This window comes from Paenibacillus cymbidii (assembly GCF_004764705.1).
GTDB classification, from domain to species: domain Bacteria; phylum Bacillota; class Bacilli; order Paenibacillales; family NBRC-103111; genus Paenibacillus_AN; species Paenibacillus_AN cymbidii.
Window position 1 is genome coordinate 57,672 of the sequence record NZ_SHLX01000017.1, and the last position, 57,671, is coordinate 115,342.

Annotated in this window: 49 protein-coding genes (2 of these 49 cut by a window edge); 28 read left to right on the plus strand and 21 right to left on the minus strand. The window is 59.1% G+C overall.

What is annotated here, in order from left to right; translation table 11 throughout:
• From EXY20_RS22390 to EXY20_RS22470, 17 genes are all read left to right on the plus strand, one after another.
• Positions 1-181 carry the final stretch of an FAD-dependent oxidoreductase gene (locus tag EXY20_RS22390; RefSeq protein WP_135554344.1) on the plus strand. 1,124 nt of this gene lie to the left of the window's left edge, so 181 of the gene's 1,305 nt are visible here — the last part of the coding sequence; its start codon lies off the left edge, out of view; it ends in the stop codon at positions 179-181.
• A 186-nt stretch (positions 182-367) separates the two neighbouring features.
• Positions 368-1,063, plus strand: coding sequence for a response regulator transcription factor (locus tag EXY20_RS22395; RefSeq protein WP_135554345.1), 696 nt, complete (start codon positions 368-370; stop codon positions 1,061-1,063).
• An 18-nt stretch (positions 1,064-1,081) separates the two neighbouring features.
• Positions 1,082-2,440 carry a sensor histidine kinase gene (locus EXY20_RS22400; RefSeq protein WP_135554346.1) on the plus strand — a complete coding sequence of 453 codons (1,359 nt, stop codon included), beginning with the start codon at positions 1,082-1,084 and terminating at the stop codon, positions 2,438-2,440.
• 64 nt (positions 2,441-2,504) lie between these two features.
• Positions 2,505-2,948: a hypothetical protein gene (locus tag EXY20_RS22405; RefSeq protein ID WP_135554347.1), complete on the plus strand. Its 444-nt coding sequence runs from the start codon at positions 2,505-2,507 to the stop codon at positions 2,946-2,948.
• Between the two features lie 92 nt (positions 2,949-3,040).
• Positions 3,041-6,310 (plus strand): FG-GAP-like repeat-containing protein, encoded by a 3,270-nt coding sequence (locus tag EXY20_RS22410; protein ID WP_167859433.1) that lies wholly within the window; start codon positions 3,041-3,043, stop codon positions 6,308-6,310.
• 943 nt (positions 6,311-7,253) lie between these two features.
• Positions 7,254-9,026, plus strand: coding sequence for a sensor histidine kinase (locus EXY20_RS22415; RefSeq protein ID WP_135554349.1), 1,773 nt, complete (start codon positions 7,254-7,256; stop codon positions 9,024-9,026).
• Positions 9,001-10,692: a response regulator transcription factor gene (locus EXY20_RS22420; RefSeq protein WP_135554350.1), complete on the plus strand. Its 1,692-nt coding sequence runs from the start codon at positions 9,001-9,003 to the stop codon at positions 10,690-10,692. The genes EXY20_RS22415 and EXY20_RS22420 overlap by 26 nt, the downstream gene beginning before the upstream one ends.
• 104 nt (positions 10,693-10,796) lie before the next feature.
• The gene (locus EXY20_RS22425) at positions 10,797-12,509 is read left to right on the plus strand and encodes an extracellular solute-binding protein (RefSeq protein ID WP_167859434.1); all 1,713 of its coding nucleotides are present in this window, start codon (positions 10,797-10,799) and stop codon (positions 12,507-12,509) included.
• Between the two features lie 71 nt (positions 12,510-12,580).
• Positions 12,581-13,480 (plus strand): ABC transporter permease, encoded by a 900-nt coding sequence (locus EXY20_RS22430; RefSeq protein WP_135554352.1) that lies wholly within the window; start codon positions 12,581-12,583, stop codon positions 13,478-13,480.
• A gap of 51 nt (positions 13,481-13,531) precedes the next feature.
• Complete coding sequence (locus EXY20_RS22435) at positions 13,532-14,416, plus strand: carbohydrate ABC transporter permease (protein WP_135554353.1); 885 nt, start codon at positions 13,532-13,534, stop codon at positions 14,414-14,416.
• Positions 14,417-14,443: 27 nt separating this feature from the next.
• The gene (locus tag EXY20_RS22440) at positions 14,444-15,493 is read left to right on the plus strand and encodes a phosphotriesterase family protein (protein WP_135554354.1); all 1,050 of its coding nucleotides are present in this window, start codon (positions 14,444-14,446) and stop codon (positions 15,491-15,493) included.
• Between the two features lie 27 nt (positions 15,494-15,520).
• The gene (locus EXY20_RS22445; protein ID WP_135554355.1) at positions 15,521-16,306 is read left to right on the plus strand and encodes an amidohydrolase family protein; all 786 of its coding nucleotides are present in this window, start codon (positions 15,521-15,523) and stop codon (positions 16,304-16,306) included.
• Complete coding sequence (locus tag EXY20_RS22450; protein WP_135554356.1) at positions 16,303-17,145, plus strand: amidohydrolase family protein; 843 nt, start codon at positions 16,303-16,305, stop codon at positions 17,143-17,145. The genes EXY20_RS22445 and EXY20_RS22450 overlap by 4 nt, the downstream gene beginning before the upstream one ends.
• On the plus strand, positions 17,142-18,638 hold the full coding sequence (locus tag EXY20_RS22455) for a hypothetical protein (RefSeq protein WP_167859435.1): 1,497 nt from the start codon (positions 17,142-17,144) through the stop codon (positions 18,636-18,638). The genes EXY20_RS22450 and EXY20_RS22455 overlap by 4 nt, the downstream gene beginning before the upstream one ends.
• A gap of 3 nt (positions 18,639-18,641) precedes the next feature.
• On the plus strand, positions 18,642-19,880 hold the full coding sequence (locus EXY20_RS22460) for a M24 family metallopeptidase (protein WP_135554358.1): 1,239 nt from the start codon (positions 18,642-18,644) through the stop codon (positions 19,878-19,880).
• A complete protein-coding gene (locus tag EXY20_RS22465) occupies positions 19,877-20,260 on the plus strand; it encodes a sensory rhodopsin transducer (RefSeq protein ID WP_135554359.1) in 384 nt (127 codons plus the stop codon). Before EXY20_RS22460 ends, EXY20_RS22465 begins: the two co-directional genes overlap by 4 nt.
• 21 nt (positions 20,261-20,281) lie before the next feature.
• Complete coding sequence (locus EXY20_RS22470) at positions 20,282-22,381, plus strand: hypothetical protein (protein WP_135554360.1); 2,100 nt, start codon at positions 20,282-20,284, stop codon at positions 22,379-22,381.
• Between the two features lie 439 nt (positions 22,382-22,820).
• On the opposite strand, the gene EXY20_RS22475 is transcribed toward EXY20_RS22470, so the two are convergent.
• The 7 genes from EXY20_RS22475 to EXY20_RS22505 form a co-directional block, all read right to left on the minus strand.
• Positions 22,821-24,212 (minus strand): glycoside hydrolase family protein, encoded by a 1,392-nt coding sequence (locus tag EXY20_RS22475; RefSeq protein ID WP_135554361.1) that lies wholly within the window; start codon positions 24,210-24,212, stop codon positions 22,821-22,823.
• A gap of 112 nt (positions 24,213-24,324) precedes the next feature.
• On the minus strand, positions 24,325-26,547 hold the full coding sequence (locus tag EXY20_RS22480) for a DUF5703 domain-containing protein (RefSeq protein ID WP_135554362.1): 2,223 nt from the start codon (positions 26,545-26,547) through the stop codon (positions 24,325-24,327).
• Between the two features lie 9 nt (positions 26,548-26,556).
• Positions 26,557-28,146 carry an extracellular solute-binding protein gene (locus tag EXY20_RS22485; RefSeq protein WP_135554363.1) on the minus strand — a complete coding sequence of 530 codons (1,590 nt, stop codon included), beginning with the start codon at positions 28,144-28,146 and terminating at the stop codon, positions 26,557-26,559.
• Between the two features lie 90 nt (positions 28,147-28,236).
• Positions 28,237-29,121 carry a carbohydrate ABC transporter permease gene (locus EXY20_RS22490; RefSeq protein WP_135554364.1) on the minus strand — a complete coding sequence of 295 codons (885 nt, stop codon included), beginning with the start codon at positions 29,119-29,121 and terminating at the stop codon, positions 28,237-28,239.
• Positions 29,122-29,136: 15 nt separating this feature from the next.
• A complete protein-coding gene (locus tag EXY20_RS22495) occupies positions 29,137-30,030 on the minus strand; it encodes an ABC transporter permease (protein WP_207671322.1) in 894 nt (297 codons plus the stop codon).
• Positions 30,031-30,248: 218 nt separating this feature from the next.
• Positions 30,249-31,862 (minus strand): helix-turn-helix domain-containing protein, encoded by a 1,614-nt coding sequence (locus EXY20_RS22500; RefSeq protein ID WP_167859436.1) that lies wholly within the window; start codon positions 31,860-31,862, stop codon positions 30,249-30,251.
• Between the two features lie 54 nt (positions 31,863-31,916).
• Entirely contained in the window at positions 31,917-33,704 is a 1,788-nt protein-coding gene (locus EXY20_RS22505; RefSeq protein WP_135554367.1) for a sensor histidine kinase, read from the minus strand.
• A 192-nt stretch (positions 33,705-33,896) separates the two neighbouring features.
• Here EXY20_RS22505 and EXY20_RS22510 point away from each other — a divergent pair, with 192 nt between their 5' ends.
• The 3 genes from EXY20_RS22510 to EXY20_RS22520 are packed head-to-tail and all read left to right on the plus strand — an operon-like array spanning position 33,897 to position 35,260.
• On the plus strand, positions 33,897-34,250 hold the full coding sequence (locus EXY20_RS22510; RefSeq protein ID WP_135554368.1) for an ArsR/SmtB family transcription factor: 354 nt from the start codon (positions 33,897-33,899) through the stop codon (positions 34,248-34,250).
• Positions 34,250-34,741: an SRPBCC family protein gene (locus tag EXY20_RS22515; RefSeq protein ID WP_135554369.1), complete on the plus strand. Its 492-nt coding sequence runs from the start codon at positions 34,250-34,252 to the stop codon at positions 34,739-34,741. Before EXY20_RS22510 ends, EXY20_RS22515 begins: the two co-directional genes overlap by 1 nt.
• Positions 34,742-34,765: 24 nt before the next feature.
• Positions 34,766-35,260, plus strand: a complete 495-nt coding sequence (locus EXY20_RS22520; RefSeq protein ID WP_135554370.1) for a VOC family protein — start codon at positions 34,766-34,768, stop codon at positions 35,258-35,260.
• 67 nt (positions 35,261-35,327) lie between these two features.
• Here the strand turns inward: EXY20_RS22520 and EXY20_RS22525 are convergent, their stop codons facing one another.
• Positions 35,328-35,684 carry a group I truncated hemoglobin gene (locus EXY20_RS22525; protein ID WP_167859437.1) on the minus strand — a complete coding sequence of 119 codons (357 nt, stop codon included), beginning with the start codon at positions 35,682-35,684 and terminating at the stop codon, positions 35,328-35,330.
• A 180-nt stretch (positions 35,685-35,864) separates the two neighbouring features.
• On the opposite strand from EXY20_RS22525, the gene EXY20_RS22530 reads away from it, so the two are divergent.
• The 3 genes from EXY20_RS22530 to EXY20_RS22540 all read left to right on the plus strand — a co-directional run bounded on the left by EXY20_RS22530 (position 35,865) and on the right by EXY20_RS22540 (position 40,683).
• Positions 35,865-37,541 carry a putative bifunctional diguanylate cyclase/phosphodiesterase gene (locus tag EXY20_RS22530; RefSeq protein WP_135554372.1) on the plus strand — a complete coding sequence of 559 codons (1,677 nt, stop codon included), beginning with the start codon at positions 35,865-35,867 and terminating at the stop codon, positions 37,539-37,541.
• Between the two features lie 236 nt (positions 37,542-37,777).
• Positions 37,778-39,568: an RNA polymerase sigma factor gene (locus tag EXY20_RS22535; protein ID WP_167859438.1), complete on the plus strand. Its 1,791-nt coding sequence runs from the start codon at positions 37,778-37,780 to the stop codon at positions 39,566-39,568.
• On the plus strand, positions 39,565-40,683 hold the full coding sequence (locus tag EXY20_RS22540) for an ABC transporter substrate-binding protein (RefSeq protein WP_167859439.1): 1,119 nt from the start codon (positions 39,565-39,567) through the stop codon (positions 40,681-40,683). Before EXY20_RS22535 ends, EXY20_RS22540 begins: the two co-directional genes overlap by 4 nt.
• A gap of 18 nt (positions 40,684-40,701) precedes the next feature.
• Here the strand turns inward: EXY20_RS22540 and EXY20_RS22545 are convergent, their stop codons facing one another.
• From EXY20_RS22545 to EXY20_RS22555, 3 genes are read right to left on the minus strand one after another with little or no spacing between them, the layout of a single operon-like run.
• Complete coding sequence (locus EXY20_RS22545; protein ID WP_135554375.1) at positions 40,702-41,673, minus strand: NAD(P)-dependent alcohol dehydrogenase; 972 nt, start codon at positions 41,671-41,673, stop codon at positions 40,702-40,704.
• A gap of 20 nt (positions 41,674-41,693) precedes the next feature.
• On the minus strand, positions 41,694-41,915 hold the full coding sequence (locus EXY20_RS22550; RefSeq protein ID WP_135554376.1) for a helix-turn-helix transcriptional regulator: 222 nt from the start codon (positions 41,913-41,915) through the stop codon (positions 41,694-41,696).
• A 1-nt stretch (position 41,916) separates the two neighbouring features.
• Positions 41,917-42,363 (minus strand): hypothetical protein, encoded by a 447-nt coding sequence (locus EXY20_RS22555; RefSeq protein WP_135554377.1) that lies wholly within the window; start codon positions 42,361-42,363, stop codon positions 41,917-41,919.
• A gap of 308 nt (positions 42,364-42,671) precedes the next feature.
• Between EXY20_RS22555 and EXY20_RS22560 the strand changes: the two genes are divergently transcribed.
• Positions 42,672-43,040 carry an Rpn family recombination-promoting nuclease/putative transposase gene (locus EXY20_RS22560; RefSeq protein ID WP_135554378.1) on the plus strand — a complete coding sequence of 123 codons (369 nt, stop codon included), beginning with the start codon at positions 42,672-42,674 and terminating at the stop codon, positions 43,038-43,040.
• 166 nt (positions 43,041-43,206) lie between these two features.
• Here the strand turns inward: EXY20_RS22560 and EXY20_RS22565 are convergent, their stop codons facing one another.
• The 4 genes from EXY20_RS22565 to EXY20_RS22580 are packed head-to-tail and all read right to left on the minus strand — an operon-like array spanning position 43,207 to position 46,609.
• Positions 43,207-43,524, minus strand: coding sequence for a lipid-A-disaccharide synthase N-terminal domain-containing protein (locus EXY20_RS22565; RefSeq protein ID WP_135554379.1), 318 nt, complete (start codon positions 43,522-43,524; stop codon positions 43,207-43,209).
• A 3-nt stretch (positions 43,525-43,527) separates the two neighbouring features.
• Complete coding sequence (locus tag EXY20_RS22570; RefSeq protein WP_135554380.1) at positions 43,528-44,235, minus strand: glycosyltransferase family 2 protein; 708 nt, start codon at positions 44,233-44,235, stop codon at positions 43,528-43,530.
• A gap of 1 nt (position 44,236) precedes the next feature.
• Positions 44,237-45,250 (minus strand): GDP-mannose 4,6-dehydratase, encoded by a 1,014-nt coding sequence (locus EXY20_RS22575; RefSeq protein WP_135554381.1) that lies wholly within the window; start codon positions 45,248-45,250, stop codon positions 44,237-44,239.
• Positions 45,251-45,280: 30 nt separating this feature from the next.
• Positions 45,281-46,609: a UDP-glucose dehydrogenase family protein gene (locus tag EXY20_RS22580; RefSeq protein ID WP_135554382.1), complete on the minus strand. Its 1,329-nt coding sequence runs from the start codon at positions 46,607-46,609 to the stop codon at positions 45,281-45,283.
• A gap of 338 nt (positions 46,610-46,947) precedes the next feature.
• On the opposite strand from EXY20_RS22580, the gene EXY20_RS22585 reads away from it, so the two are divergent.
• The 3 genes from EXY20_RS22585 to EXY20_RS22595 all read left to right on the plus strand — a co-directional run bounded on the left by EXY20_RS22585 (position 46,948) and on the right by EXY20_RS22595 (position 48,961).
• Positions 46,948-47,406, plus strand: coding sequence for a MarR family winged helix-turn-helix transcriptional regulator (locus EXY20_RS22585; protein ID WP_167859440.1), 459 nt, complete (start codon positions 46,948-46,950; stop codon positions 47,404-47,406).
• A gap of 649 nt (positions 47,407-48,055) precedes the next feature.
• A complete protein-coding gene (locus EXY20_RS22590; RefSeq protein ID WP_407944933.1) occupies positions 48,056-48,403 on the plus strand; it encodes a PadR family transcriptional regulator in 348 nt (115 codons plus the stop codon).
• A 3-nt stretch (positions 48,404-48,406) separates the two neighbouring features.
• The gene (locus tag EXY20_RS22595) at positions 48,407-48,961 is read left to right on the plus strand and encodes a DUF2812 domain-containing protein (RefSeq protein WP_135554384.1); all 555 of its coding nucleotides are present in this window, start codon (positions 48,407-48,409) and stop codon (positions 48,959-48,961) included.
• Between the two features lie 82 nt (positions 48,962-49,043).
• Here the strand turns inward: EXY20_RS22595 and EXY20_RS22600 are convergent, their stop codons facing one another.
• The 6 genes from EXY20_RS22600 to EXY20_RS22625 all read right to left on the minus strand — a co-directional run bounded on the left by EXY20_RS22600 (position 49,044) and on the right by EXY20_RS22625 (position 56,855).
• The gene (locus EXY20_RS22600; protein WP_135554385.1) at positions 49,044-49,697 is read right to left on the minus strand and encodes an SGNH/GDSL hydrolase family protein; all 654 of its coding nucleotides are present in this window, start codon (positions 49,695-49,697) and stop codon (positions 49,044-49,046) included.
• Positions 49,694-51,064, minus strand: coding sequence for a hypothetical protein (locus EXY20_RS22605; RefSeq protein ID WP_135554386.1), 1,371 nt, complete (start codon positions 51,062-51,064; stop codon positions 49,694-49,696). Before EXY20_RS22605 ends, EXY20_RS22600 begins: the two co-directional genes overlap by 4 nt.
• A 48-nt stretch (positions 51,065-51,112) precedes the next feature.
• Positions 51,113-53,335 (minus strand): AraC family transcriptional regulator, encoded by a 2,223-nt coding sequence (locus EXY20_RS22610; RefSeq protein ID WP_135554387.1) that lies wholly within the window; start codon positions 53,333-53,335, stop codon positions 51,113-51,115.
• An 80-nt stretch (positions 53,336-53,415) separates the two neighbouring features.
• Positions 53,416-54,969: an ABC transporter substrate-binding protein gene (locus EXY20_RS22615; protein ID WP_135554388.1), complete on the minus strand. Its 1,554-nt coding sequence runs from the start codon at positions 54,967-54,969 to the stop codon at positions 53,416-53,418.
• 53 nt (positions 54,970-55,022) lie between these two features.
• Positions 55,023-55,925: a carbohydrate ABC transporter permease gene (locus EXY20_RS22620; protein ID WP_135554389.1), complete on the minus strand. Its 903-nt coding sequence runs from the start codon at positions 55,923-55,925 to the stop codon at positions 55,023-55,025.
• A gap of 45 nt (positions 55,926-55,970) precedes the next feature.
• Positions 55,971-56,855 carry an ABC transporter permease gene (locus EXY20_RS22625; protein WP_135554477.1) on the minus strand — a complete coding sequence of 295 codons (885 nt, stop codon included), beginning with the start codon at positions 56,853-56,855 and terminating at the stop codon, positions 55,971-55,973.
• Positions 56,856-57,231: 376 nt separating this feature from the next.
• Between EXY20_RS22625 and EXY20_RS22630 the strand changes: the two genes are divergently transcribed.
• Positions 57,232-57,671, plus strand: the 5' portion of a protein-coding gene (locus EXY20_RS22630; protein WP_135554390.1) for a DUF2087 domain-containing protein. Its footprint extends 160 nt past the window's final position; 440 of the gene's 600 nt are visible here — the first part of the coding sequence; its start codon is at positions 57,232-57,234; its stop codon lies beyond the right edge, outside the window.

The window sequence follows — 57,671 nt, forward strand, 5'->3', positions numbered from 1 at the left end:
TACCGCCGGGCGCACGCTTAGCGCCGAGCATGAGGCGCTTGCGTCAGCCCGGGTGACGGCCCAATGCTTCCTGACGGGGTATGCGGCCGGCGTTGCCAGCGGATTGTCGCTGCGCCATCAGGTCGGTTACGACCGGGTCGATGCGGCGGAGCTGAAGGAGCTGCTGCATGTATTCGGGTAGCACGCAAGCGATCATGATTGCAAGCAAGCTTGCGTTCGCGATGATGAACCTCGGTCCGAAACTACCCGGTTTTTCAGGTAGTTCCGAAAAGCGCCCGGTATTGATATGATGGGATTGTGCCGTTTCCGGGCGGGCGGACCGGAAATGCCCGCCCGAACCGGCACCCGGACGAGGAGGCGAACCGCGATGGAAGAGACGATTCGCGTATTTATTTGCGAGGACGACCCGGTGTTCCGGCGGCTGCTGGCGAAACGGTTGGCGCGCGAGCCCGATCTTGCCGTTGTCGGCGACGCCGACGGCAAGGAAACGCTGCTGGCCGCCATGCGTTCGGTTTCGTTCGACGTGCTGCTGCTCGATTTGAATTTGACCGACAAAAATATGGAAGGGCTCGAAATCGCCCTCGAGCTGCGAGGCGGCGGGACCGGCGAGCACGGTCCGCTGCCGAAGATCATTGTCCTCTCCTCCGTGGAGGAGGAGGAAATCGTTGCGCATACGCTCGGCTTCGGGCGGGTCGCCAATTACATCACGAAGGAATTTACCGACGATATCCCGTCTGCCGTTCGCGATGCGTTTCGCGGGCGATCGGGCATCCACCATTCCGCGGCCGGCATGGTGCTGAACGCGCTCGGTTCGCAGCAGGAGCGCGAACTGCGCAAAAAAATTACCCCGAAACAGGTGCAAATCCTGAAGCTGCAAGCAGCCGGCTACAGCCGCAAGGAAATTGCCGACCTGCTGTTCTACAGCGAATATACGATCAACAACGAACTGTGCAAAGTATCTTCCGTGCTGAAAGGGAAATTTCCTTACCTCGAATGGCTGCGGCTCAAAAAGCACAACTCCAGGGAAATTTTGCAGCTTGCCAAGCAGCTTCATATCATTTGATCGGTCGGAGAAGACGCCATGCTGCTGTTATGCTTCATCCTCGTACTCGTTTCCGTGCTCCTGCTTCGCTTCAACCCGAACCGGCAGGACGTGCGCTGGCTCGTGTTTTTTCTGCTGGCCTGGGCGCTCGGGGCGCTCGGCTATTTCCTCGAACAGGAGGTTACGCCGCCGGAAGCGTCTTACGCCTTCTGGTACAGTGTTCGCATGTGGCTGAAGCTGCTCAGCGATTCCGCCTCGCCTTACGCGTTCCTGCTCTTCGCGATCGTCTATGCCGATGCGGCGAAAGGACGCTGGAGGAGGTTATGGGCGTTCGTGCTGCCGCTGCCTCCCCTCTACGTTTATTACCTCATGCCCAAACATGCCGTCGGGGAAAGCTACAACATCCTTTCGGTCTACTTCGTGCCCTACTATGCGGCCGGATTCGTCCTGCTGCTCGCCGCCTGGATTCGCGAGCGGAACCGGACGAGGAAGCGGGAGCGGCTGGCGACCGCCGCGCTCATCGTTCCGCCGGTGCTGGCTTATACCTGGTCGGACAATTACGTCAAAGCGATCTGGTCGTTTCACTATTACCGCTATGTGCCGTTATTGATTTCGGCCGTGCTGTTTCTGTTCGTCTTCGCGCTTCTGGCGTCAAAGCACGGCGTGCTGGGCGTCCGGCTTATTCTGCGCAGGCAGATCGCGGACCAGACGCGGCGGGGGATCGCCTCGGGGACGATGATGATCAACCATGCGCTCAAAAATCATTTGACCAACATCGAGCTGCTCGCCCGCGATGCGCTTCATTCGGGCGACGGTCCCGATGCGGGGGAAAATATGGCGCTCGTGCTGGCCGAAGCGAACCAGATGAAACGGCTCATCGTGCAGATCCAGAAGCAGGTAGAGGACATTCGTCTGACCGTTGCGTTTTGTGACGTTGCCGCATTGGTGCGGGCGGCTGCGGCTGCGCACCAGCTTGCCCTTGCCAAAAAAGGCATCCGGCTGTCGCTCGATATCCCGGCCGGGGCCGATCTGACGCTGTGGGCAGATCCGGTTCATTTGCAAGAGGTGTTCGGCAACCTGATCCGCAACGCGGTGGAAGCGATTCAGGCGGAAGGCGGCGTCATTCACATCCGCCTGTTCGAGCCGGCCGGCGAGATCGAAATCCGGATAGCCGACAACGGCCCCGGGATCGCCGCAACGGATGCGGACAACATCTTCGATTCGTTCTTCTCGACCAAAGCAAGGACCGACAATTTCGGGCTCGGCCTTTCTTATTGCAGCGCCGTCGTCCAGAAGCACGCCGGCACGCTCGAGGCGCACAGCCGGCCCGGCGAAGGGGCGACCTTCGTCGTCCGGCTGCCCAAGCGGAAGCGCCTTCCGGCGGGGCGAACGACATGAAATTTCGAGTAGTTCGTTAGTCCCCCCTGTCTGGTATGATCGAAAACGATGGGGAGGGGCCGTGATGAAGATCGCCAACGCGGCTGTTGACGCGGCCGAAATCGTACATGCTTTGCAAATCCGTTATTTGCTCTCCGATCCGGAAGTGGCCAAAGTGGCCAAAATCGAAGACCTGGCCGCCGTGCGCCATTCGATTCCGCGTCGGACCTGCCTGATTGCCGAGCATCGCGGCGTTGCGCTCGGAGCGATAAGGGCGCAGGACCGGGGCGGCTTCGTGTATATCGATGCGCTGTGGGTGCCCGATTTTGTCAGGCGGCTGCCGCTGTGCGCCTTGCTGCTGCTTGAGCTCGAGACGCGCTTCGCGCCGAAGCGGACCTATCAGCTCCGGGCCATACATGGCGACGCCCGCTGCCATAACGCCTATGTCCGGGCGGCGTACGCCCCGGTTTACGAAGAACGGCGGGCGGATGGGCTGCTTCTTCGTTTGTATGAGAAAATTGCTTTGTGAAAATTGGAACTACAGCCATTTTCGAGTAGTTTTTTTCCCGGCTGCCTCTGCTATCATCGGGTTGAAATTCGAATCCGGAAGGGAGCAAGATGATGGCAGCGAATAAAAGCATTCGCCGGCACGCCCGATGGTGGTTGGGCCTGTTCGTTTTATGGCTGTCGCTGGCGCCGGCCGCAGCGCAGGCGGCGCCGCTTTTTCAGAGCATGAGCGTATTCCCGGCGGGCACACAGCCGCACAGCGTCGCTTACGGCGACTTTGACGGGGATGGGAACCAGGATGTGTGCATCGCGAATTTGGCCGCGAATACGGTTTCCGTCTTATTGGGCTACGGGGACGGCACGTTCCAGGCGAAAGTCGACTACAACGTCGGCACGAACCCGTCCGCCATTGCGGTGGGCTTATTCGACGGGGACGTTTACCCGGATCTGGTCGTCGCCAACACGGGAGGGGCAAACATTTCCGTCCTGCTCGGCAAAGGCGACGGGACGTTCAAATCGGCTGCCGGCTACTCAGCCGGAGCGGGTTCGGCCCCGCTCGCCGTCGCGGTCGGCTCGTTCAACGGCGATGCCAGCCTCGACCTGGCCGTCACAAGCAACACGAATACGGTCAACATTTTATTCGGCAACGGGCAAGGGGCTTTCACGTTCCAGCAAAGCTATGCGACAGGGACCACGCCGCAGTCGATGGCGATCGGCGATTTTAACGAGGACCATATACAGGATATCGTGACGGCCAATTATACGTCCTCGGACCTTTCCTTGCTGCTCGGCGTTGGGGACGGCACCTTCGGCGCCGCAACGACGGTGCCGCTTCAACACAACCCGGTATCGGTCGCGGCGGGCAATTTCGACGGCAACGCGGGAGCCGATATTGCGGTAGGCGCCTTGCAGTCCGTTTCGATATTGCCGGGCAACGGCCTGGGCCAATTCGGCGCCGAAATGGCCAATAGCCTATCCGGTGCCGTCTACTCCGTTGTGTCCGCCGATTTTGACAACGATGGCGTCGCGGATTTGGCCGGGGTCGATTATTACAGCCATACGGCGATGTTCTGGCAAGGAAGCGGAGGCGGCGCGCTGCAGAATCCGGCGTATTACGCGGTCAATTCGAAGCCGATCGCCGCCGTTTCGGCCGACTTCGACAACGACGGCAGCGCCGACCTGTTCGTCGTCAACGAAAATTCGAACGATGCCACCGTACTGATCGGCAACGGTGACGGCACGTTCCAGTCTCCGGTCGCATACCCGTCCGGGGGATCCCCGACCGCCCTGGTATCGGCGGATTTCAACGGCGACGGTTTTCCGGATCTGGCGGTGGCCGACGGAACCTACCAACAGGTCGAATTGTTGCTTGGCGATGGGGACGGTTCCTACACGCACACCTCCTATTCGACCGTCGGAAGCGGCGCGAGCGCGGTCGGCGTCGGACATTTCAATGGCGACTCCTTTCCCGACCTGGTTGTCGTGAACACGGCGAACGATAACGTTTCCGTTCTGCTCGGTTACGGAGACGGCAATTTCGCGCCTAAAAGCAATTACTCGCTGCTGCTGGGCGGCTCGAATGCCGAATCGATCGCCGTCGGCGACTTCAACGGCGACGGGTACGACGATTTTGCCGTCACAAGCCGGACTTATCACACGATAGAAGTTTATTTCGCGAACGCAAGCGGGACCGGCGCATTTGCCTATAGCGCCAATTACATGGTCGGCATGAACCCTGCCGCGGTTATCGCCAAAGACTTTAACGGCGACAGCCTGTTGGATTTGGCGGTGGCGAACCACGATTCGAATGACGTTTCGATTCTGCTCGGCGCCGCGAACGGCACTTTCGGAAGCGCCGCTTCCTTCGCTTCCGGCAGCGGACCGTCCGCGCTGGTCGGCGGGCTGTTCAACGGCGACGCGATTCCCGATCTGGCCGTGACGGACAGCGGTTCGGACAGGGTGTCTCTGCTGCCGGGCAACGGGGACGGCACGTTCGGCGCTGCCGTTGCCGCATCCGTCGGCACGAACCCCGTCTTCCTCGCCGCAGGAGATTGGGATGGCGCCGGGGGGCTCGATTTGGCTGTCGCGAACAAAGGGAACAACACCGTTTCGATCCTGACCGGCAACAACGATGGCACCTTTACCGCCGCGGACCCGATTTTTACCGGCAAATTTTCCGCTCCGGCGGCGGTGGCGGCCGTTGATTTCGACGGGCAGCAGCATGTCGGGCTCGTTGTTGCGGAGAACAACTGGAAACGTTTATCGGTGTACAAGCCGCTTCCTTACCGGGGAACGATTCAGCTGCAATCTTCTTCATACAGCGTGAACGAAAATGACGGCAGCGTCGCCATAACGGTCACCCGTACGGGAGGGAGCGGCGTCGCCAGCGCCTTGTACGGAACCTCCGGCGGCACGGCGACGGCGGGGGTCGACTATAAGGCGGTATCCGGAAGGGTGGTCTTCCAGAACGGGGAGACGAGTAAAACGATTGCGATCCCGATCATGGACGACGCCGCAAGCGAAAGCGATGAAACGGTTGTCGTTTACGTTGACAATCCGCTTCCCGGGGCTGTACTGGGAGCAACCGCTCTCGCTACGCTGACGATCGTGGACGACGATACGGATGCGACGCCGACACCGACGCCAACGCCGACACCGACGCCGACACCGACGCCAACGCCGACAGCGATACCAACGACGGGCCCGACGCCGGACCCGGTGTCGACGCCGACCCCAACCCCGGCGCCTACACCGGCGCCAACGCCGGCACCGACAGTGCCGCCGCGGCCCACACCGTCGCTTGCGCCAAGCCCGTCGCCGACACCGGTCCCGATCGCCCCCGCTTTCAGCGATATTGCCGGCCATTGGGCGGAGGACATCATCCTGGCGTCCGCTCGCGAGCAATGGCTGCACGGTTACCCGGACGGCACCTTCCGGCCGGACGATCCGATCGCGCGGGCGGAGTTTGCGGTGATGCTGATGCAGTTTTGGAAGCCTCAGGCAGCGGAGGGCGAGCTTCCTTTTGCCGATCGGGAGCAAATCGGCGAATGGGCGCGGGCAGCGATCGCGCAGGCCGTACAGCTCGGCATTCTGGAAGGCTACCCGGACGGCACGTTCCGGCCGGATCAAGCGATCACCCGCGCGGAAATCGCGAAGATGATCGTTGGGCTGTATGCGATGGAGCCCAATGGATCGGGGGCGGCCGGCTATGCCGACGACGATCAAGTGCCGGCTTGGGCCCAGCCGGCCATTCGCTTCGCCCGCGAGCGCCGTCTGATGGAGGGGCGGGACGGCAACCGGTTCGTGCCGAACGACTACACGACAAGGGCCGAGGCCGTTGCGGTAATCTCCAGGCTGGAGCCTCCGCGCGGCAGCGGCGAGTGAAGTCGGGAGGCCGCATCTGACGTAGGCCGGAGGGTTGCGGCAGGTTGCCGGTTGGCAACCTGTTCGGCCCTCATCGGGCGTCATTGTGCCTCAAACATGCCCGCTATCCCCTTCGTTCAGACAGGAACGGGTTTGTTCTCTCCGCAACTTCCTTCTGCCCGCTATCCCCTCGACTCAATCGCAAGCATCCACAACTTTTATCCCCTTTCATGAGAAAAACCGTCAGGGAAGATCACCCTGACGGTCCTTTGGGTTTGGAGTCTGAAAGGGGCTGCTTTTTTTGCCCCGCGGCCATCGGGGCAAGCGCAATGCCGCGGTGGCAATCTGGCTTGGCCGGCAACTGCCAAGCCTCCATTGGGCCGGGCCGATGCTAGGGAAGGCTGGCCTTGGGAGGGAGGATCTCCGATCATGGAGCAGACACTTTGCTTCATGCCCGCCATTCCCTATCCGCCAACTAGCACCTTGCCAAATAGGCCATGTTTTCTTGCCTATTTCGCCAAAAACGGGCCGTCCCTACGAAATAGCCAGTGATTTCACTGGCTATTTCGCTTGAAGTGCCTGTTTGAAGGCGATCACGGGCAAATAACCAGTGTTTTCACTGGCTATTTTCGTCGAGCCGGGCGCAAGGGGGCCAATAGGCCATTTTTCATGGGCTATTTGGGTTGCCGAGCAAGAAATCGGGCCACTCAGGGCGGTTCGCCAGGGTATGCTTCCAAACGCCAACTTGAGCCAATGGGATAACCCGCAGAAGCGAACTGCTGCCGACTATAGACACACTCACTCGCCCCCACGCCAATTGAGTCAATGGGAAACACTGTTCTTTTGGCGCTGCCGGTGTCACACAGGATAGGGAAGTGGAAAAAGAGGAGTGGATGCCCGGAAGCGCTTTTTCTATACTAGAGGGTAAGGGGGAACTTAGCTTGCCGAGGGGGGCGGACAACAATTGCGTCACTTGAAGAACCCGACGATCTTCTTGCGGGTAGTCGTCCTTTTCCTGCTGGTCATCATTCCGGTGTACATGCTCGTATTTGCGATCATTCACATGAGCGGCGTCATCCTGCACAAGGAAATCGCCAGTTCGATGGAGTCCCGCATCAGCTCGTATTCGGACTTGATCGATTCGGAAATCAACCACATCGCCAACCTGAAAACCGAATATTTGTACGACGAAGACTTGCAGAAGTTGAGCACCGTGTCCATCACTCTGAACGATTACGAGCGGCTCGCCGCCGTAAACCGCTTCTCCCAGAAGCTGCAGCTGTTCAAGGAATCGAGCCGCATCGTCGAAGACGTGCAGGTGTACATCCCCAACGTGCAAAAAACGATTCGCGTCATGAGCTACTCGGCGCCGATGGGCGACGATGAAATGCGGATGATCCGCGAAACGAACACCGATCGCAGTCCCAAAATCGTAGCCTGGAACAATCAATTGATTCTCGCCCTCTACGACCCGCCGTTCTCCGGCTCGGGGTCGAATTTTTATTTTAAAATCAGGTTATCCGCCTCTCTCCTCCAGGACTCGTTGAAGAAAATTACGGCGAAGGAAGACGGCAAGTTCTTCCTGACGAATGCGACCAATTCGTGGATGATTTCCAACATGCCGCTCGAAACGGAGCAGCGGGCGAAACGAAATATCGTTTCGTTCCTGTCCGACCAGACGAAGCGCGGCGACAGCGGCTTCGGCAACATCGAGCTGGACGGCGAAAACTATTTCGGCGCCTATCGCAGCTCGAGTTACACGAAAACGACGCTGTTCGTAGCCGTGCCCGACCGTCTTGCATTCGGCACGCTGCAGCGGTACAGCATGCTGTTCTGGGTGCTGTCGATCGCCTCTGTCATCATTCTCGTCGCCTTCGCCTACTGGATTTTCCTTCTCATCCACCGCCCGTTGCAAGTGATGGTCCGCGCCCTGCGCAAAGTCGAGCACGGCGATCTGAACATTTCGCTGCGCCACGGCAAACACGACGAATTCCAATATTTGTACCGGCAATTCAATAACATGGTGAGCCGGCTGCGCGAGCTGATTCACGAGGTGTACGAAGAACGGATTCATTCGCAGCAAGCCGAACTCAAGCAGCTGCAATCGCAAATCAATCCCCATTTTCTGTACAACTCGATTTTTGTGCTGCACCGGATGGCCGCTTCCTACGGGTTGCCGGACGTGACGCGGTTTACGGATTTTCTCGGCAAATATTTTTTGTTTCTGACGCGAACCGGCTCGAGCGAGGTCGGACTGTCGGACGAATGGAACCATGCCGCGATCTATACGGAAATTCAGAAAGTACGGTTCGCCGAACGCATTCGGGTCGAGTGGCCGGAGTTCCCGCAGCCATACAGCACGATCCGGGTCCCCCGGCTCATTATTCAGCCGCTTCTGGAGAACGCTTACAAGTACGGGCTGGAGAAAAAACAGCAGGGCGGCCTGCTGCGCATCGCCGTCGACACCGGGTACGACGGGAGGTTGTTGATCGTCATCGAAGACAACGGAGACGAGTTGACCGACGCCACGCTGCAGCGGCTGGAGATGTCGCTGCTCGGCGGCGCCGGAGTGACGGAAACGACCGGGCTAGTCAATGTGCATCGCCGGCTGCAGCTTCATTTTACGCCGGAGTATGGCCTTAGCTTCGGAAAAAGCGAGCTGGGCGGGCTGAAAGTAATCGTCGCCATTCCGGCGAAAGGAGAGATGACGCATGTACCGGCTGTTGATCGTGGATGACGAGCCGATTATCGTGAACGGACTGGTCGACTTTTTCGCCCAGCAGGAGGAGCTGCCGCTGGAGGTATACGGCGCCTATTCGGCGGAAGAGGCGCTGCAGCTGCTGCTGCACAACCGCCTCGACATCGTCGTGACGGATATCGGCATGCCGGGAATGGACGGGCTGCAGCTGCAGAAGAGGATCGTGCGGCAGTGGCCCCGCTGCAAAGTCATTTTTTTGACCGGATTCGACGAGTTTGCTTACGTGCAGGAGGCGATGCGGCACCAGGGAGTCGACTACGTGCTGAAGGCGGAAGGCGACGGAGCAATCGTTCGGGCGGTGGAAAAGGCGATCGAGCAAACGAACGCGGAGATGAAGAAGGAGGAGCTCGTAGCCCAGGCGGAACGCCAGCTTCGTTTGGCGATTCCTTCGCTGCAGAAGGAGCTGCTGAAGAGCGTGCTGCTGGAGGACCCGGTATCCCTTCGCCGTCTTCCCGAGCAATTCCGCGAGCTGCAGCTTCCGTTCGATGCCCGGCGGCAAGCGCTGCTCGTTATGGTCAGGGTCGACAGCTACAAGTCGTCGTCGTACAGCCACTACGACCGTGGCCTGCTCGCTTCCGCGATTCACAATATCGCTGCGGAATATTTGCAGGCGTCCGTTTCGTTCGTTCCCGCAGAGCTGGAGTACGGGCGGACCGTCTGGTTCCTGCAGCCATCCGCTTGGCCGGAGGAGGAGGGCGACTCGTCCGCGGCAGACGGCGACGGCGATGGCGTCGGCGACGACGTATGGACGGCCGTCATCTCGTTCGTCAAAGGCTGTCTGGAATCGATTCAGCTGACGTGCAAGGAACTGCTGGGCATGGAGCTTTCGTTCGTCATGCGGGAGCAGCCCTTGGCGTGGAATGAAGCCGGCAAGCGGGCGGAAGAATACAAGGGCGTGTTGTCCCACGGCCTCGGCATGGGGACGGAGCTGCTTTACACGTACCGCGGCCATGGGCAAACGCCCGATCCGGGGCCGGTTCATACCGGCCAGTGGAAGCTGAAGCTGGAGCTGCTGAAGCGGCAGTTGGAGAACGGGCAGCAGGAAGCTTTCCATGCCGTGTACGCGGAAATCATGAACGAAGCGGCCGGGCGCGGGGACGCCCAGGCGCTGCGGCAGGAAATTTACTACTCGCTTGTGCCGTTGTTTCTGCCCCACGTGAACCGGCACTTTGCCGACGCCGGCTGCAGCGAATCGGCCGTAAGCAAGCTGACGCGCCTGGATGCGTTTCACTCTTGGGAAGAGGCCACTGCTTATTTCCGGGATATCGCCGACGCGATTTTTGCCCGCAGCATGGTAGGCATGGAGCAGGAAGAACACGCCGTCGTGCAAAAAATTCACCGCTACGTCCACGATCACCTGGGCGACGATGTGTCGCTCGTTCGTATTGGCGATATTACGGGGCACAACACGAAGTATTTGTCCCGTCTGTACAAAAAAATTACCGGCGAAGATTTGTCCGCCTATATCGGCCGTATGAAGCTGGCGCGGGCGCAAACGATGCTGAAGGAAACCGAACTGAAAATGTACGAGATTTCGGCGGCCATCGGCTTTTTGTCGGAGCCGTACTTTTACCGCTTCTTCCGCAAGGCAACGGGCATAACGCCGCTTGAATACCGCGAACTGCACAAGGTAGCGAGAAGATAGCGGAAGTGGAAATCGGAAAGTAGCTGCGTCTTTCGCCGTCCCTCTATAATGGGCTTGAAGAGACGTCCTTCACAAAAACGCACCATTTTTTAGGGGGAATGCACATGACAAGAAGAGTAGTCCACGTTTCGCTCTGTCTCGCATTGATCGTTTCGGTGCTGCTGTCCGCCTGCTCGAAAAAGGATGACGGCGCCGCAGCCGGCTCGCCTTCCGCCTCCGCCAGCGCCGGCGCCAGTATCAAGCCGTCGTCAAGCGCGGCGGCTTCGCCCGCGCCGGTCGTCATCGATCCGTTTGCGAAGCACAACCCGCCGATCGCGATCTCCACTGTCCGGCGCATCGACGCCAGCATGAAGCTGCCGGCCGGGCAAACGTACGAGGACAACGTCTGGACGAAGGCGCTTGCCAGCGAGCTCGGCATCAACGTGAACGTCACGTGGACGGCCGACGGCTCGCAATACGACAACAAGCTGAACGTGACGATCGCTTCGGGCGCCTTGCCCGATCTGATGCGGGTGAACGCCGCGCAGCTGAAGCAGCTGATCGAGTCGAACAGCCTGGAAGACTTGACCGACGTCTTCAACAAGTACGCTTCGCCGGATACGAAAAAGCAGTATGCCGTCGGCGACAGCATCGCCTTGAAGTCGGCCCAGGTCGGCGGCAAGCTGTACGCGATTCCGAATACGGCTTCGGCGATTGCCGGCGCGGCTTCCCCGCTCGTCTGGGTGCGCTCCGACTGGATGAAGAAGCTGAATTTGCAGCCGCCGAAAACGATGCAGGATCTGCTGACTATCGCCAGGGCGTTCACCAATAACGACCCGGACGGCAACGGCAAAAAGGATACGGTCGGTTACGCGTTCACGAACAATTTCCTCGAGAGCGGACTCGGCAACCTTGGTTTCTTCAACGGCTACCACGCTTATCCGTCGATCTGGGTGAAGGATAAGACCGGCAAACTCGTCTACGGCAGCACGCAGCCGGAGATGAAGAAGGCGCTGCAGGATTTGCAGCAGCTGTACAAGGACGGGGCGATCGACCAGGAATTTACCGTCAAGGACGGCGCCAAGGTGATCGACATGATCACCGCCGGGCAAGTCGGCATCCTGACGTCGGCGCACTATTTTGGCCAATTCACGCACAAGTTGAAGGTCCGCGATCCGAACGCGGAGTGGACGCCGTACCCGCTGCTGTCGATCGACAGCGAACCGGCCAAGGTCGGGCTGAAGTCGCCCGCGCTCGAATATTACGTCGTTCGCAAAGGCTACAAGAATCCGGAAGCGATCGTGCAGATGTTCAATTTCTACTACAAAATGACGGTCGGCAAAGACGCGACGCAGGAAGCGTACGATCGTTTCATGTATGACAAATCGGACGGCTCCATCCAGCTGTGGAAGTTTTCGCCCGTCTCCACCAACGATGCGACCGACGAGCCGTTCATGCAGATGGTCGACGCTTTCGATACGAAGGATCCGAACAAGGCGGTCGCCATGGACGCGAAGACGATCTACGGCAACGCGATGAAGGCGCAAGCCGGCGAGAACAGCCTGTTCGGCTGGACGCTCTACTACCCGGCCTGGAAAATCATCAAGGACGTCATGGACAAAAAACTGACGCTCAACACCGCCTTCTACGGTGCGCCGACAGCGACGATGACCGACAAAAACGCAACGCTGCTGAAGCTGGAGTACGAAACGTTCACGAAAATCATCATGGGCGCGGCGCCGATCGAAGAGTTCGACAAATTCGTCGAAAACTGGAGCAAGCTGGGCGGCGATCAAATCACGGGTGAAGTGAACGCCTGGAGCAAGACGCAAAACTGACGCCAGGGAAGCCGCCGGGGGGCCGGACGATTCCGGTCTTCCGGTCCCCGGGGGCAACGAAAGGAACGCCTATGGGAGCACGCAAATGGATCCGAGAAACGCCGCTTCATCTGATGATGATTCCTTCGCTTGTTTTGCTGCTCGTCTTCAGTTATGTGCCGATGTTCGGACTGGTTATCGCTTTCCAGAAGTTTTATCCGGCGCTGGGCGTCTTCCGCTCCCGCTGGATCGGCTGGGACAATTTCCGCTACATGATCGAGCTGCCGTTTATTTTTCAAGTGGTCTGGAACACGATTGTAATCGCTTGTTTGAAGATGGTGACGGGAACGGTTCTGCCGCTCGTCGTCTCCATACTGCTGAATGAAGTGCGCCGCCGCTTCGTCCGGGGCGGTATTCAAACACTGATTTACATGCCGCACTTCCTGTCCTGGGTCATTCTGTCCGGCATTCTGATCGACGTGCTCGGCACCAAAGGGATCGTCAACGGCTTCCTCGGCACGTTGTTCGACGGCAAGCCGATCTTCTTCCTCGGCGACAACCGCTGGTTCCGGTTCGTGCTTGTCGCTTCCGACGCGTGGAAGGAGTTCGGCTTCAGCACGATCGTCTATTTGGCCGCGATTACCGGGATCAATCCGTCCTTGTACGAATCGGCCGTCGTGGACGGGGCGAACCGCTGGAAACAGACCTGGCACATCACCTTGCCGGGCATGCTGCCGATCATCGTGCTGCTCGCAACGCTTAGCCTCGGCAACGTGCTGAACGCCGGATTCGACCAGGTGTACAACCTGTATAACCCCGCCGTGTACAAAACGGGCGACATCATCGACACGCTCATCTATCGCATGGGGCTCGTCGATATGCAGTATGGCTTATCGACGGCGGTAGGACTGTTCAAGTCGGTTATCTCTTTCGCCATGATCTCCATCTCCTATTTGCTGGCCTACCGGTTTGCGGGCTACCGGATTTTTTAGACACGACGAACAAAAAACCTCCCTTGCGGGGCTAACGAGGAGGGGATTCGGGTGAAATACCGCTTGGGCTGGACGGAACGGAGCGCCACGCTGCTTATCTATACCGCCTTGATCGCGCTGGCCGTGCTGTGCATCCTGCCGTTCATTCATATATTCGCGGTGTCCTTGAGCGCAGCCGAATTGGCCGACGCCGGTCAGGTGACGTTCTGGCCGGTCAAGTTCACGCTGCAATCGTACGAGTACGTGATCCATAAACAGCAGTTCCTGCATTCGATTCTCATCTCGATCGAACGGGTGGCGCTGGGCGTGTCGCTCAGCATGGCGCTCACCGTCATGGCGGCGTACCCGCTGTCCAAGGAGAAAGGTTCCTTCCGGTTTCGCACGGTTTATGCCTGGGTGTTCGTGTTTACGATTTTGTTCCACGGCGGGCTCATCCCCTGGTATTTGACCATTCGCGCGGCCGGGCTGCTGGACTCGATCTGGGCGCTGGTGCTGCCCGGCGCGGTTCCCGTCTTCAACATCATCATCTTGCTGAACTTTTTCCGCGGCTTGCCGAAGGAGCTGGAGGAGGCGGCGTTCGTCGACGGGGCGCAGCACGGGACGATTCTGTACCGGATCTTTATTCCGCTCTCCAAGCCGGCGCTGGCCACGCTGACGCTGTTCACCATCGTCGGGCATTGGAACGCCTGGTTCGACGGGCAAATTCTGATGAACAGCCCGAGCCACTATCCGCTGTCCAGCTACTTGCAGACGGTGGTGATCGGGCGCGAGCTGAATCAGCTGTCCCCGCAGGAAGCGATGGCGTTGTCGCACATTTCCGACCGCACGTCCAAGGCGGCGCAAATTTTCGTCAGCGCCCTGCCGGTGCTCGTCGTGTATCCGTTTCTGCAAAAGTATTTTATCAAAGGCATCGTACTTGGAAGTGTTAAAGGGTAAGGGAATGCAGAGGAGGGGGAACGGACGATGGCGGTCATGACGGTAACCGGCAAAATAGAAGCGGCCGAGCTCGGATGGGTGCTGCCGCACGAGCACGCGTTTATCGACCTGCGCGATCTGGTGCCGGCACCGCAGACGATTTCGGCCAAAACACTGGCCGCGGAGCGGGTGAGCCTGGCCAATTACGGGCAGCTGTCGCGCAATCCGTACGCCGTGCTGGACAATGCGGTGATCGACGACGTCGAAGTCGTCAGGGAGGAACTGCTCGCCTTCAAGCGGGCGGGCGGCACGACGTTCGTCGACCTGACGCTGCGGGATATCGGCCGCGATCCGGTATTGCTCGCCGGTTTGGCCCGGGAGGTTGGCATCAACATCGTCGCCGGATGCGGCTACTACATCAACGCTTCCCATCCGCCCGGCATGGACGGGATGACGGTCGAGCGGATCGCGGCGGAAATCCGGCAGGAGGTGACGACCGGGATCGACGGCACGTCGATCCGCGCGGGAGTGATCGGCGAAATCGGGACGAGCGAAATCGTTTACCCGAACGAACGGAAGGCGCTGATCGCGGCGGCCCTGGTGCAGCAGGAAACGGGGCTCGGCTTGCACGTGCACACGTATTTGTGGGGCACGACCGGCCACGAGGTTGTGAGCATCCTGACCGGGCACGGCGCGGCGGCGGACAAAATCTGCATCAACCACATCGATGTCGATCTGCGGTTGGACTATTTGAAGGCGCTGCTGCACCAGGGCGTTTACATCGAATTCGACAATTTCGGCAAGGAGTTTTATGCCGACCGCAGGCATCGGAGCATTTTGCAGGGGCTGTTCGCCCGCGACATCGAACGGGTTCGCGCGATCAAGCAGCTGATCGACTGCGGGTTCCTGAAGCAAATTCTCGTTTCCACCGACGTCTGCCTGAAAACGTGCCTGCACCGCTACGGCGGGTGGGGATTTGACCATATGCTGACGAACATCGTGCCGATGATGCAGGACGAAGGCATCACGGACGAACAAATCCGCATGCTGATGTGCGGCAATCCCGCGGCTTTTCTGGATAGTCCCCGGGTCCGGTAGGAAGAAACCGCCAAAGAGGTGCGAAGGATGAAACTTATCGATTGCAGCTGCGCCATCGGCTACAAAACGATCAACTACGAGGTCGTCAACCACGAGAATTTTATTGTGCGGGAAAAAGTGAAGCAGGCGCGGGACGCGGAGGAGCTGCTGCAGGAGCTCGACTTCTGCGGCATCGACGCCGCTGTCGTCAGCCACAATACGATGGCGGACGTCGATCCCGATTACGGCAATCGCCAGGTGACGGCCGAGGCGGCCAAAGCGCCGGAGCGGCTCATTCCGACCTGGACCGTGCTGCCGCCGGTCACCGAAAGCCGGTATGCGCCGGAGCAGCTGTTTCCGCGGATGAAGGCCGGCGGGGTGCGGCTGCTGCGCGCTTATCCCGAGCGCAACCGTTACATGCTGAATGCGGTCGCGATGGGCGACCTGCTCGGCGAAATCGCCGCCGCCCGCATCCCGCTGTACGTGTCGCCGAGCGAAGGCTGGCAAACCGTATATGGCGTGCTGCAGGAGTTTCCGACGCTTACGGTCATTCTGTACAACTACGGCCTGTGGAGTCATGCGCGTTATACGTTTCCGCTGTTCCGGGCGTACCCCAACTTCCATATGGAAACCGGCGATATGCAAACAGCGGGCGAAATCAAGGAAATTTGCGCCAAGTTCGGTTCGGAGCGGCTGCTGTTCGGCTCCGACTTTCCCAGCAACAATATCGGCGGTCCGCTGGCCACGCTGCTTGGCTCCGGCATCGCCGAGGAGCATACCTTGAACATCGCGCACCGCAATATCGAGCGGCTGCTGAGCGAGGTGACGATATGAGCACGAAGACGATGGCTAACCGGTCGCGGCTGGCGCAGGAGTTTGTCGAAACCGGCAAGCTGGCGAGCCTGCCCATTCTCGACATGCACACGCATATGGGGCCGTTCTACGGCACGTATTTGCCGGAAGCGAACCTTGCGACGATGATCGCCACGATGGACCGCGAAAACATCGGCTGGATCATTTCCGCGCCGCACAGCGCGCTGTTCGATCCGATCGGCGGCAACGCGGAAATTCGCGCCGCGATGACACAGTATCCGGGCCGCGTCTACGGCTATTACGCCGTCAATCCGCATTACGATCACGATCTCGACCGCGACCTTGCCGAATACGACAGCATCGACGGCTTCGTCGGATTCAAATTTCTGCCCGATTATCACAAGTATCCGCTCGACGGCGACAAGTTCCGCCGCATCTACGAGTTCGCCAACGAGCGCGGCTTGCTGCTGCTGTCGCACACGTGGGGGCACAGCCCGTACAATCCGCCGCAAATGGTGGAGGCGCTGGCCCGGAAGTACCCGAACATCACGTTCCTGCTCGGCCATTCCGCTCCCGGCGAAAGCGATGTGGCCATCGAGCTGGCTAGCCGGCTGCCGAACGTGTACCTCGAGCTGTGCGATACCCATCGCCTGAACGGCATGGTCAGGAAGATGGTCGACCGGGCGACGTCGGAGAAAGTGCTGTTCGGCACCGATTACCCATGGTACGACCCGTATTATTGCCTGGGGAGCATCCTGTTCTCGGGCATCGAAGACGAAGACATGATCAACATCATTCACCGCAACGCCGCCAGGCTGTTGCCGGACAAAGCGAAAAGGCGGAAGGAAAGCCCATCATGAAGGACACGGAATGGATCGAATCGTTCGAGGTTGCAAAAGGCGGGGTGTACGGCGATTTGCTCAGCGTGCGGACGGAGGAGCGGGAACTGACGGTCGGGCTGCTGACGGTAGGCTTTTTCGAATATTGGCGGATGTTCCCGGACACGCTGCGGGCGAATGTCGAGCAGGATATGGCCCGCGTCTACGGGCATTTGCAGGCGCGCGTCGGCCGTGTGGTTTGGCCCGGGCTGACGCATACGCTCGATACGGCGGACGAGGCGGGGCGTATGCTGGCGCGGGAGCGAGTCGACCTGATCGTGTATGTGGCCGGCACGTATTGCCCCGATTATATGGCGATCCAGGCGTTGTCGCACATTCGCCACGTCCCCGTCGTCATGTTCAACACGCAGGAGCGCCCGGAGATCGAGCTGGACGGCAACTACGAGCACATCATCCGCAACAGCGGGCTGATCGCCAATCTGCAGCTGGCGGCGACGTTCCGCAAGATGGGCTGGTACCGCGACTTGAAAGTGGTCGTCGGCACGCTCGATGAGGATGCCGCTTATGAGGAAATCCGCAAATATGTGCAAGCGTACCAGGTCTATCTGGCCCTCAAACAGACGAATATCGGCGTGGTTGGCCATGTGTTCCGCGGGATGTACGATTTTGAATACGACAAGACGATGATTAAAGGAACGCTCGGCCCGAACGTGATCGCGATTCAGATCGATCATTTGCTGGAGCAGTTCGGGCAGGCGCAGGAAGCCGAGATCGCCGCTGTCGTTGCGGAAACGAAGCGGAAATTTGCAATCGTCGGTTTGGGCGAGGACGACATTTCCCGGTCGGCGAAGTTTTATTGCGCGCTGCGCGGCACGATCGAACGCTTCCGGCTCGATGCCGTGACGCTGCTCGGCCAGCATTACACCGAGGAGAAAACCGGCACGACGTCCTATTTGGCCAACACGCTTCTGCATGAAGAGGGCCGGTATGTCGTCAACACGGAAGGCGATATCCACGGGTTGATCATGATGGTCATCATGCGCCGTTTATCCGGGCAAATGCCGACTTATGCCGAATGGGGCGAATACGACGAAAGCCTGAACGCGATTCTGATGGTGCATCACGGGTACGCCAATCCGAATTACGCGGCGGACCGGCAGACGGTCAAGGTGAACCGTTCCCCCGAGCAATGGGGGCTGCAGGGCAAAGGGTTCGGCTTCGAATATACGCTGCGGGCGGGCGTCGTCACCGTCGCTCACCTGATCATCGATGCGGACGGCTACAAAATGCTGATCGTCAAAGGAGAGGCACTGCCTGTCAAGGCGAACATTCCGTGCGAGGAGATTACGGCCGTCGTCCGTTTCGGGCAGCCGATCAAATCGTTCCTCAAGGCGCTGATCAAGGAAGGGTTCGCCCACCACTGCATCATCGCTTACGGGGATTTGACCGAGGAGCTTGGGTTGATCGCCGGTTTTATGGGCATTCGCAAAGTCGAATACGGAAGGGGAGATTAGGGCATGAACGCGACATCGGCCACACCGGCAATCCCGGCGGATGAGTTTGCCGCCCGGGCGGAACGCCTGAAATCGTTGATGCGGGAGCACGATCTGCAAGCCTGCCTGATCTACGGCGACGAATATCGCAAAGAAAACCTGCGGTACATCGGCAACTATTGGCCGCTCTTCGAGCGCGGGGCCGCCATTGTGCCGCTTGCGGGGGAGCCGATCGTCATCGCCGCGCCGGAAGGCGAAGTCATGTGCCGGGAGATGAGCGCCTGGCCGGATATCCGGCTGCTGCCCGAATTTACGTGCGTCACCGTTCCGGACGCGATCGAATATCCGCTGGCGCACTACACGAGCCTGAGCCGGATCTTCGCCGGCATCGCCGAATCGCTGCCGCTGCGGCGGCTCGGCGTCGTTGGCCTCGACGCGATGCCGGCCGGCTTGCTCGGCGCGATCGAACGCTGCCGCGACGGCATGGAGATCGTCGATGCGGGCGATCTGCTGTTCCGGCTGCGGATGACCAAGTCCGGGCGCGAAATCGCCTGCCTCCGCGAAGCGGCGCGCATCGCCGATGCGGGCTACAAGCTGATGATCGAGCAGGCGAAGCCCGGCATGACCGAACTGGAGCTTGCGGCGATCGCTTACGGCGAATGCACGCGGCAAGGCGCGGAGTTCATGCCGTTCTGCGTGCTGACGAGCGGCGACCGGGCGAGCACGATTATCGGCCGGCCGACGCGAAAGGTCATCCGGGACGGCGACATGATCATGGCGGCGATTGCGGTGCAGGTGGAAGGGTATGTCGCTACCGTAGGCTTTCCCTTCGTCGCCGGCACGATGAGCGAGGAGCAGAAGGCATTCATCGGGCTGCTTGTCGAGGCGGAAAGCATCGCCTTGTCCAGGCTGAAGCCGGGAGTGCCGCAAGGCGAGTTGGTCCGTGCGGTGAAGGCGTATTTTGCCGATCGGGGCGTGACGGCGTACGACCTGTACCCGCCGCTGCACGGCTGCGGCTTGGCGGAAGCCGAATCGCCGTATCCCGACGAACGGACGGAAACGTTGTTCCGGGCGGGCATGACGGTGAACACGGACGTCAGCCTGTTCGGCCATCCGCACGGTTCCAACCGCATCGAGGAAAGCTTGCTCGTCACCGAAGACGGCTACGAATCGATGTCGCGGCTGGTCCGGACGCTCAGCGCGAATTGGCGGCAATTCGGCGTCATTTCGACCGAGGCCGGGCGGGAAGGAAAGCCGTCATGAGCAAACAAGGGGCCAAAAACTGGTACGTCATCGACGGTTATTTGCCTTATCGGGGAAAAGTCGCCGCCGATTCGGAGCCGTTCGAAGGCCATGAAGCGATCATGATTCTGAATTGCCATGACGAGGATGCCGCCATCTTCATGGACATTTATTACGAAGACCGGGAGCCGGACATGGCGGTTGCGCTTGCCGTGCCGGCCCGCCGGGTCCGATGCTTCCGGATGGACCGCCCGGACGACATCGGCGGCATCCGGCTTGAGCGGCAAATGCAGTATTCGCTGCGCTTCCGCAGCAGCGTGGAGGTCATCGTGCAATACGGCCGTATGGACGTCGCCCAGCCGAATTTGGCGTATATCGGCTTGCTGGGCTATTCGGAATGACCGAAAGGGAGCGAACGACAGATGGAAAAGCTGAAAAACGGCAAAGTGTTCATATGGATGCAAATGCTCGGCTTCGAACGCAACGACCCCGACCGCGGGGCGGCGCGATTTCTGGAACAGACCGGGTTTGTTCCCGACGGCGCGTGTGCGCTGCTGTTCCATCCCGATTTTGTCCACCAGCATCGAGGCATGGATGAAGAATACGAGCTGCACGCCGACAATTGCGCCTATTACGGCATTCCGCGCAACGCGGAGCGCGAGCGGCAGCCGTGGACGAACTACGATGTGCGCACGCTCGCCGGCAACCTGCGCGAAGCCGGCACCGGGCTGTACGCCGGCATCATGGGCAGCTCGATCGGCAACGCCTTTCATCGCGAGTGGATTGCCGACCATCCGGAAATTCACCGGCATACGCGGAACGGCGGGCGCAGGGGGCATTTTGCGCTGAAGCGGTTCAAGGACGGAACGTACTACGAGGACTTCTTCATCGAGCGGTTGTGCCGCACGCTGGTCGATTACGGCTTCCGCGGCGTTCATCTCGCCGACGGCTTCTGCCCGAACGGCAACCTGTATCACGGCGACTACTCGACCGACCTGGTGACGCAGTTCGTCGACCATACGGGCTGCGTCCTGCCGGAAGGCATCGCGGCCGCGCTCGGGAACGACGAGGGGGAAGCGGAGGACGCCCGCGGCGACTGGATCTGGTCGAGCGCCCGCGCCGAGTGGATCGAGTTCATGTGCTGGCGCTGGGAAAGCTTCTTCCGCAAGCTGTGCGCGCGCGTGCACGCCATCGGCTGCGAAGTGATGGTGCTCGGCATGTACTGCACCGATCCGTTCGAGACGAAGTACTGCCTCGGCATGGACATGGCCCGGATCATGCGCGCCGGCGTCGATTATTTGACGGCGAATATTTTGCCGACGAGCTGTTATGTGGCGTCCCCGTGGGATACCCAGGAATATTTCTTCCACCGCTACATGGCCATTGCCCCCACAACGGCGGCGCATATTCGCGACGGCCGGCTCGTTTCGATGGTCGGCCTGCAGGACGCCACCGAAGAATGGGACATGATGAAGCATATGCCCTGCCTGCACGAACGCGACCTGTACACGATGATGGCGTACCAGCTTGCGGAGAAAGGAGGATCGCGGCGCGCTCTCGAAGGGTACTTCCTTTGTCTCGGCGACGGCATCAAACGCGCGGACTGGGACTGGGAGCGCGAACGAATGGAAATCGCCTTCTCCGCCGACGTCGAACGCACGTTGTCGCCGGCCATGCTCTGGTCGGACACGGCGTACGAAAATATGCTGGCCGAATACATTCGCACCCGCCGCTGGACGCCGTTCAAGCTGTTCTACGAGCTGGCGAAAGCCGGCACCCATTGCGGCGCCTGCGTTCGTTCGGACGACCTGGACGCGTATACGGGCGCGCTGCTCGTTCCCGACTTCGATCTGCTGTCGCCGGAGGAACAGCGCACGGTCGCGCGTTACGATCGCGGCGCCGTGATCGCCACCGCGCGGCCCGGCTTCAACCCGGCTCAGTACGGCATCCGGCCGACCTTCGTATTCGCCGACCGCTTCAGCAACCGGCCGCTGACCGCCTTCGCTTTCGGCGCCACTCCCGCCGAAAGCACCGTTGCGGCGATCGAGGCGTTGCTGGCGCGTGACGACGGCGCACCGAACCTGGAAGGGGACCCGGCCGATGCGGCGGATTTCCCGTACACCCTGGTCGATACGCTGCCGTTCGCCAAGGTGACGACCGGCTTCCGCGACGCGCTTGCGCGGCTGCTGCTCGACTTGTCCGACTGTCCGCTCGCCTGCGACATGCCGTATCTCGCGTTCCGGCTCAAGAACGGCCATTGCCGGCTTTATTTGTTCAACAACACCGATTCCCAGTACCGACGGGCTTTCGTGTCGATGAAACAACCCGTGGCGGGTACGCGCATCGTCTCCAGTTTCCCGATTTTGCCCGTTCGTTACAAGGAGGTGGCGACGGGAGGGCTGATCCATCACTACACTGGCGAACAGACGCCGAAACCGAGCTTCGAGGTCAAGCTTCAGCCCGGCGGCGTGACGATTCTTGATGTGTTTCCCGAGCCGGCGACGGTGCCGGCGGCACAGTAGGCAGCCTGTCGGGTTTTCGGGCCGCAACGCGACGAACGGTCGCTTGCGGCTCTTTTTTTTGGGGGCCGGCCCTTGACCTTCCGGTTGCCGGAAACAAAATGGACTTCGGCGGGTTCTACTTGGCCTACTTGTTCGATCCGCAGGGCATTCGCATCGGGCTGATCGAGTACAAGTAGCGGAGCCGGAAGCAGAATCGGCGACGCAGCGGTGGCGCCCGTGGCGGGTGCAAGTGAAATAGCCAGTGAAACATGGCTTATTGGCGGCATTTCGCCTGTGGCAGCAGAAATAGCCAGTGATTTCACTGGCTATTTCTCGTGAAACGTTCGATTTTGCGACAAAATGGTCGCGATAACCAGCGATTTCACTGGCTATTTTCGACGAGACAGGCAAAAAGGCACGAATAAGCCATTTTTCACTGACTATTTTCAGACCCCGCGAATTACTCCGCCCCCATCACCGGCTGCAGTCCCGGCAGATCGGATGCCGCCCGGATGGTGCCGGGTCCCGGCTGCACGCGGGCAACGAACGACGCGTCCATGACGACGCTGGCCGCCGTCTGCAGCGTGATCGCCTTGTTCGGCACGCGGTTCTCGACGACATCCCACTCGCCCGGGTGGCGGAAGACGCAGCCAAGCAAGCTGACGGCGGTAGGCAAATAATCGTCCATCGCCCGGTTGCCCTCGAAGAGGATATTGCTGTCCTTCAGGCTGGCTCTCGTGACCAGCAGCGCGTCGACCGGGGTGTTGATCCGCAGCAGCGGCTTCTTGTGGTCGTGCAGCACGCGGATGTGATCGAACATCAGCTGCTCCTGGCTGGGCACCGGCGAACCGGGATAGTAGGAGCGGCTGTACTTGTCGTTGTCGAAATGGATGGAAAATCCGATGCGCGCCTTGCCGAGGCTGATGTTGCGGAACGTAACATTGCGCACGCCCGCCGTATACGTCACATCGTCCTGCACCATCGCCCAACTGATGCCGTCGAGCACTTCGATGCCATGCTCGTGCACCGGCTGCGTATGCGATACGTAGACCGTGGCATCCGGGTCCGCCTTGACCCGGTACAAGCGGCCCGCCGATACGACGGTGTCCGACTTCTGCACCTCCATGCCGGGCCGCCAATCGCTCCATCCTCCCGCGAGAATGCGGCAGAAGAAGCCGACCGCGCCTTCGTTCGCCTCATCGCGCGCGAGGTCGCGACAATTTTCGACGACCCCGTCCTCGATCCAGCCGAGCTCGGGATTGCCGACGTCGTAATCGTGGGCATTCAGCGCCACGGCATCGTCATACGTCTCGAAGACGCATTCGCTGATGTGGAACCGCCGCCCCCGGCCGAGATGGACGCCGTCCTTGTCGCCCTTGATGATCGCGTCGCGCACGATGACGTCCTCGAAGGTGCAGATGTGGATGGCATATTGCATCTTGCCGAGGTCCAGGCAACGAAAGCGCTCGATCCGCAAATCGCGGACGTAGAAGAAGGCGAGCTGTCCGTGCAAGCCGAACACTTCGAACTTGCGAATGTCCATCCCGTTTACGACGATGTGCAAATTTTCAATCGCAATGCGGGTATCGTACGTTTTGGTAAGCGCGCCCTTGTTCAGGATGACATGGCAGAACGGCCCTTCCTCGTCTTGCTTCTGCACCGTTATGCCATTGCCGAACACCAGGGTCGTATAGCTGCCGATGTAAACCGTCCTTGCCAGCTTGTACACCCCCGGCCGGCTGACGACGATCGTGCCGCCTTGGTCCAGGGCGTTCTGCAGCGCCCGGGCATTGTCGAGCCCCGTCGCTTCCGGCGCGAATCCGAATGAAGCCGCATTCACGAATGCTTCCATAATCGTTCCTCCGCTTTTTCTGATCTGCTGTCATGGTGTCAATCGCAACCGGCGGCATGTCCGGGACCGGGCGCCGCATTGGCGAAGGTTCGCCCGATCCGCCATCTGTGCGTTATCGCACCGTCGGGGGAGCGTCCGGTCCGGAGCCGATCACTATGTCGGCCGCGCGCGACGGCGGTTCGACGACGCAGCGCACCAGCGTCCCGTTGCGGTACTCGGCTTCCACGGTCGTGCCGCTGTCCGCGTGCAGCCTGAAGGCCACATCGATGTGCTGCGGCCAGGCGAGGAGCACATGGATTCGCCCGCCACGGCACTGAATCAGCATCGCTTGCAGGGCGATCATCGCAACCGAGCCGGTGTCCTGATCCGGCACCCAGTCGAACGACGGGCCCCAGAAGGCCGGGAAGCGGATGGCGGGGTCGGTCGCCTGAAAGTTGCTTGCGACATCGCGCAACGATTCCTCCGCCAGGCCCAGATAGGCCGATTGGATGGCGTCCTGTGACCAGCCGCCGGTCCGTTTCGTCAATCGGGCGGCATACGTGCGGCGGCCGATCGCCGCGCCGGGCGTGCCGATCGCATACAAGGGATAAGGGAACACCGCGTACAGCTCCGGGTTCTCCGAGTTCATGATCGGCCCCATCACTTGCTCCGCCGGCAGAAGCACCGTCTCATCGCCGTCGCCCCGCTGCGGAATATGCGGAAGCTTGGCCAACAGCCGTCGCCAACGGGCCAGCAGCCGGCGATCCCGGATCGGGCCGTCGACAAGCAGCCGGTCCAGGACGAAGTGAAGGCCGGCGATTTCCGGCAGCGGATTGACCGCTTCATGCCACGTCTCCAGCGAACTGGCCGGTTCGATCGTCAACGCGCCGCTGCCGTCGCGCGGGTAGTGCCGATCGTAGAAATCGAGAACAGCCGTCGCCATCGGCTGCAAGGTGTGCCGGACGAAGTCTTCGTCGTCGGCGTACGATGCGTAATCCAGCATGATCGCGAGCAGCTCCAGGCCGCCTTGCAAATAGTGGCGAATGTACGCATTCGCGACAATGCCCGGTTCCATGCCTTCGCGGTTCCAACCGTAATTGTCGTTGGCGTAGGTGCCCCAGAAATTCATCGTCTCCGGAAAATAGGCGCCTTCATGCCCATAATACAATGTTGTGCGCAGCTGTGCCAGAGGCAAAGCGTCGCGGTACAGCTTGAAAAACGGCTGCATCAGATCGAAGTCGCCCGCCGCCAGCATCGACCAGTAGATCAGCCGCGTGTTCTGGAACCAGTACGGTCCGCCCCAGCGGCGATAATCGGGGTTGTAGTTTTCGCGACCCAGATGCAGATGCTCGCTGTCCAGGTCAAGCTCCATCGTAAAGATCGAACCGTTGAACTTGATCGGATACGTGCCGCGTCCGGCGCACGCATTCATGTACCGCTGTAAAACATAGCCTTGCAGCACGCCGGTTACCCGTTCGTCGTCCGAAGCGATCCAGCTCCGCTGCCAGAAGGCGCGCCACCACGCCCGGTGCCGCTCGCGGCTCGTCTCGAGCGGAATCGCGACGCAGGCGGCGGCGCTTTGTTCGAGCTGCCGCAGCCAGTCGTCGACGGTTTCCGTCTGCGCGCAATGGGCGAACAAGGCAAGCCGCCAGCTCGCCGCCGGACGCGACGACGCAAGCTCCCGCAAGCTGCTGCGCGCCAGGCCGTCTCCCCGCGCGAGCACGCCGAAGGTGCGCCGCAGCAGCGGGTCCCGGAAGCGTTCATCGTCGACAGGTAGTCCCTGCAGCCGCATATTGTCCGCCCACACCGATCTTTCATTGCGATGGTACCAGACGAGTTCGTCGCCTTTCGCGTCGTGCACGGTGTCGGCTTCCACGATGATGGGAGCCGCACCGCCTTTCAGGCCGTAAGCCATATGCAGCTCGCTGCCGGCAAGCGGACGTCTCTCCGTGCGCCACGATTCGTTCGCGACCTGAAGCTCGATCTCCCGATCCGCCTCCGCTTCGATCCGGGCGACCGGCTGGTGGGCGTCCACCCAGATCCGGTAGCGGATCTGTTCGCCGGCTTCGCCGATCGCGACCGCGATTTCGCCGTCCGCCAGTCGCAGCGTTTGCCGGAACGCCGCCGGCGGACCGACAGGCAGACGGCTACCCGCCAGGGTAGCCGTTATGCGAATGCGGCCCAGCTTGAGCAAGCTGCCGTTCTCGTCCCATGCGTCCGTCTTGGCGATCAGCAGGAACAACGATCCGTCCTGTCCGGCCCATACGTTGAGCCCGATGTCGCCGTTGCCGAGCGGCATCGAACCGCTGGAGACGCCGCTCGGCGTCTCCCATACCACATCATGTCTGGTGTCCATGGTGCACTCCTATTTTTGCGCCTGAGCCGCTTGCGACGCTTTGAATTCGCTGACGATCTGGGCGTAATCGGCCGAACCGGTCACGCTTTTCACAAATTGGTCCCATTCGTCGAACGTCATCTTGCCGACGACTACTTTGACGCGATTGTCGTCCAGATCTTTGGTCAACTGCCCCCACTTGGAGACATACGTATCCGAGGTGAGGCCAAGCGTCAGGAACGGATTCTTGAAATCGGTCTTGAACGCTTTCTGGCTGGCTTCCACAACCTTCTGCATGTTGTCCAGATCGGCCTGCGAGGCGCCCAAATCTTTATGCTCCTGGGCAAAATTCCGCGTCTTGTTCCACGTCAGGCTGCCGAACGCTCCTACCATATCGGCCTTCACTTTATCGGGGATCGGCACTTTTTTGCCGTTCTCCACCTTGTAGTGGATGTTCTCCAGGCCCCAAGTCGTCACGTCGAACCATTCGTCCGATGCGGCGTAGTCCCAGAATTTGAGCAGGCGCGGCAAATCCTCCTTCGGAAATTTGCTGCTGACCAGCCCGGGATAACCGAAGCCGGGGGAGAAGTCGAGCGCATGCGCCTTCGGTCCGCTGAGCGGCATCAACAGCATCGCCGTTGCGCCGGGGCCCGCTTTGTCGAGAAAATTGCGTCCCGGCGACTGGATCCACGTCTGGTACGTATGGTTCGCGCCAACAGCCTTGCCGTCGTTAAATACCGATGCGCCCTGGCCCAGCGGGAATTCCGGATCGATCGCTTTGGCGTCGTACAGCTTTTTGACCCAGGCGAGGAAGTTTTTGTACTCCGGCATGAAGGCCGAGTAGACGAATTCTCCCTTGTCGTTGATCCCCCAGTCTCTGACGCCGGTAAACGCGTTGGCGAACGCTTTCATGCCCGAACCGTCCATCGCGTTTTTGCCCTGGAAGCTGAGGCCGTACAGCTTGGGCGGATTCGCCAGCTTCGTAATCACGTCGGCGTATTCGTCCACCGTTGTCGGTACCTTCAGCCCCGACTTTTCAAAAATGTCTTTCCGCAGCCACACGCCGCTCCACACCACATCGTTCAAGTTGCGAGGGAGGATGTAATTTTTCCCTTTGTATTTCGAAAACTCCCACAGGTCTTTCGGATAAGCGGCCAGGTTCGGATAGTTTTTGGCAAAGTTGGGGTCCTGGATGTAAGGGGACAGGTCGGCGAACATGCCGCCTTTGATCGCTTGTTCGATATTGGCCGACATCAGCTGCCCGGAAGGCTGGATATAAGTGAAAATGTCGGGAATGGAGCCCGATGCCAGCGTCACGTTGGCGCGGTTCGTATATTCCGCCGTCGGGATCCAGGTTACGGTGATGTCCGTATTCGTCCGTTTCTCCAGTTCCTTCAGAATGATGTTGTCATCCGTCGGCACATCGCCTGACGTGGTGACCATCATCGAAATTTTCAGCGGCGCCTGCGGTTTGGCCGAAGCGGCGGAAGCCGCCGGCGTTGACGGCTTGACGGAGCTCCCGCTTGGTGACGGCCCAGCATCCTTGCTTCCCGACGAGCACGCGGTAACGAACAGAAGAACCGAACCGAGCGCAGCCGCCAATCCTTGTTTACGATTCATGCCTGTAACCTCCCTGGTATGGTCTTGCTTATATCAGTAAGGAGAACAAGTTCTCCGGTACTGCCTGTGCCGTTGTGCGCCTTGCCCTTCCTACCCTTTCACCGAACCGATCAATACCCCTTTGGCAAAATGCTTCTGCAGGAACGGATACACCAGCAGAATTGGCACCGTCACGACAACGACCGCCGCCATCTTCAGCATTTCCGGATGCATCCGCTGGCGGCCGATAATGTCGCTGACCGCCGTCGCATCGACGAACTGTTCAATCGAAGCGGCCATCACCATCAGCTGCAGGAATACTTGCAGCGGCCATTTGGCCACATCGTTGATGAACATAATGGCCGGAAAATACAGATTCCAGTAGTATACCGCGAAGAACAGCGTAAAAGCGGCCAGCGGCGCTTTCGACAGCGGCACGACGATCCGGAAGAAGAGGCCGAGATCGTTGCTGCCGTCGATTTTCGCCGATTCCTCGACTTCCTTCGGCAAGGATTGAAAGAAGCTCTTGAGCACGAGCAGAGTCCAGGCGTTGGCCACGCCGGGCAAAATCAGCGCCCAACGCGAATCGATCAGCCCGAGCGAACGGATGACCAAGTACAGCGGGATCAGTCCCGGAGAGAACAACAAGGTAAACACCAGCAGGTTCAGGATCCACTTGCGCCCGGGAAGCGTAGGCTTGGCCAGCATGTAAGCCATCATGGCGCTGACGGCAATGGCCAGCGGCGTGCCGACAAGCGTAATGAACAGGCTGGAGCCGAGCGCGTCGGTAAAACCATGGCCGGACAAGATTACGCGATAAGCGTCCAGCGACCAGCGCTGCGGCCACAGAACCAACTGCCCCGGCACATAAGCCGTCTGATCGGTAAAAGAAACGATGACGACATACAGGAACGGGTAAAGCATCGTTGCCGACAGGAGAAACAGGATGATCGCTATCGTCGTTTGGTACGCATGTTCTTTGATCGAACCGGGCATCGGCCGCCCCTCCTTTTACCAGATTCCTTCCTGTCCCCGGCGTTTGACCACCGCATTCGACAGCAGCACGAGCACGAGGCCGACAACCGACTTGAACATGCCGATGGCCGCGCTGTAGCTGAAATTGGCGCCTAGAATGCCGATCTTGTACACATACGTATCGAACACTTCCGACAGCCGGGTGTTCAACGGATTTTGCAGCAGCCACAGCTGTTCGAAATTGACTTCGAGCATATGGCCGAGATTGAGCAGGAACAGGATAACGATCGTCGGCACAATCGCGGGCAGCGTCACATGGCGGATTTGCCGCCATTTTCCCGCTCCGTCCATGCGCGCCGCCTCGTACAGCGCCGGGTCGACCCCGGCGATCGCCGCCAAATAGATGATCGTTCCCCAGCCGATTTCCTTCCACATGCTCTGCAGCACGACGATCGGGTAAAAATAGCGGGTGTCGAACAGAAATTTGACGGATTCGCCGCCGAAATGAAGGATGATTTTGTTCACCAGCCCTTGTTCCGAAGAGAGGAACAGATAGGTCAGGCTGGCGACAAGCACCCAGGAAATGAAATGCGGCAAGTACACGACGCTCTGCACCACACGCTTGTATACCTTCCATCGCAACTCGCTCAGCAGCAGCGCGAGCGCGATCGGCGCCGGAAACAGCAGCACCAGCGTCAGCAAGCTGATCGTAAACGAATTGCGCAGCAGCAGCCAGAAGTCGGGATCGACGAACAAGCGGCGGAAGTGCTCGAGCCCGATCCATTCGCTCTTCCACACGCCGAGGAAAGGAGAATAGTCTTCGAAGGCGATGAGGATGCCGTACAGCGGCATATACTTGAAGACGATAAAAAACAGCATGCCGGGGAGACCCAGCAGGTACAAATATTTGTGGCTTGCGATTCGTTTCATGCCCATGCCCATCCTCCGATTGCCGTTGCCGCTTCGCTTCCGTCCGGGCGCTTCCGGCTTGCTTCTTATTGTCGCATGGCTCCGCCGGTCAGGTAAGGCATTCTCGTGACCTGGCGAAGCCGCTTTGGTGACTCGCAGCTCGCGGACATGCCCGCCGGTACGCAGAACGCCGCAACCGGTGGGCAAGCCGGCTGCGGCGCATTTGCGTCGGATTCGGTTTATTTGGACGACTGACGCCGATACTCCTGAGGCGATACGCCGAACGTCTTTTTGAACATTTTGCGGAAGTGGGAGAAGTGGTTGAAGCCGATCGATTCGGCGATGTCGCCGATGCGTTGGTCCGATTCCGCCAGCCGTTTGCCGGCCAGCTTCATTCGCCGCTCGAGCATGTAGTCGGAAATCGAAACGCCGGTTTCCCGCTTGAACAGGCGCGACAAGTAGGATGGGTTGAGAAACACGTGCTGCGCCAGCTCCTGGCGGGATACATTTTCGTGCAGATGTTCGTCGATGTACCGTTTCACCTTTTCAATCCACTCGTTCTGGTCGCTGGTCAATTGCACGTCGAGCAGCGTTTCGAGCTGCGCCAATGCCTTGTGCGTCCACTCGCGCAGATGCCGCAACGACCGCATGGCCGTATCGCGATCCAGCAGCACTGTGCGAATCGCTTCGAGCGAGCTGCCTTTCCGGTGCAGCGCGCGAGAGAACAAGTAGACCAGGCCGTGGTACATCTGCAGCAGCGAATCGGCCGAAGGGTGAAGCTCGTCCTCCAACTGCGCATACAAGTGCGCCATTCGTTGGCGGAACGTTTCCAACTGGCTGTTGTCCAGCAGCGCGCCCCATTCGATAAAATCGGGAACGGCGGCCGGCAGGGAGGCGGCCGGCCGGTCTTGCTCCGCTTCCGCGGGGAACCGGATCACTTCCCGGGAGCTGAGCACGCTGTTGCGTTCCAGCTCGACCAGTTGGCGATGCGAGTCGGCCAACTGGCCGAGCGCCGTCGCCCGGCCGATATAACACGACAACGAGCAGTGGAAATACGTGTGCGCCGCTTCGATAAACTGCCTGCAGCGCCGCTCGACCTGGGCTACGTCCGTCGCGACGTCCCGCTGCCAGATCAGCAGCCACAGCGCGCCTCCCCGGTCCTGCACCGTTTCGCCGCCCATATCGCCGAGAATGATTTCTTCCGCCGCTTTGCGGAGCGCAAATTCCATAATCGCTTCGTCCTGGGTCGACATCTCCATATGCCAATGCTCGACGCTGACCAGCACCGGCATCGCCGCATCGCGATGCGTCAGGGGGAGCCGATAGCGCGCCAACGTTTCATCGAGCACGCCCGGCGAAGCCGCGATGCGCCGCGCGAGCAAATCTTGCCAGAACCGTTCGGTCAAGACGGGCGCTTGCTGCTCCCATAGTGTCTTGTACGTGCGCAGCACTTCGTAATCGGCGTTCCATTCCTGCTGCTGCTTCACCCCGCGCAAGGCGCGGGCGACCGTGTCGAACAGGACGCCATAGTCGACCGGCTTGAGCATATAGGCGAAACAATCCAGCTGCAGCGCCCGCTGGGCATATTCGAAGTTGGCGTGCCCGGTCAGCACGATCGTTTCGGTGTCCGGCCGGTGCTCGTTGACCCACGCGACCAGATCGAGCCCGCTGCCGCCTCTCATCTCGATATCCGCCAACAGCAGGTCGATCCGGCGCTCGCCGAACACGCGGATCGCTTCCTCGACATTATGGGCGGCGTACACGCCGGTTATGTCGGCGCTCGCCCAGTCGATCGACTCGCATATGCTTTGCACCGTCCACTTCTCATCGTCGACAACGAGCATTCCATACATCTGCATTTCCTCCCGGGCTTCGGCCGGCTGCGTGCGGCCTTTACGGCGCCTTTATTATGCCATATCCGTTGCGGGCGAAACAGCGCCGCCGGTGACTTCCCGCCGCAGGTTTGGTGCTCTGTCGGCAGCCGCCGGCAGCACCAGGCGAACCAGCGCCCCGCCGCCGGACGAATGGCCAAATTCCACCTGCGCCTGCGGCCCCCAATGCAGCCGCAATCTTCTTCTGACATTCCAGATTCCGACGTGCTCGCGCGGTTCGTATGTTTGCTCGTCCGCCGCGTTCAAGAGGGTCAACTGCCCGGTGGTCAGCCCGGGCCCGTTATCGGCCACCGCAATGGCAAGGGTGTTGCCGTCTTCCGCCCATGCGGCTTCGATGCGCAGGTGGAACGGGTGCTGTACTTTGGAAAACCCGTGGACGATCGCATTTTCGACAAACGGCTGAATCGACAGCGGCGGCACGAGCACCTCGGCCAACGGTTCGGCAACAACGATTTCGTACTGCAGCTCGTTAGGGAAACGCAGGCGTTGAATTTCCAAATAGTTGCGGATATGCTTCAATTCGTCGCGCAGCGGCACCGGCTTGTCGTTCTGCTGGATGATGAAGCGGAAGTAGTCTGCCATGTGCAGCGCCATCTTCTGGATCGAGGCGTAATCCTTCAGCGCGCCGAAACTGTAAATGATCGTAAGGCAATTCATCAGAAAATGGGGGTTGATCTGCATTTGCAGCTGCTTCATTTCGGCTTCCTGCGCCTTCAGCTTCCCTTCATACACGCCGATCGTCAACGCTTCGATTTCTTGCGCCATGACATTAAACGTCTGGGCGATCGGTTTGAAATCGCCGAAGGAGCCGACGTTCATGCGCGTGTTCAGGTCCCCGCTGCCGATATTCCGCATGCCGCGGATGACTTCTCCCATGGGACGGATGAGCACTTTTTGCAGCACCAGAATGTAGATCAGGAAAATGACCGCCAGCACGATCGGGATGTAATAAATCGTGCGCTGGAAAACGAGCAGCGACGTCAGCAGCTGCTTCTCTTCGGAAACGATATGCAATTGCAGCCGCAGCAGCGAGGAGGAGGCGCCGACGGCGATATACGAGTTTCGCCCTTCGTCGAACGTATAATAGGGCGCTTGCAGCGAAAAGGGGTAGTCAAGCAGCGCTTCCTTCGTTCGCGGAGACAACTCCGGGCTGTCTTTCAGCAGCGACTGGCCGTTGTCCGCAAGCAGTACCGCCGTGCCGTCGCCAAGCGCAAGCGAAGCAAGCGGCGCCAGCAATTCGTCGATGTGGAACCAGACCCCGACGTAAATGCCGCTGTTGTACGTCGATTCGTACATGCGCAGCAGTCCGCGCCCGCCCGGCCCGGCAACGACGGTCCATTGCTCGGTCGGCACGTGCTCCGCGAGAATGGCCGTCACCGCCTGGCGCATATCGCCGGATTCGGTCGATGTCTGAAACCGCTGCGAACCCGTCAGATCGCCGGCAGGTTGGTTGTAGATGAAGTAGGATGCCTTGTTCTCCATATTGCTCATGCTCGAAGCGAGCCGGTTGAAGGCATAGTATTTGGCCAGCATGTAGTCGGCCGTGCCCGCGCCGTACCGTTCGATCGTCTTGAGGTCGGGATCGTTCGATATATACGTGTATACTTGTTTGTCGGCCGACAGCAGCGTCTGGTCGAGCTGCTTCATGAACATGTAGAGCAGGTTGTAGGTGGATTGCGACGATTTGACCCGCACCTCGTTCATGCCGTATTGGTTGACGTAATACAAATAGGCGACCAGGGGCATAATGACAAGCAACAGCGCACTGATCAGCTTCAATCGCAGGCGCGATTTGGTATGCATCGGCTCCACCCATTTCGAAAACGTTTTCAACACGTCCTATTATGATAGTGCATAAACAGTCTGGCGGGCAACTGGAGCAAGGAGTCGATATCGTTCTTAATTAAGTATTTATTTGATAAAGGATTTGATTTATTATAGTTTCATGGTCGACGATTCGATTGCACGCTGAAAGGAGTGAAGCGACGAAGCCCTATGCCGAACGACATTTTTTCCGCACTGGCCGATCCGACGCGCCGCCGCATAATGGAAATGCTCGCCGACCGCGAGGAGTTTCCGGCAACGGAAATTCACCACCGGTTCCCGGTCAGTCCGCAGGCCATCTCCCAGCATCTGAAGATTTTGCGCGAAGCGAATCTGGTCCATGTGGAGAAGCGGGCGCAGCAGCGGATCTACCGCATCAATACGGAGGCGATGGAGCAGTTGGAAGCGTGGTCCCGCAACATGAGACAGCGGTGGAGCAAACGACTGGATACATTGGAAGCCGTCTTGAAGGCGGAAATGGTGAAAACAGCCGAGGCACAGGCCCGACAGGAGGACACTGACTGATGCAAAACGCAAATAAAAAAGACTTGACGATCGTTCGCGTGTTGGACATTCCGATCGAGATGGTGTGGAGAGGCTGGACCGATCCGAAGCTCGTCCGGCTATGGTGGGGGCCGGCCGACTATACGTCGCCGTCCTGCGAAATCGATTTGCGCGAGGGCGGCCGTTATTTGTTCTGCATGCGCGCGCCGCAGGAGCAAGGAGGACAAGATTTTTACTCCACCGGCATCTACTCGACCATCATTCCCATGGAGCGGTTGGAATTTACGCAGCACCTGTCGGACCCGGACGGAAACCCGATCGACCCTGCCCAAGTCGGCATGCCGGCGGATTTTCCATTCGAAGTCAGGCTTGAGATCACGTTCAAAGCGCTGGATGGCGGCCGGACCGAATTGACGATCGTGGAGCACGGCTGGTCTGAAGGACACATGTCCACCTTGGCTGAACTGGGCATGCGCCAGTCGCTCGACAAGTTTGCGGCCAGCATCGGGTAACCAATGGGAAGGAGATGAATGTTCATGCAAAGCGTCCAAAAGATTTCCCCGTCCCTGTGGTTCGACCATCAGGCGGAAGAAGCCGTCGAGCTGTATGTTTCGATTTTCAACCACTCGAAGATCGTGAGCGTCAACCGATTCGGCGAAGGGGCGCCTTTCCCGGCGGGAACGCTGATGTCCGCCACGTTCGAGCTGGAAGGACAACGGTTCATGGCCTTGAACGGGGGCCCGGCTTTTCAGTTCACCGAGGCGATTTCGTTCTTCGTAAGTTGTGAAACGCAGGAGGAAATCGACAACCTGTGGGAGAAGCTGACGGCTGACGGCGGAAAAGAAGGCAGATGCGGCTGGCTGAAGGACAAGTTCGGCGTATCGTGGCAAATCGTTCCGGATGTGCTGGGCGAGCTGATGGGCAGCAAGGATGCGGAGAAGGCCGGGCGGGCGATGCAGGCGATGTTCCGCATGAACAAACTGGATATCAACGGGTTGAAGGAAGCGTACGAGGGGGCAAGCCAGGGTTAAGCTTGCGCGCGGCAGAGGGTTCGGCCGGCAAGCCTTTCCGCGGGAGAGGCCGCCGGTCTTTTTTTGCTTAAGAGGAGATGATCTGCTCCTTGTAGGATGCGATCTTCTCCATCACGGCCTCGATGTCCGCCGGGCTGACGTTGCAGCGCCGGAGGGCGGTTTGCAAATGCTCCGCCACCGCGTCGAAATGGGCTTCGGTCAAGTGCAAAGCGCTATGGGCGTTGCGCATGGAGCGTCCGGTATACTGCTCGGGCCCGCCCAGAATCGAAGAGAGGAAGCTGAGCTGATGCTGCCGCAGCCTGACCATATCGATGCCGGCAAAAAAACCGTTGACGCGCTCATCCTGCAGAAGCAGCGTATAAAATTCGTCCACGACGCGAAATAACAATTTTTCTCTTCCCAGCCGCTCGAAGAGCCCTTCCATCTTCTGTCCTCCTTCGTCCTTTCTTTCATTATATCGGCAAACGAGCGGAAAAAATGTGTTTTTTGGCAGAAGCGGCACGTTTTTTGCAGGGTAATGGAAACCGGCAGCGAATTTCATCGTATAGCGAAAGCAAAGACAAGCCGGGATGTGTTGGAGCGGCAGGGGGCGGAACCGTAGGTTATGGAGTTGGACGAACGTCTGATCGAGGATGCGAATTGTTATCGGCGGCTGGTGGAGATGTCTTTCGACACGATCGTCATTTATCAGGACTATAAAATCGTGTTTATCAACGATACAGGGGTCCGTATCATGGGCGCGCCGAGAGAGCAGTTGCTCGGCCAGCCGATTCTTCGGTTCATCCCTCCCGCGTATCACGCGCTTATCCAGGAGCGGGCCCGGTACATGTTCACCGTCGGCAAACAAACCGAACCGGTCGAGATTGAAGTCAATACGATGCAGGGCCAGACGCTGGAAGTGGAAGTGACCGGCATCGCCATCACGTACGAGCGTGCTCCCGCTGTGCTGACCATCATTCGCGACATCCAAGGCCGCAAGCGGCAGCAGCGGGAAATGGAGCACCTGGCCTACCATGACAGCTTGACCGGCTTGCCCAATCGCAGATGGTTCGAAAGGCACGCGTTTTCGTTGCTGCAGCATGCGGAGGAGAACGATCGGCAAGCTTGCCTGTTTTTTATCGATTTCGACATGTTCAAGCATGTCAACGATTCCTTCGGCCATCAGTTCGGCGATTTGCTGCTGCAGGAAATTTCCAATCGGCTGCTGGACGACATGACAGAGCACCGGCATTGCATTCGAATGGGCGGGGACGAGTTCGCCCTGCTGCTGCTCGACATCCGGAGCGAGGAGGAAGCGTTCCGCCACAGCGAGCGTATCCTCGAGAAGTTTCGTTTGCCGTTCGAGCTGATGGGGATTCCGTTCCATTCGACCTGCAGCATCGGCATCGCCATGCTGCCGGAGCACGGCGCGACGTCGTACAAGCTGCTGAAATCGGCGGACATCGCCTTGCACCAAGCCAAGCTGAGCCGCAACTGCGCCATCATGTACTCCCATCACATGGAGCAGCATTCAATGAATGTGTTGACGATCATCAGCGACATTCACCAGGCGCTGCGGCAGGGATGGCTTGTGCTGCATTATCAGCCGCAGTTCCATATGGAAACGGGGAAGCTGCTCGGTACGGAGGCATTGATTCGGCTGCAGCATCCGGATAAAGGCATGCTTTCTCCCGGCTCGTTCATTCCCGTCGCCGAAATGACCGGTCTGATCGTCCCGATCGGCCGGTGGATTCTGTTCGAGGCTTGCCGGCAGAACATGCGGTGGCTGGGGATGGGCATGCCGCCCATGACCATCTCCGTCAATATCGCGATGCGGCAGTTTCAGGAGAACGATTTCGTCCAGTCGGTGTTTGCCGCGCTGCAGGAAACCGGCATGCCGGCCGAATTGCTCGAGCTGGAAATTACGGAAAGCTGCGCGTCCGACACGCCCAAGCTCGAGCAGGTGCTGCACGAGCTGCGGCCGCTTGGCGTGCAGATCAGCATCGACGATTTTGGCACGGGATACAGCTCGTTAAGCCATCTCAGCCGGCTGCGCGTGGACAAGCTGAAGATCGACCGCTCCTTCATCGTTCAGATGTTGGAGCATGAACGGGACGAAAATCTGGTGCGGACGATCATCAGCATCGCGCACAACCTGAATATGAAAGTGGTGGCCGAAGGCATGGAGACGCACCTCCAGGCCCATAAGCTGAAAGGCTGGGGCTGCGATATCGCCCAGGGCTACTTCTACGCCAAGCCGCAGAAGCCGGAACAGATCTATGAGCTGTATGGCAGCGCGTAGCGGCGGCCCATATTTCTGCCGAGCATAAACAAGCCCGACTCCCTTCCGGTTCGGAAAGGAGGCGGGCTTTCTTCATCGCGGCAGAGAACACAATCCGTCCGACAAACGACAGGTAACTTTCCCGAAGGAAAGGAATTTGCCAAAAAAAAGAGAAATGAGATCCAATCGTGTTCAAATCGGGGAAACGAAAGGCATCTTTCTTGATGAGGCGGGAGAAGCCGGGGAGGAGGGGCGGTATGGAATCGAGGCACGGGGCAGCGTCGTACGGAAAGGAAACGGATCCCGCTGTTGCGGAACAAGCGTTGGTGGAGCGGGCGCGCCAGGGGGATACGGAGGCGTTCGGCGAATTGTTCGAGCAGCACCGGAACGGGCTCCGCGGTTATGCGGAGCGGATGACCGGCGACGGATATATGGCGGACGATATTGTGCAGGATGCATTCGTGAAGGCATTCCTGCATCTCGGTTCGCTCGCCGATCCGGGCCGGTTTCGCCCGTGGTTGTTCCGCATCGCAAAAAATCAGGCGAACATGCGCCTGCGGCGCGGCGGTCCTTATCGCCGGGAGCATCCGTTTGCGGCCATGCAGCAGGGCTATCCGGGCCATGGCAACGCCGGCGTCGATTGGGATGACCTCGACAGCGTGCTGCATCATCTGGCGCGGCGGTCCTCGCATGCGGCGGCGGAGGAACAGGATCCGGCCGAAAGCCTGCTGCGCAAGGAATTATACGAAACGATCCACGCGCTGCTGCTTGGTTTGACGGCGAGGGAGAGGGACATTTTTCAGGCGTTTTTCTTCCGGCAGCTCCGCCCCGAAGAAATCGCATCGCTGTATGAACTGTCGACCGGTTCGGTGTATACGTACATCTACCGCACCCGGCAGAAGCTCGGCAAGCAGCATGCCCGAGTCTTCCCCGGCCCGCCAACCGATTCGCAAGGAGAGGGCGCTATGAACAAACGCAGCCTGCTGCAGCTGCCGGACCGGACGGTGTCGCTGCTGCCCATGACGTCGTGGGTCGAAAGCATCGGCACGATGCTCGCCGCGCTGGATGATCGGCAGGATCCGGTGAAGTTGATGGGGATTTCTGCCGCCGCTTTTCGCATGAAAGTGTCGAACCGGACGACGTTTGCGGACAGTATGTACGTCTTTGATTGGAAGCGGCAGCTGCACGATTGTTTCGAAAAACTCGGTTATCGCATCACCGTGCTCAGCGGTCAGTTGGCGAATTCGCCGGTGCCGGTGCTGGGCGCCGTCGAGCGGTTTCCGGTCGTGCTGCCCATCGAGGAGTCGGTGCTCCCCTTCATCCGCAAGTATATCCAGCTCGGGCATCCGCTGCTCTATTTCGATACGTCGGCTTCCCGGCCGTATGTGCATGAATGGGCGGTGCTGTACGGCTACGACGACGACCGGCGAGCCGTCCGGGTAACGGACCCGATGCTCCCCGTAGGAAAATGGTTGTCTTACGACGACGTCGTCCACAATCCGGTACGGTTCCTGGCGGGCATCGACGGGAAAGTGCTGCCGGATGCCGCAGCCGGGCGTCGGGAGGAAGCCGCAACCCGGGAGTTCGCGGAAATGACGATCCGGTTTGCCGTTGCTTATGCGCGGAACGGATGCGAGTACCGGCCTACGACGGTTTATTTGCAGTATACGTCGGGATTGGCGGCGTACGACCGGTGGATCGGTTTTCTGCGGGATCCTTACCATCTGCCGAACCGCTACGGGATGGGCCATCTGGCGGCTTATTATGCGGAAACCAAACGTTTTGCCGCACGCTATTTGCAAAGTGTTCCCCTGCGTGCCGAAGCGATGAGATGGTGCTTGTTGGCTGCTGCAGCCTATGAGCAGGCTGCCGAGGAGTTCCGTTCGATATGCGGCATGGTTCCGTTTGTCCGGACGTCCGACATGCTTTCCGCCGAAACGCGGGAAGCCTGCGCCGTATCCCTCGGCAAGGCGAAGGAATTCGAAGCCGCCGCAATCGGCTATTTGGAGAAAGCTGTTTCCCATTCGACAGGAGGAAGATCGGAATGACCGACATTCGTATGATGACGGAAATCTCTTACCATATGCGGCAGGTGATGGCGGCCAAAGCCTCCTTCGAGCAAGCCAATCCGGGCGTTCGCATCCATATTGAACAGACGAAGGATTCGTTCGAGATCATGCAAGCCCTTCGGTCCGACGAGCCGCCGGATCTGATCGAAACGGGCGGGTTTCCGGTCGGCGATCCGGACGGCATTTTTCTCGATTTGCGTCCATACGTTGCCGATGTTGCCGGGCTGGAAGCGGATTTGTTCCCGGGGCTGATGCGGGTAGCGAAGCACGGCGGAACGCTGCCGGGACTGCCGATTGAAATCAGTTCGCCGTTGATCGTGTACGACAAAGACAAGTTCGACCGCGCCGGATTGGCTTATCCGACCGAGGAGTGGACGTGGGAAGAGATGGTGGAGCTGGGCCGCAAGCTTACCGTGCGAAATGAAGCCGGTGTCGCTTCCCAATTCGGCCTCGAGCTCGGGGTGGATATCGAATGGTTCGAGCCCTTCGTGATGCGGAACGGAGGGAGCTATATTGCGCCGGACGGGTCGACGTCGCGGGGATATGTGGACAGCGCGGCCGCCATTCAGGCGATGCGCCTGGTCGTTGACGCGTTTCGCGAACATCGTATCGTACGGCAGCCGGATGAACCTTGTTTGGCTTCTTCCTGGCATGAAGAGAGTGCGATGAAGTTTTGTTTCATGTGGGCTGCGGAATGTTGGCAACGGGAACGTCCGAACGCGCGCCTCGGCGTTGTCGGGTTGCCGAACATGCCCGGCGGGGAGCAAGCCAACATGGTTTATATGGGGGGAGCCGGCATAACGAGGCAGTCGCCTCATCCAAGAATCGCGTGGGCATTTTTGCGTCATTATTTGCTGGAGTGCCACTCCTGGATGCCGCCGGCCATTCGCTCGCAAGCGGAACAGCGGGGCATCGCCCGGCATCCGATATGGTCCCGGTACATCGCGGAGCTGGACCGCGTTCGCGTCAGCGGGTTCTTTATCAACCGGAAGTGGAACAACTCCCGGCAGCTGATCAACGAGGATATCCGCAGGATGATTCTGGACGGAGCGGACGTTGCGCAAACGGTAAAATCCTGGACGAGGTATACGTAAATTGGCTGCGGGTGCGGCTCATTCTCCGGACGGAACAAGGACGACATTTCCCTTCTTCCGTCCGGATTCCACATAGCGGTGCGCTTCGGCGATTTGCTCCAGCGGGTAGCGCCGGTCGATAACCGGCTTGATGATCCCGGCTTCGGCCAGTTTCCGGAGGAAATGAAGATTTTCCACGCGCTGCTTCAGCCCCGTAGCCGCAAAAATCGCCCGACGGCCGCGGCTTTTCGCCGTTCGCAGCATATGCAGCATGATGCCGGGCGTCGGGACGGTCGACAGGTAGATACCCGCAGGTGCAAGCGAATGTTTGCATTGCGGGAACGTCCTTTTGCCGACTGCGTCGAAAATCACGTCGTATGTCCGGCCGTTTCGCGTAAAATCGTCCCGGGTGTAGTCGATCACGCGGTCGGCTCCGAGCGAAGTCACGAACGCCGCATTGGCGGCGCTGCATACGCCGGTCACTTCCGCTCCGAAATGTTTGGCAAGCTGCACCGCATATGCGCCCACCGACCCGGAAGCGCCGTTGATCAGCACGTGTTGCCCGCGCTGCAGCTTCGCCTTGTCGCGAAGGAAAACGAGCGCCGTAAGCGCTCCGTCGCACAGTCCGGCCGCTTCCTCGAACGTCAGGTTGCCCGGCTTGGGGGCCACAAGCGACTCCTCCGGCAAGCACTTGTACTCGGCGTAAGTGCCGAAGGTGCGGGGGCTGATGCCGATCACCGGATCGCCCGGGGCAAAGGTGGCGACCTCCTTCCCGACGGCGTCGACTTCCCCGGCAAATTCCACGCCCAGCACGGCATATCGCGGCCGAACAAGCCCGTACATCAACCGGATAAAGAACGGATCGGCCTTGCGAAAAGCGCAGTCCGCCGGGGTAACGACGGCAGCCCGGATGCGGATGCGGATTTCGTTGTCGCCTGGAATCGGCCGGGGCATTTCGGCTACCCGAAGTGCGTCCGGGGAACCGTAACGGGAGCACACGATTGCTTTCATCGCTTCAAACCTCCACAAACTCAAGTTTGTTTTTCCTCCAGGAAGAATACGTCTTCCAGCGGCGTTCCGAAGGCGAGCGCAATGCGAAACGCCAGCTCCAGGGAAGGGGAATAGTTTCCTTTTTCGATGGCGACGATCGTTTGCCGGGTAACCCCCGCCTTATCCGCCAATTGCTGCTGGGTCATCTCGTCATGATGGAATCGCAATTTGCGCAAATTGTTGCCAATGGGCAGCTTCTCCATATCAGAACCCTCTTCGGTACAAAACGAGTTGTGTCATGACGCCGATCATTTCGGAAACGATGCCGGACAGCAGCAGAATGACGAACATCGTCGCAGTCGGCTTGTCCAGCACCAGCGATCCCATGGCCAGCAGAAAGCCGAGTACGAACGTATAATGGGAGTTGCGGGTTGCTTTCAGTTCGATCAGTTTGTCGCGCTCATCGGAAAAGGCGGGTTCCTTCTCCTTGGAGACGATTCGGTAAACGATGCTGAAGCCGATGAGGATCACGATTTTGGCGATGACGGACACCGGGATCAGGATCAAGATGACTGCTCCCCAGAAGCTGAACGCATCGGTCGAATCCATCGCGCTTTGCGGATAGTTTTGGAATACGTACAGGCAATACAGGCCGAAAATGACGATGCTGCCGATAAACGAAACGATCTGTTTGGTTTCCTGATACGACATGGAAGCTCATCTCCTAACTAATGAAGCCTTATTTTAGTAAAGTCTGATGAACATAATGTAATTAAAATCATACATAATGTCAAGTTTATTTTACATTAACAAAGATAAAGTTTGCGAGGGTCAGCGGCAAGATCAGGGTGGAAGTTTGTCCCAATTTATGCTGAACTAAAAATAATCTTCAATCGACACGGAAGCACCATGCCCGCAGCCGTTTTCTGCGCGCATCGGTGTTTTTTGCATTTTTGGCAGATGAACGGCGCGGAACAAATACGCACGAAAACGCCGCGATTTGACATTCGTGGTGTATAATGGAATCGATGGTTGAGTTTGATATCATTTTCTACTTGCTGATGGAGTTTCAATCCACGGTGGACATGGAGATGCCGTACCGGCTGCTGCTGTATCAAGTGGAGATTTGGCGGTACTACCTTCGCAATCGGGAGGAGAAGGGGCCGGGGCATTCGTTTGCTTTGCCTGCGATCGTTCCCATTGTGCTGTATAACGGGGAGCGCCCGTGGACAGCCAAGCGGCAATACGATCGGCGCCGTATTTCTGCTGGATCAATCGGCCGATCAGCCGTTATTGCAGGAGCGGTTGCGCAAATTGATGGAATCGATTCGGCACATGCCGGAAGATTTGCAAGGGCAATTTCTGAATTGGCTGGTTCATCTGATTAAAGGCCAACTGCCGCGCGATGACAACATGGTGGACCAACTGTTGCAAGAAGCAGCTCGGCTGAAAGCCGCCGCCGCAGGCAGGTCCCGGCATCGCCGCGCGATGAAACGTTGACGATGCCGGCCGGCGTATGGATGGCGTTGGCACACGCCGCGGCGAACAGACGCATCAGCCCTGTGCGTTGACGTTGTTCTGCTGCGACCCGGCCGCCGCGGCTTTGTCGCTGTTCTTCATGATGATCAAATTCCGCGCATAGATCAAAATGCCGGGAACCTGCCCCAGAATGAACACGGGGTCACGGCGGTAAATCGCGTAGATCGACAAGATGCTGCTGCCCAGTATGCTGAATGTCCAGAAGGAACGCGTGACGATGCTTTTTTTGGCTCTTTCGCTGGCGATCCATTGCAACACGAAACGGCCGGTAAACATGATTTGCCCGACCAGACCGAAACCGATCCACCACCACTCGCGCGCGCCGATGCTCATCGCCTATTCCTCACGGACCTGATAGTGAAACGACCGCCTGCGCATCCAGCCGATCACGATCGCATCCATCAGCCCAACGAAGGCACGGTTGAACACTCCGTATTTGGACGTCCCTGCCACCCGTTCCCGGTGCCGGACCGGCACCTCGATTACGCGGAAGCCGTTCATCCTCGCCAGCGTCGGCAGGAAACGGTGGAAGCCGGTGTACAGCGTGAAGCTCCCGGCAACCTCGCGTTTGAACAGCTTCATCGGGCAGCCGGTATCTTTGATCCGATCCCCGGTAATCCAGTTGCGGATGCCGTTTCCGACCTTGGACGACACTTTGCGCACCAGGTTGTCCTGCCGGCGCACCCGCGTTCCGTTGGCAAAGTCGTAATCCGCCATATACGGCATCAAATCGAAAATGTCTTCCGGGTACGTCTGCAAATCGCCGTCCATCAACGCGATCAGACGCCCTTCCGCCGCTTTCAGGCCGGAGGCGATCGCCGCGCTTTGCCCGCAATTGCGCAGAAAATGGACGATGCGCACGTTCGGATCCGCCAGAGCCAACTGATCGAGCTGCTCCGCGCTGCCGTCCGTACTGCCGTCATCCACCAGAATGATTTCATACGACTCCACGCGATGCGCCAGCGCATGGGTAATAGCCATGTGAAGCCGGGCAATATTGTCCTTCTCATTATACATGGGCACGACTACCGACAGCTCGATCATATTAACCCTCCTTTGTATACCATGCCACAAATTGGCGAATCCCTTCCTCGAAATCCGTCCGGGGCTCGTACCCGATCAACCGCTTCGCTTTGTCAATATTGGCGTAGGTTTTCGTCATGTCGCCGGGCTGCGGCGGAAGCTTGTCCAGCAGGGCCGGTTTGCCCAGCGCCCGCTCGAGCGTCTCGACCATGCGCCGCAAGGAAACGGTGCGGCTGTTGCCGAGATTGAGCACCTCGTATACCGATTCATGCTGTTCCACATAGTATAGCGCTTGGTGAATGCCATTTACAATATCTGCTATATACGTATAATCCCGTTGCGTCGAACCGTCGCCAAAGAAGGGAAGCGGCATCCCGCGCCCGATCATCCCGGCAAATTTTCGGATCGCCAGATCCGGCCGCTGCCGTTCGCCGTATACCGTAAAAAAGCGCAGCATCATCCCGTCGATCCCGTACAGATGATGGTACGTGTAGCCGAGCAGTTCGCAGCTTTTTTTGGTGGCGGCATAGAGCGAAATCGGCGTATCGACGGCATCCGTTTCGGCAAAAGGCACCTTCGCGTTGTTGCCGTAAACGGACGACGAGGAAGCGCAGAGCCACTTGCGAACGCCGGCTTGCCGCATCGCTTCCAGCAGCGTCACCGTTCCTCTGACGTTCACTTCCTCGAACAGCAGCGGCTGCTCCATCGACGCCCGTACGCCGGGCAGCGCCGCCAAGTGGATGACCGCATCGATCGGCTCCGAGCGGAAAATGCGCTCCAATGCGGCCGCGTCGCGAATATCGGCGATCTCCAGCCGGTACAGCGAGCCGGCGACGGTTTCCTGCAGCGCGGACAGAACCGCCGGCTTGTCTTCGTCCAGCGGAAAATCGGGCCGAACATGGCGCACTTTCAACCGGTAATCATACGTGCCTTCGAAGCTGTCGACATTGATCACGCGATGTCCGCTTGCCTGCAGGCTGTCGCACAGATGCGAGCCGATGAACCCCGCGCCGCCCGTAACCAGATACGTTGCCATAACGAATACGCCTCCTTGCTGCGTGTTTTCTTAAAGTCCGATCGGACGATAGTCGAACAGTTGCCGCACATCCGGGCGGCCGGCGAACAAATTGCGGAAATCGAACAGCAGATTGCCCGCCATGGCGGTCTGCAGCCGCCCCAGATCGAGGGCCAGAAACGCCGGCCATTCTGTGACAAGCACAACCGCATCGGCATTGGCTGCGCACTCGTACGCATCGGCCGCGTAGCGGAGGCGATCGTTCGTCGCGCCGAGCGCCCGCCGCGCTTGCGGCATGCCGTGCGGGCAATAAGCCTGGATGTCGGCGCCGAGCGCCAGCAAGCGGCGAATGATGTGCAGGCTGGGCGCTTCCCGCACATCGTCGGTGCCCGGCTTGAAGGACAAGCCGAGGATGCCGATCGTCCGGCCGGCCATATCGCCGTGCGGACCGAAGGCGGAAACAATACGCGCAACCAACCGGTTTTTATGCCGTTCGTTCGCTTCCACGGACGCCCGAACGGTCAGCAATTCCTGGCCGTGCTCCCGGGCGGCGGCAAGGATGGCGGCGTTGTCCTTGGGGAAGCAGCTTCCGCCATAGCCCGCCCCCGCTTTCAGAAAATGCGGCCCGATGCGCTCGTCCAATCCAAGCCCGTGCGCGAGCTCGGCCACATTCGCCCCCACCTGCTCCGCCAGCAGGGAAAATTCGTTGATAAACGATATTTTGAGCGCCAGAAAGGCATTGGATGCATACTTGATCATTTCGGCCGTTTCCGGGTTGGTCTGCAGGAACGGCACCGAACGATCGGCAAAATCCCGATACAGCCGCAGCAACGAAGCTCTTGCCGGTTCGCCGGAAGCGCCGATGACGATCCGGTTCGGATGCATCGCGTCGTGCAGCGCGGCGCCTTCCTTGAGAAATTCGGGGTTCATCGCGACATGGCACTCGTACGGAACCCCACGCTCGCGCAAAATCGCCCGAATCGCCGCTTCCACCTGCCGGGTCGTGCCGAGCGGCACCGTCGATTTCAGCACCAGCGTTTTGTCTCCGTTCATGCTTGTGCCGACCATCGCCGCCGCGTTCATCACCGCGTCGACATTTGGCCGCCCGTCATCCTGCGGCGGCGTCCCCACCGTGACCAACACTACTTCGCTTTGCCGAATCATATGCTCCAGATCGGTCGAAAATAACAGCATCTCCGTCTGCATGGCTTGTCGAACCGCCGTCTCCAGACCGGGCTCGTGAATCGGCACGAGTCCTTGCTTCAGCGTCTGGATTTTACCATGATCGACGTCCGTGCAAATGACGCGGTGGCCAAGCGCGGCCAGAACGGTTCCGTAAACCAGCCCGACATAACCCGTTCCCATGATCCCAACCTTCATCCGGCTTCACCTTCCCGTTATGGCATGGGCAGACGGCAATAGAAGGCATCGCAGCTTGCCGCATGCCTTTCCTCTCCCCGTGATCCTTGTTTCCTTGATTTCCGTTCCCGCTTGGCGATATGCTTCATATTAGTTCAATCTATCTAAGTTGTAAACCGGATTATGCTGAAAACAACACGTTTTCATCTTTTGTTTATTAGAAGATATGAATCAATTGAAAAACACGCTCTTAAGGTATGAATATGGGACTTGTTATCGGTTTATGTACGAAAGTGCTTTACAACGGGAGAAAAGATGCTTTACGATGGTTGCTATCAAGCAATGAGCGGGTGAAGAGGATGGGCAACGAATTTCGTGTCGACCGGGAGATGGTCGTCGGCGCTTATACGGAGTTGGTCCGGCAAATGTCGGCCAAGCGGATACGCCGGCTGGCGGAGCATTTGCGCAGCCGCGAGCTGTCGCTGAATCAATATTCGATTCTGAATATCGTGCATTACGAGGAAGGCTGTTCGTCCATCCAATTGGCGAACCGGCTGCAATTGAAAGCCGCTTCGATCACGTATCTGGTCGATTCCCTGGAGAAGAGAAAACTTGTCACTCGCGTGGAAAATCCGGAGGACCGCCGCAGCCATACGATTCATTTGACCGAAGAGGGGCTGGAGCTGGTCTGCGTGCCGGAAAATCATGCGGAAATGTTCGGGATGTTCGAGCAGCTCGGCCAGGACGAACTGGAAATGCTGTATTTGGCCATGCGGCTCATCCGCAGCAAATGCCTGGGCGAAGAACAGGAACATTAGCGGCGCGTCAATCTATCAAGGCGACCCCGACCGCCGTACGACCGAACTACCATGCCGACTGCCAGCGCAGTCGGTTTTTTTGATTTCATTGCCGCTGCGCTACTACCGTGAAGCAAATCTGCTCGTAGGCTGCCGGGTAACGAAAATAGCCCATAAAAAATGGCTTATTTGCCCGATTTGGGGCGCCTCGGCGGAAATAGCCAGTGAAAACATGGCTTATTTGCTCTGCCAGGCTCTGAATCAGGTGTTTTAGCCGAAATAGCCAGTGATTTCACTGGTTATTTTGATGGGGCGCCCCGTTTTTAGCGAAATAGGCAAGAAAACAGGGCCTATTTGCAAAGTTGTCGTCACGGAAAGGGGGGCGGCGGCGCGCTTGACGATAGTTAAAGCAGAGGCGAGGGGGCGGGAGCGGAGAGCGGGGGTTGGTATGGAGAAGCGGCAGCGTTCGCCTTTGTTTTCCGGATTCACCCTTGGCCTGATCGTTCGAAGAATCCGGAAAACAAGAAGCGATCGGAGTACCAACCCCCGCGCGCAGCGGGAGCCGGTTTCGCCGGTTATTTGCCGGTTGAAACGACTGAACTATATTGACACCCGATATATCTGATGATAATATATCGACATACGATATATCGACATTCGCAATAATGGGGTGGGGAAATTGACCAAATGGGAGGAAATGCTTCCCTTGACGGAAGCGTTCTACTACATTCTCATTGCACTCTGCGTCGAACCGCTTCACGGGTACGGCATTATGCAGTACAGCGAGAAGATGAGCGAGGGCCGGGTGAAAATCGGCGCCGGCACCCTGTACACCGCGCTTAATACGCTGCTGGGCAAAGGGCTGATCGATCATTATCCCGTTCCCGAAGGAACGGATGCGCGGCGGAAGATGTACGCAATCACGGAAGACGGCAGGGCGGTAGCGGCGGCGGAGATGGAGCGGCTGGAGCGGCTGCTGGCGGCGGGACGGCAAGCGATGAAGACGAGGGAGGAATAGCGGATGGCAGCGCCGATGGAAACGAAGTTTCGTCACTGGTGGACCTGGGATTACGAGAAGGAAGTGAAATGGATCAACGAGTGGTCGCGGCAAGGACTGCAATTTCGCCGGGCGGGGTTTCTTCGCAGCTCGTTCGAGCGCAATGCCGATGATCGCTATACGTACAGCCTGGATTTTCAGCAGGGGCTCGGGAAGGGCGACAAGCTGCGGGAATACAAGGAATTGTACCGGGAAGCCGGTTGGGAGTACGTTGCGACTTACGCGGGCATGTGGCATTATTTCCGCCGGCCGTGGGAGCCCGGAGAGACGCTCGCTCTTTACTCGGACCGGGAGTCGCTCGCCCAGCATTATCGGACCATTCGCCGCATGATGGGCACGATGCTGCTGCTCAATTTGGCCATCCTGCTGCTCAACATGGCCAACCTGCTCCCGCGATACGGCGACCGGTTATGGAGCATCGTTATACCGGTAGCGACGATTTACGCCGTACTGTTCGGCTTGCTCGGGTACGGTTATGCGAGGATGGGGAGAAAAATCAAACAAGTCAAGGGGAGATAACGGAAGGATGCGTCCCTCCGGTCGAAGAAGAGGCTGTCGCCGAGGTCGCACTTGCGCCTCGGCGGACAGCCTTTGCTTGGGTTCAGGACAAGAGGGGGCGGAGCTCGCCGATTGCCTTCAGCCATGCTTCCGCCAGCAGCGCATGACCGGCGGCCGTCAAATGGATGCCGTCCTTCGACCAGAAGGACGCGTCCGCCCGCGCGCAGGCGGCAGCCAGCAGGCCGTCCATCGGCACATAAGCCGCGCGGAACTCGCGGGCAAGCCGGCGGACGACGCCGATGCGCAGGTTCACGTCCTGCCGCCACAGCTCGTATTGCTCGCGGTTCGGCAGCAGGAACGGTTCGATCAGCACGAGCCGGGCGCCGAGCCGCTCGGTGGTCTGCTTCAGCAACTCGCGGTACACGGCCTCGAATTCCGCTTCGGTCGGCGACTGGTTCTCGAGCTTCGCCATCGCATTGTCGTTGATGCCGATCAATATCGAAACTACCGATGGCGCAAGGTCGAGGCAATCTGCCTGCCAGCGGTCGCGCAGCGACTTGACGGTGTTGCCGCCGAGACCGCGGTTCAGAAACGTTGCGCCGCTCTCCGGATAACGCGCGGAATACAGCGCGCTGGCCATCAGCACGTAGCCGCGCCCGGGATCGGCGTCGTGCTCGCGGCTGCGCCCGGCATCGGTGATGCTGTCGCCCTGGAACAGGACGACGGAGCCTGCGGAAAAGGGAAATAAGATCGTCATGCCCGCACCCCTCCGTTGTTCGTCCGGCGCAGCGTGATCGGGATTCGCCGCGGGCCGCCCGTCAGGTTGAAGCGGAACAGCGCGACTTGATCTTCGACGATTTTCGCTTCGATCGTTTCGGGACCGGCATCTTCGACGGCGAAGCCGGTCAGATCGTCCCAGTAAGCGAGCCCGAACGGCATCGGCCGCCAATAGCCGATTTCATAGACGATCTCGATCCGGTCCGCCTCTTTCATGTAATGCGTGACAAACACCGGCGGCACCGGCTCGCTAAACTCCTCCTGCATGCTCCACTTCCCGACATAATTGCGCATCATGCGCGGCTTGTTCTCCCCGCGCACGAACGCCAGCTGGCACTCCTTGTCGTAGTAGAACAGCGTATCCGGCCAAGGACCGAGTCCGATGCCGCCAAGCGTCATCGTATAGTCGTTGAGTTCCGGGCGAATCGCCGAATCGCTCGTCAGCATATAGACGGGAGCCGTCTCCGCATTGCGCTCGCGGTAGGCGCGAATCGCCGCCGGCAGCGTCGTGACGGTGACCGGGAATTGGCGAATGTACCGAAAGAACAAGTCCTGCATCGCATCGCACGCCTCCACGTGGGAGAACGGGTAAACGGCAAACCGTTCGCTCACTTCCATCTCGTGCGCTTCCTGATGCTGCAGGAAAAATACCTGGTCGTTGGCGTCCGTATTGCGCAAGTAGTCGTCGAACAGCCGCTTCCAATACTCGATATTATCGCCCGTACATAACCCGGCGCGCAGCACGTCGTTCGGGTCGGTCGAATATACGACCGGGCTGGCGGTGTGGTAACTGGAATGCAAGTCGCGAGCCGTCCATTCGCAAGCGACGAGACTGCCGCGACCGGGATGCGGCGCTTTGAATCGCTTCCCGTCCACGTACCAGAACCCCCACGGGATGCCCTGGTTCGTCAAGCCGTCCCACCAGACCTGCTCCCAGCAATAGCCCCACATGCCTTCGAAGCCGGCTTCCTCGAGAATGGCAATCGCGTCGCCGTCGGCGATGCCCGACCCGGCGATCTTCGTTGTCGCCCAAGGAAACGCTTCCTGCAGCGTGCGCCATTCCGCTTCGAGCAGCGCCAGCATCTTCGTCTTGTCCTTGCCGGCGTCCCGCGCGAAGTTCGGGCAGCGCATGATGACATCGTCGCCGTATTCGTCATGCCACTTGCGGATGCGGTTTCCGAGCACGGCGATCGAGCCGCTGTTGACGATCCAGGTGACGGGAATGCCGTGCTTGTGCGCCGTACGGGCGGTCCGGTCGACGCCTTCGTCCGGCGTCCCGCGCCCCCACGACGTATCGTAATGAGAGGCCATGCTTACGTACGTATAAATCAGGTGTTGCGGCTTCATGTCGGCCATTCCTTTCGTCGGCGGCGGCCGCGCAGCCGGCAAGAGCGGCTACGGCGCCGCATGCTTGTTTCGCAGCCGATATTCGTTCGGCGTGATCCCTACGTACTTCTTGAACACCTTGCCGAAATAGCTGTTGCTGGCAAAGCCCGTTTCTTCGGCGATCGCCGCAATCAGCTTGTCGCTGCCGCGCAGCAGCTCCTGCGCCCGTTCGATCCGGTATTCGTTGATATAGTCGGATAGCGTCTTCGACGTATATTTTTTGATCAGCCGCCCGAGATAGACGGGGGACATGTTGAGCGCTTCGGCGATGCCGTCGAGGCTGAGGTCCTCCTTCATGTACTGGGCGGCGATCATTTGATTGATGATGCGCATCAGTTCGTCGTATTTCGCGTTTTTTTTCGCGCCGAGCTTCTCTTCGATCAGGTCGAACAGGTCCATGAAGCGGTCGCGAATATCGTCCAGCCGTTCCAGCTCGGCAAGCGGGGCGAACAGATCGTGGAAGCGGATTTCAAAATCGTAGCCGGACGCCTTCTCCAGCGTGTCGACGACCATGTTGATCGCAAAAAACAGGCGGAATACGGTCAGGTGCAGGCTTTTGTACGAATGGCCTTCCAGCGATCCGAGAATCGCCGCGCACGTCTCGCGCACATCGTCCATGTGGCCAAGCATCAGCGAATCCGTCAGTTGTTCCTCGCGGTGAATCGGATATTGCAGCTGGCGCTGGTCCAGCTCCAGCGCCTCGCGCAGATCGATGATCGCTTCCCAGCCCGCAAACAGCCGGTATTGCGATGCCGCCAGCGCCTCCGCATACAGCGTGCGCGCCGCCGCCAGCCCGGCTTCGTCCGACGGCGTCACGACCGCCGTTACAGTGAATTTCAAATGCCGCGCGATATTGCGCTGAATGTCGCGCGCGACCGGCTCCAGCGCCAGCTCCGGCGCGCCTTGCACGAGCAGGGCGACATGGTCGTCGCCGGCGTCGACCGCTTCGCAAGGCGCTTGCGCCGATACGAGCTCGGCGGCGATGTTCATCATTGCGAAGCGCAGCAGTCCGCGGTCCTTGAAGCCGTACTGCGACGTAAACGGCTTGAACCGGTCGATGCGCAGCAGAAGCAGCCGCAGCGGCGCGCCCGCCTGCAGCGCGATGCCGAACGCGGCCAGCTTGCCGGGCGTGCCGGCCGGCGGCAGCTCGTGCCCGGAAGCGAGCAGTTGGCGCAAAAATTCCTGCTTGATCGTATACGAGCTCTCCTGGATCGCCCGGTTCTGCTGCAGCAGCTTCTGCGACATGTCGGCCACCGGGCGGTTGAGAATGCGCGACGAGGCGTAGGACAGCGTCAGTCCCGCAACAAGCAAAATGACGGCAACCACAATCGTGCGCCGCTTCATGCCGTCGACCTCGCGAATCGCATCGGCGTAAGGCGTATACCGAACGAACTTCCAGCCGAGCAGGTCGGACGACACATAGGTGACGAGCGAATGCACGCCGTCGACGTCGCCGATGAAATGATCCGCATCCTTGCCCGAATGGAGGATGCGCTGGGTGAATTCCTGCCGCGACAAGTCGCTCAGAATCTGGTCGGGGTACACGCTGCTGACGAGCAGGCCGTTGTTGTCCATAATGATGATGCTGCCGTTGCGCTTCTTGTCCATCGACGTGATCGCTTTTTTCATCCAGGCGTCGGAAATGTTGAGCACGATCGCGTAGCCGCGTCCCGGCCCGAGGTTCTCGTAATAGACGAACGTGTAGACGCTGTAGTCGACGTTCGCGTTGTTGGACGTATTCGGGATGACGCGCGTAAACGGCTTCAGGTTATTGGCCGGGTCAAAATGATCCAGCAGCTGCGTAATGCCCTGATCGGCAAACAACGAGCCTTTGACGAGGCCGGTGTTGTTCGTGTAGAACACGTCCAGCTTCTCGTTGTACAAATAAATCGAATGCAGAAACGGCATCGAGCCGAGCAGCGTAATCCGGTCGGTGATCCGCTTCAGTTCGACGGGGTCCGTCTGCTCCATGTAAAAAATGTTCGGGATTTCCTTGTCGAGCAGCACTTGCGAAATCGCCATTTTGGCGTTTTCCAGCATCGCGTCCGCGGTGGTGCTGATTTGCGATAGCGATTCTTCGGCGTTCTCGTAAGTGCGGCGCTCTTCGATGCCGACGAACTGCACGTAGAGGAAGTAGGAAATCGACAGAATCAGCACCGATACAAGGGTCGACAAAAAGAACAACAGCCGGGAAAAGTAGCGGTTCCCTTGCAAGCGGCTGCGAATGCCCATCGATGCGTTCCTCCCTCATGGCGAAAGGCAAGAAGCCTGACGGCGGGCAAACCGCCAACCGTCAGGCTCCTGCGGCAAGGTTACTTTTTCTTCGCGGCGAGCCATTCCTTGTATTGCTTATTCATTTCTTGCATGACTTTATCGATTCCTGCCGCCTTCAGCTTCTCTTTGAATTTCGGCACGTATTCGTCCGGATTGACCGAGCCGGTTTCCAGGATCGGACGGAATTCCGTTTCCACGTTTTTGATCGCGGCCACTTCCGTTTTCAGCTCGGAGCTGTCGAAGTTGAAGCCGAGATTGACGACGATTTCCGATTCGGCGTTGAACTTCTTGAATTGGTCCCAAATATCGTCCGGTTCGCCCGGCATCAGGTACGTCAAATATTGGTTGCCGTACATCCACGTCGTGTTCGGGTTGTAGCCGGACTTTTTGCCGCCTTCGGTGGCCGGGGCGTAATCGATCCGCTTGTCGCCGGTTTTGACGTAATGCTTGCCTTCAATGCCGCGTCCGACCAGGTTGATCAGCTTCTCGTCGGTATACATCATGTTGTAGAACATCAGCACGCGGTCCGGGTTTTTCGAGTTGGTCGGAATGCCCATCATCGAGCCGACCAGGTCGTTTGTCGTCGTAATCGGCTTGCCGAAGTGCTGGAAAATGAACGGCTTGCCGAACAAGTTCGACACTTGCACGTCGACGTACGGCTTGAGCTGGCCGAACGTGAACAGCACGCTGGACTTGTCGTCGTTCGTCGCCTTCAGTACCGGCGCGTCTTTGCGGATGTAGCCGGCCTGGTAGTATTTGTTCAGCGTCTTCAGCGTGCTCATGTACGCCGGTTCGTCCAGCTCCAGCGTGTAAGCGGTTCCTTCCTGATTCAGGACGATCGACTGCACCGGCGATACGTTCCACAAGTAGCGGGCATTGACATTCGGGATGCGCGAGGCGCCAACCGCGAACAACGGCGTGATGCCCGGCTCGTTGTCCTTGATCGTTTTCAGGTACGGCTCCATATCCTCGAGGCTGTTGATCTTCGTAATGTCGATTTTGTATTTGTCGACCAGCGTTTTGTTCGCGGTGAAGCCGAGCCACGAGCCTTTTTCCTTGTAGGCGGCGAGCGTGTAAGTGCGGCCCTTGATCGCGCTTGCCTCCAGGAAGCCGTCGGCCAGCAGCTTCTTCGCGTCCGGCGCCAGCTTGTCGAGCTTGTCGGTCAAATCGACGAGACCGCCTTTGGCGACCAGATTGCTGTAGTTCATATTGCCGTTAGAGGTGAACATCAGATCGACTTTTTCGCCCGTGGCGAGGAGTGCCGTCATTTTCGTATCGTATTCGGACGAGGTAATCAGGTGCATTTTTAACGTGGCGTTGATTTTCGGCTGGATAATCTTGTTGACTTCGGCTTCGACCAGCTCGGTGTCCGCCTGCGGCCCCGTGGCCAGCAAATACCAGTCGATGACGTAAGGCGTCAGCTCCTGTTTCGGCGCGACGCTTGCCGCCGCGCTCGTTCCCGGACTTGCGGCCGGCGAGCCGGTCGCCCCCGAGCCTTTGCCGCCGCCGCTTCCGCCGCAGCCTGCCGCCGCCACGGACAGCGACAGCGCGACCGCCGCGAGCGAGAGTTTGAATCGTGCAGTAGTTGCCATTGTTCATAACCTCCCAATGAATAATAACATGTATGCTAACCAGTTGCCTGGATTTAGCCTTTGACGGCGCCGATCGTCAAGCCTTTGATGAAATATTTCTGGAAAAAAGGGTAAGCGAGCACGATCGGGCCGATGCCGACGACGGCCAGCGCCATGCGCAGCGTCAAGGTCGGCGGCCGGATTTGGGCGATCGTGCCGTAATTTTCGCCGCTCAGGTTGGACAAGTAATCCGCCAGGCTCTGCGCCTTGTACAGCAAATACTGCATGTTCAGCAGCTTGTCGTTCGTCATCAGCATGAGCGGCAGCCACCAGTCGTTCCAGTAGACGATGGCGCTGAACAGCCCGATGGTGGCGAGGCCCGGCAAGGACAGCCGCACCACGATCGAGAAGAAGACGCGGAACTCGCCGGCGCCGTCGATTTTGGCGGATTCGATGACGGCGTCCGGGATCGTGGTCGAAAAATACGTGCGCATGATCATCACGTACCAGCCGTTGAACAGGTGGGGCACGATGAGCGCCCAGATATTGTTTTTCAGGTGCAGCACCTGGGTCGTGACCATGTACCAGGAGACGAGGCCGCCCTGGAACAGCAGCGTAAACACGACGAGAAACAGGAACAGCCGGCGGAACGCGAATTCCTGGCGCGACAGCGGGTAGGCGAACAGGCCGATGACGAGCAGACTCAGCAGCGTGCCGACGACCGTCGTGAACACGGTGACGCCGTAAGCGCTCAGGATGGTGCGGTTTTCCTGCCACAGGTAGCGGTATGCCTCGAGGCTCAGCTTGTTCGGGATGAACCGGTAGCCGTCGGCGACGACGCTCGACTCGCTGGTGACGGATACGGCGACGACCAGCAGCAGCGGGACGACGCACGACAGGCTCATAAGCATAAACAGCGCGTGAAGCGTCGTGTTGGCGGCGGGCGAGATGGCGTTGATGGCTCGGCCGGGTTTCATCGGGCTCCTCCTTTGCGGGTGCGATAGGTTCGATTGTGCGGCTGGCTAAAAAATCGCCTTCTCCTTGTCGATGCGGCGGACGATTCCGTTCGAGAGCAGCACGAGCACGAAGCCGACAAACGCCTGGAACGTGCTGGCTGCGGAAGACAAGCTGATATCGCCGCTGTTGATCAAGGCGCGGTACACGTACGTGTCGATGACGTTGGTGGCGTCGAACAGCGCGCCGGAGTTGAGCGGCACCTGGTAGAACAGGCCGAAGTCGGCGAAAAACATCCGCCCGATCGCCAGCAGCACGAGCAGAACGATCACCGGCGAAATCGACGGTATCGTAATATGGCGCACCTGCTGCCATTTCGAGGCGCCGTCGAGCGCCGCCGCTTCGTAATAATCGTTGTCGATGCCGGTGATTGCGGCCAAATAGACGATGCAGTTGTAGCCGGCGTATTTCCAAATGTTCGCGAACACGAGAATGAACGGCCACAGCTCCATTTCGCTGTACCAGGCGACCGGTTCGATCCCGAACAGCGGCAGCACGGACGTGTTAAGAATGCCTTTGTCCACGCTCAGGAAGCCGTAGAACAAATAGCTGACCGCAATCCACGACAGAAAGTACGGCAGCAGCATCGTCGTTTGGTACCACTTGGCCAGGCGCCGGCTGCGCAGCTCGTTCAGGGCGATCGCCATCATGACGGCGACAAACGTGCCAAGGGCGATGAACACCAAGTTGTACAGCAGCGTGTTGCGGGTGATGATGAACGCGTCCGGGGTTTTAATGAAAAACTCGAAGTTTTTCAACCCGACCCATGGGCTGTTGGCGAAGTTCTTGAAGAAACTGCCGCCGGAATAGCCAAAGTTCTTGAACGCGATCAGGATGCCGCCGATCGGCAAATAATGAAAGGCGATCAGCAGCGCAAAACCCGGCAAAGTCATAAGCAGCAATGGACCGTTGCGGGCGAGCCGTCTCCCCCATCTTTCCACACCGTCACCTCCTCCGTTTAGTGGGCGTCTCGTCGTAGTCGCCGGATTGATCCCAGCGTAGCACCGGGCCGGCGGGGGCGAAATCGGAAATTCGGTCACAAAACCGCACTTTGCCGCAGGATCGGGATGGTAAAATCGAACCTTTTTGCCACTTTGCATACTTTGGCTCGGGGAAAGGGGCGGGGCTGGCCAGGGGAAAGGCGAAATAGGCCGTGTTTGCCCCCAACCGGGCAACCGGTCGGTTGACAATGCGGCGGCAAGGCGCTATGATCTATTTTAAATATAATCTAATTAGATAACTATTAAATTAGTGAGGTGCGAACCGACCGTGCAACTGGAAAAAGTAGTCCAGTACCACAAGGCGCTGGCCGATCCGACGCGAATCCGGCTGCTTATTTTGCTCGCCGAAGGCGAAAGCAACGGCCAGGACTTGGCCGAGAAGCTGGGGGTGACGCCCGCGACCGTAACCCATCACGCCGCCAAGCTGAGGGAAGTCGGGCTGATTCGTGAGCGGCGGGAGAAGAATACGATCTTTTTTGCGCTGCACCATGCGTTCATTCGCGATTATGCCGGCGCGACGGAAGAACTCATTTACCGGAAACAGAAGGGAGGGACGGACATGTTGGCGGAGGAGCAGGAGCGGGTCAGGCAGGCGGTGCTGAAAAACTTCTTTACGGCGGGCGGCGCGTTGAAGCATTTACCGGCGCAGCTCAAGAAGAAGCTGATCGTAATGGAGCATCTGGCGTCGCAGCTGGAAGTCGGCAGGAA

Coding starts and splice junctions, on each gene's coding strand:
- EXY20_RS22395 (WP_135554345.1), top strand. CDS start 368: ATGGAAGAGACGATTCGCGTATTTATTTGCGAGGACGACCCGGTGTTC.
- EXY20_RS22400 (WP_135554346.1), top strand. CDS start 1,082: ATGCTGCTGTTATGCTTCATCCTCGTACTCGTTTCCGTGCTCCTGCTT.
- EXY20_RS22405 (WP_135554347.1), top strand. CDS start 2,505: ATGAAGATCGCCAACGCGGCTGTTGACGCGGCCGAAATCGTACATGCT.
- EXY20_RS22410 (WP_167859433.1), top strand. CDS start 3,041: ATGGCAGCGAATAAAAGCATTCGCCGGCACGCCCGATGGTGGTTGGGC.
- EXY20_RS22420 (WP_135554350.1), top strand. CDS start 9,001: ATGTACCGGCTGTTGATCGTGGATGACGAGCCGATTATCGTGAACGGA.
- EXY20_RS22425 (WP_167859434.1), top strand. CDS start 10,797: ATGACAAGAAGAGTAGTCCACGTTTCGCTCTGTCTCGCATTGATCGTT.
- EXY20_RS22430 (WP_135554352.1), top strand. CDS start 12,581: ATGGGAGCACGCAAATGGATCCGAGAAACGCCGCTTCATCTGATGATG.
- EXY20_RS22440 (WP_135554354.1), top strand. CDS start 14,444: ATGGCGGTCATGACGGTAACCGGCAAAATAGAAGCGGCCGAGCTCGGA.
- EXY20_RS22445 (WP_135554355.1), top strand. CDS start 15,521: ATGAAACTTATCGATTGCAGCTGCGCCATCGGCTACAAAACGATCAAC.
- EXY20_RS22450 (WP_135554356.1), top strand. CDS start 16,303: ATGAGCACGAAGACGATGGCTAACCGGTCGCGGCTGGCGCAGGAGTTT.
- EXY20_RS22455 (WP_167859435.1), top strand. CDS start 17,142: ATGAAGGACACGGAATGGATCGAATCGTTCGAGGTTGCAAAAGGCGGG.
- EXY20_RS22460 (WP_135554358.1), top strand. CDS start 18,642: ATGAACGCGACATCGGCCACACCGGCAATCCCGGCGGATGAGTTTGCC.
- EXY20_RS22465 (WP_135554359.1), top strand. CDS start 19,877: ATGAGCAAACAAGGGGCCAAAAACTGGTACGTCATCGACGGTTATTTG.
- EXY20_RS22470 (WP_135554360.1), top strand. CDS start 20,282: ATGGAAAAGCTGAAAAACGGCAAAGTGTTCATATGGATGCAAATGCTC.
- EXY20_RS22475 (WP_135554361.1), bottom strand. CDS start 24,212: ATGGAAGCATTCGTGAATGCGGCTTCATTCGGATTCGCGCCGGAAGCG.
- EXY20_RS22480 (WP_135554362.1), bottom strand. CDS start 26,547: ATGGACACCAGACATGATGTGGTATGGGAGACGCCGAGCGGCGTCTCC.
- EXY20_RS22485 (WP_135554363.1), bottom strand. CDS start 28,146: ATGAATCGTAAACAAGGATTGGCGGCTGCGCTCGGTTCGGTTCTTCTG.
- EXY20_RS22490 (WP_135554364.1), bottom strand. CDS start 29,121: ATGCCCGGTTCGATCAAAGAACATGCGTACCAAACGACGATAGCGATC.
- EXY20_RS22495 (WP_207671322.1), bottom strand. CDS start 30,030: ATGAAACGAATCGCAAGCCACAAATATTTGTACCTGCTGGGTCTCCCC.
- EXY20_RS22500 (WP_167859436.1), bottom strand. CDS start 31,862: ATGTATGGAATGCTCGTTGTCGACGATGAGAAGTGGACGGTGCAAAGC.
- EXY20_RS22505 (WP_135554367.1), bottom strand. CDS start 33,704: ATGCATACCAAATCGCGCCTGCGATTGAAGCTGATCAGTGCGCTGTTG.
- EXY20_RS22510 (WP_135554368.1), top strand. CDS start 33,897: ATGCCGAACGACATTTTTTCCGCACTGGCCGATCCGACGCGCCGCCGC.
- EXY20_RS22515 (WP_135554369.1), top strand. CDS start 34,250: ATGCAAAACGCAAATAAAAAAGACTTGACGATCGTTCGCGTGTTGGAC.
- EXY20_RS22520 (WP_135554370.1), top strand. CDS start 34,766: ATGCAAAGCGTCCAAAAGATTTCCCCGTCCCTGTGGTTCGACCATCAG.
- EXY20_RS22525 (WP_167859437.1), bottom strand. CDS start 35,684: ATGGAAGGGCTCTTCGAGCGGCTGGGAAGAGAAAAATTGTTATTTCGC.
- EXY20_RS22530 (WP_135554372.1), top strand. CDS start 35,865: ATGGAGTTGGACGAACGTCTGATCGAGGATGCGAATTGTTATCGGCGG.
- EXY20_RS22535 (WP_167859438.1), top strand. CDS start 37,778: ATGGAATCGAGGCACGGGGCAGCGTCGTACGGAAAGGAAACGGATCCC.
- EXY20_RS22540 (WP_167859439.1), top strand. CDS start 39,565: ATGACCGACATTCGTATGATGACGGAAATCTCTTACCATATGCGGCAG.
- EXY20_RS22545 (WP_135554375.1), bottom strand. CDS start 41,673: ATGAAAGCAATCGTGTGCTCCCGTTACGGTTCCCCGGACGCACTTCGG.
- EXY20_RS22550 (WP_135554376.1), bottom strand. CDS start 41,915: ATGGAGAAGCTGCCCATTGGCAACAATTTGCGCAAATTGCGATTCCAT.
- EXY20_RS22555 (WP_135554377.1), bottom strand. CDS start 42,363: ATGTCGTATCAGGAAACCAAACAGATCGTTTCGTTTATCGGCAGCATC.
- EXY20_RS22560 (WP_135554378.1), top strand. CDS start 42,672: ATGGAATCGATGGTTGAGTTTGATATCATTTTCTACTTGCTGATGGAG.
- EXY20_RS22565 (WP_135554379.1), bottom strand. CDS start 43,524: ATGAGCATCGGCGCGCGCGAGTGGTGGTGGATCGGTTTCGGTCTGGTC.
- EXY20_RS22570 (WP_135554380.1), bottom strand. CDS start 44,235: ATGATCGAGCTGTCGGTAGTCGTGCCCATGTATAATGAGAAGGACAAT.
- EXY20_RS22575 (WP_135554381.1), bottom strand. CDS start 45,250: ATGGCAACGTATCTGGTTACGGGCGGCGCGGGGTTCATCGGCTCGCAT.
- EXY20_RS22580 (WP_135554382.1), bottom strand. CDS start 46,609: ATGAAGGTTGGGATCATGGGAACGGGTTATGTCGGGCTGGTTTACGGA.
- EXY20_RS22585 (WP_167859440.1), top strand. CDS start 46,948: ATGGGCAACGAATTTCGTGTCGACCGGGAGATGGTCGTCGGCGCTTAT.
- EXY20_RS22595 (WP_135554384.1), top strand. CDS start 48,407: ATGGCAGCGCCGATGGAAACGAAGTTTCGTCACTGGTGGACCTGGGAT.
- EXY20_RS22600 (WP_135554385.1), bottom strand. CDS start 49,697: ATGACGATCTTATTTCCCTTTTCCGCAGGCTCCGTCGTCCTGTTCCAG.
- EXY20_RS22605 (WP_135554386.1), bottom strand. CDS start 51,064: ATGAAGCCGCAACACCTGATTTATACGTACGTAAGCATGGCCTCTCAT.
- EXY20_RS22610 (WP_135554387.1), bottom strand. CDS start 53,335: ATGGGCATTCGCAGCCGCTTGCAAGGGAACCGCTACTTTTCCCGGCTG.
- EXY20_RS22615 (WP_135554388.1), bottom strand. CDS start 54,969: ATGGCAACTACTGCACGATTCAAACTCTCGCTCGCGGCGGTCGCGCTG.
- EXY20_RS22620 (WP_135554389.1), bottom strand. CDS start 55,925: ATGAAACCCGGCCGAGCCATCAACGCCATCTCGCCCGCCGCCAACACG.
- EXY20_RS22625 (WP_135554477.1), bottom strand. CDS start 56,855: ATGACTTTGCCGGGTTTTGCGCTGCTGATCGCCTTTCATTATTTGCCG.